Source organism: Propionimicrobium lymphophilum DSM 4903 (genome assembly GCF_000423485.1).
In the GTDB taxonomy this organism is placed as follows: domain Bacteria; phylum Actinomycetota; class Actinomycetes; order Propionibacteriales; family Propionibacteriaceae; genus Propionimicrobium; species Propionimicrobium lymphophilum.
Window position 1 is genome coordinate 56,544 of the sequence record NZ_AUIB01000007.1, and the last position, 56,468, is coordinate 113,011.

General features: G+C 56.3%; 58 protein-coding genes and 3 tRNA genes (2 of these 61 cut by a window edge). 51 read left to right on the top strand and 10 right to left on the bottom strand.

The features are described 5' to 3' along the window. From G556_RS0105115 to G556_RS0105160, 10 genes are all read left to right on the top strand, one after another. Positions 1 to 1,898, top strand: partial view of a fumarate reductase/succinate dehydrogenase flavoprotein subunit gene (locus G556_RS0105115; RefSeq protein WP_028822000.1) — the 3' portion only. It extends 115 nt beyond the left edge of the window; the window shows 1,898 of its 2,013 coding nt (coding positions 116–2,013); its start codon lies beyond the left edge, outside the window; it ends in the stop codon at positions 1,896 to 1,898. Continuing rightward, a complete protein-coding gene (locus tag G556_RS0105120) occupies positions 1,895 to 2,656 on the top strand; it encodes a succinate dehydrogenase/fumarate reductase iron-sulfur subunit (protein ID WP_016455599.1) in 762 nt (253 codons plus the stop codon). Before G556_RS0105115 ends, G556_RS0105120 begins: the two co-directional genes overlap by 4 nt. A 196-nt stretch (positions 2,657 to 2,852) precedes the next feature. Next, complete coding sequence (gene rplS, locus G556_RS0105125) at positions 2,853 to 3,200, top strand: 50S ribosomal protein L19 (RefSeq protein WP_016455600.1); 348 nt, start codon at positions 2,853 to 2,855, stop codon at positions 3,198 to 3,200. Between the two features lie 101 nt (positions 3,201 to 3,301). After that, entirely contained in the window at positions 3,302 to 4,117 is an 816-nt protein-coding gene (gene lepB / locus G556_RS10320) for a signal peptidase I (RefSeq protein ID WP_016455601.1), read from the top strand. Further along, positions 4,108 to 4,734, top strand: coding sequence for a ribonuclease HII (locus tag G556_RS0105135; RefSeq protein WP_028822001.1), 627 nt, complete (start codon positions 4,108 to 4,110; stop codon positions 4,732 to 4,734). Before lepB ends, G556_RS0105135 begins: the two co-directional genes overlap by 10 nt. Positions 4,735 to 4,738: 4 nt before the next feature. Continuing rightward, positions 4,739 to 5,050: a DUF2469 domain-containing protein gene (locus tag G556_RS0105140; RefSeq protein ID WP_016455603.1), complete on the top strand. Its 312-nt coding sequence runs from the start codon at positions 4,739 to 4,741 to the stop codon at positions 5,048 to 5,050. Positions 5,051 to 5,100: 50 nt separating this feature from the next. Next, positions 5,101 to 5,481, top strand: coding sequence for a YraN family protein (locus G556_RS0105145; RefSeq protein ID WP_016455604.1), 381 nt, complete (start codon positions 5,101 to 5,103; stop codon positions 5,479 to 5,481). Next, positions 5,478 to 7,004, top strand: coding sequence for a YifB family Mg chelatase-like AAA ATPase (locus tag G556_RS0105150; RefSeq protein ID WP_155941746.1), 1,527 nt, complete (start codon positions 5,478 to 5,480; stop codon positions 7,002 to 7,004). Before G556_RS0105145 ends, G556_RS0105150 begins: the two co-directional genes overlap by 4 nt. Beyond that, a complete protein-coding gene (gene dprA, locus G556_RS10325) occupies positions 7,001 to 8,158 on the top strand; it encodes a DNA-processing protein DprA (protein WP_051176701.1) in 1,158 nt (385 codons plus the stop codon). The genes G556_RS0105150 and dprA overlap by 4 nt, the downstream gene beginning before the upstream one ends. 53 nt (positions 8,159 to 8,211) lie before the next feature. Beyond that, positions 8,212 to 8,697, top strand: coding sequence for a NifB/NifX family molybdenum-iron cluster-binding protein (locus G556_RS0105160; RefSeq protein WP_233418190.1), 486 nt, complete (start codon positions 8,212 to 8,214; stop codon positions 8,695 to 8,697). Positions 8,698 to 8,758: 61 nt separating this feature from the next. On the opposite strand, the gene G556_RS0105165 is transcribed toward G556_RS0105160, so the two are convergent. Continuing rightward, a complete protein-coding gene (locus tag G556_RS0105165) occupies positions 8,759 to 9,019 on the bottom strand; it encodes a GlsB/YeaQ/YmgE family stress response membrane protein (protein ID WP_016455608.1) in 261 nt (86 codons plus the stop codon). 185 nt (positions 9,020 to 9,204) lie between these two features. Between G556_RS0105165 and G556_RS0105170 the strand changes: the two genes are divergently transcribed. From G556_RS0105170 to G556_RS0105200, 6 genes are all read left to right on the top strand, one after another. Beyond that, positions 9,205 to 9,293: transfer RNA gene (locus G556_RS0105170), tRNA-Leu, on the top strand. Positions 9,294 to 9,436: 143 nt separating this feature from the next. Then, positions 9,437 to 10,579: a tyrosine-type recombinase/integrase gene (locus G556_RS0105175; RefSeq protein WP_081675517.1), complete on the top strand. Its 1,143-nt coding sequence runs from the start codon at positions 9,437 to 9,439 to the stop codon at positions 10,577 to 10,579. A 141-nt stretch (positions 10,580 to 10,720) separates the two neighbouring features. Continuing rightward, entirely contained in the window at positions 10,721 to 10,951 is a 231-nt protein-coding gene (locus G556_RS11280; protein ID WP_162139758.1) for a helix-turn-helix domain-containing protein, read from the top strand. A gap of 358 nt (positions 10,952 to 11,309) precedes the next feature. Then, positions 11,310 to 13,064 (top strand): Rep family protein, encoded by a 1,755-nt coding sequence (locus G556_RS11065; protein ID WP_051176704.1) that lies wholly within the window; start codon positions 11,310 to 11,312, stop codon positions 13,062 to 13,064. Positions 13,065 to 13,170: 106 nt separating this feature from the next. Next, on the top strand, positions 13,171 to 13,458 hold the full coding sequence (locus tag G556_RS0105190; protein ID WP_028822006.1) for a hypothetical protein: 288 nt from the start codon (positions 13,171 to 13,173) through the stop codon (positions 13,456 to 13,458). A 195-nt stretch (positions 13,459 to 13,653) separates the two neighbouring features. Continuing rightward, positions 13,654 to 14,979 carry a plasmid recombination protein gene (locus tag G556_RS0105200; RefSeq protein WP_155941747.1) on the top strand — a complete coding sequence of 442 codons (1,326 nt, stop codon included), beginning with the start codon at positions 13,654 to 13,656 and terminating at the stop codon, positions 14,977 to 14,979. Positions 14,980 to 15,342: 363 nt separating this feature from the next. On the opposite strand, the gene G556_RS11410 is transcribed toward G556_RS0105200, so the two are convergent. The 3 genes from G556_RS11410 to G556_RS0105215 form a co-directional block, all read right to left on the bottom strand. After that, entirely contained in the window at positions 15,343 to 15,489 is a 147-nt protein-coding gene (locus tag G556_RS11410) for a hypothetical protein (RefSeq protein ID WP_155941748.1), read from the bottom strand. Positions 15,490 to 15,574: 85 nt separating this feature from the next. Beyond that, positions 15,575 to 16,537, bottom strand: a complete 963-nt coding sequence (locus G556_RS0105210) for an aldo/keto reductase (RefSeq protein WP_028822008.1) — start codon at positions 16,535 to 16,537, stop codon at positions 15,575 to 15,577. After that, positions 16,537 to 17,391 carry an undecaprenyl-diphosphate phosphatase gene (locus tag G556_RS0105215; RefSeq protein ID WP_028822009.1) on the bottom strand — a complete coding sequence of 285 codons (855 nt, stop codon included), beginning with the start codon at positions 17,389 to 17,391 and terminating at the stop codon, positions 16,537 to 16,539. Before G556_RS0105215 ends, G556_RS0105210 begins: the two co-directional genes overlap by 1 nt. Positions 17,392 to 17,502: 111 nt before the next feature. On the opposite strand from G556_RS0105215, the gene G556_RS0105220 reads away from it, so the two are divergent. Next, a complete protein-coding gene (locus G556_RS0105220) occupies positions 17,503 to 18,057 on the top strand; it encodes a DUF3090 domain-containing protein (protein WP_028822010.1) in 555 nt (184 codons plus the stop codon). Between the two features lie 27 nt (positions 18,058 to 18,084). After that, the gene (gene mshC / locus G556_RS0105225) at positions 18,085 to 19,329 is read left to right on the top strand and encodes a cysteine--1-D-myo-inosityl 2-amino-2-deoxy-alpha-D-glucopyranoside ligase (RefSeq protein WP_028822011.1); all 1,245 of its coding nucleotides are present in this window, start codon (positions 18,085 to 18,087) and stop codon (positions 19,327 to 19,329) included. Positions 19,330 to 19,335: 6 nt separating this feature from the next. On the opposite strand, the gene ftsH is transcribed toward mshC, so the two are convergent. After that, positions 19,336 to 21,366, bottom strand: a complete 2,031-nt coding sequence (gene ftsH / locus G556_RS0105230) for an ATP-dependent zinc metalloprotease FtsH (protein WP_036916078.1) — start codon at positions 21,364 to 21,366, stop codon at positions 19,336 to 19,338. Positions 21,367 to 21,449: 83 nt separating this feature from the next. Between ftsH and G556_RS0105235 the strand changes: the two genes are divergently transcribed. The 6 genes from G556_RS0105235 to G556_RS11625 all read left to right on the top strand — a co-directional run bounded on the left by G556_RS0105235 (position 21,450) and on the right by G556_RS11625 (position 24,665). Beyond that, entirely contained in the window at positions 21,450 to 21,716 is a 267-nt protein-coding gene (locus G556_RS0105235) for a phosphoribosyl-ATP diphosphatase (protein ID WP_016455615.1), read from the top strand. A gap of 38 nt (positions 21,717 to 21,754) precedes the next feature. After that, entirely contained in the window at positions 21,755 to 22,618 is an 864-nt protein-coding gene (gene hisG, locus G556_RS0105240; protein WP_036916079.1) for an ATP phosphoribosyltransferase, read from the top strand. A gap of 26 nt (positions 22,619 to 22,644) precedes the next feature. After that, positions 22,645 to 23,328, top strand: a complete 684-nt coding sequence (locus G556_RS0105245) for a cytochrome c biogenesis CcdA family protein (protein WP_028822014.1) — start codon at positions 22,645 to 22,647, stop codon at positions 23,326 to 23,328. A gap of 50 nt (positions 23,329 to 23,378) precedes the next feature. Next, on the top strand, positions 23,379 to 23,972 hold the full coding sequence (locus G556_RS10335; protein ID WP_051176706.1) for a peroxiredoxin family protein: 594 nt from the start codon (positions 23,379 to 23,381) through the stop codon (positions 23,970 to 23,972). 206 nt (positions 23,973 to 24,178) lie between these two features. After that, positions 24,179 to 24,343: a hypothetical protein gene (locus tag G556_RS11415; protein WP_155941749.1), complete on the top strand. Its 165-nt coding sequence runs from the start codon at positions 24,179 to 24,181 to the stop codon at positions 24,341 to 24,343. A 37-nt stretch (positions 24,344 to 24,380) separates the two neighbouring features. Then, positions 24,381 to 24,665, top strand: a complete 285-nt coding sequence (locus G556_RS11625) for an ATP-binding cassette domain-containing protein (protein ID WP_028822015.1) — start codon at positions 24,381 to 24,383, stop codon at positions 24,663 to 24,665. Here the strand turns inward: G556_RS11625 and G556_RS10340 are convergent. The 3 genes from G556_RS10340 to G556_RS0105275 form a co-directional block, all read right to left on the bottom strand. Next, positions 24,662 to 25,267 carry a histidine phosphatase family protein gene (locus tag G556_RS10340; protein WP_051176708.1) on the bottom strand — a complete coding sequence of 202 codons (606 nt, stop codon included), beginning with the start codon at positions 25,265 to 25,267 and terminating at the stop codon, positions 24,662 to 24,664. The two genes, G556_RS11625 and G556_RS10340, sit on opposite strands and share 4 nt — an antisense overlap. Positions 25,268 to 25,327: 60 nt before the next feature. Further along, on the bottom strand, positions 25,328 to 26,773 hold the full coding sequence (locus tag G556_RS0105270) for a uracil-xanthine permease family protein (protein WP_028822016.1): 1,446 nt from the start codon (positions 26,771 to 26,773) through the stop codon (positions 25,328 to 25,330). Between the two features lie 246 nt (positions 26,774 to 27,019). Beyond that, entirely contained in the window at positions 27,020 to 28,585 is a 1,566-nt protein-coding gene (locus G556_RS0105275; RefSeq protein WP_081675520.1) for a dolichyl-phosphate-mannose--protein mannosyltransferase, read from the bottom strand. Positions 28,586 to 28,694: 109 nt separating this feature from the next. Here G556_RS0105275 and rsmI point away from each other — a divergent pair, with 109 nt between their 5' ends. From rsmI to G556_RS0105300, 5 genes are read left to right on the top strand one after another with little or no spacing between them, the layout of a single operon-like run. Continuing rightward, positions 28,695 to 29,546, top strand: coding sequence for a 16S rRNA (cytidine(1402)-2'-O)-methyltransferase (gene rsmI / locus G556_RS0105280; RefSeq protein ID WP_028822018.1), 852 nt, complete (start codon positions 28,695 to 28,697; stop codon positions 29,544 to 29,546). Continuing rightward, entirely contained in the window at positions 29,547 to 30,476 is a 930-nt protein-coding gene (locus G556_RS0105285) for a TatD family hydrolase (protein WP_028822019.1), read from the top strand. Between the two features lie 2 nt (positions 30,477 to 30,478). Further along, a complete protein-coding gene (gene rsmA / locus G556_RS0105290) occupies positions 30,479 to 31,339 on the top strand; it encodes a 16S rRNA (adenine(1518)-N(6)/adenine(1519)-N(6))-dimethyltransferase RsmA (protein WP_028822020.1) in 861 nt (286 codons plus the stop codon). Next, complete coding sequence (locus G556_RS0105295; protein WP_028822021.1) at positions 31,326 to 32,237, top strand: 4-(cytidine 5'-diphospho)-2-C-methyl-D-erythritol kinase; 912 nt, start codon at positions 31,326 to 31,328, stop codon at positions 32,235 to 32,237. Before rsmA ends, G556_RS0105295 begins: the two co-directional genes overlap by 14 nt. An 8-nt stretch (positions 32,238 to 32,245) precedes the next feature. Next, positions 32,246 to 32,737: a MarR family winged helix-turn-helix transcriptional regulator gene (locus G556_RS0105300; RefSeq protein WP_016455628.1), complete on the top strand. Its 492-nt coding sequence runs from the start codon at positions 32,246 to 32,248 to the stop codon at positions 32,735 to 32,737. On the opposite strand, the gene G556_RS0105305 is transcribed toward G556_RS0105300, so the two are convergent. Next, on the bottom strand, positions 32,700 to 33,320 hold the full coding sequence (locus G556_RS0105305; protein ID WP_233418191.1) for a TetR/AcrR family transcriptional regulator: 621 nt from the start codon (positions 33,318 to 33,320) through the stop codon (positions 32,700 to 32,702). The two genes, G556_RS0105300 and G556_RS0105305, sit on opposite strands and share 38 nt — an antisense overlap. A gap of 112 nt (positions 33,321 to 33,432) precedes the next feature. On the opposite strand from G556_RS0105305, the gene G556_RS0105310 reads away from it, so the two are divergent. The 18 genes from G556_RS0105310 (at position 33,433) to pheT (ending at position 51,638) form a co-directional block, all read left to right on the top strand. Next, positions 33,433 to 33,512: transfer RNA gene (locus G556_RS0105310), tRNA-Gln, on the top strand. Positions 33,513 to 33,628: 116 nt separating this feature from the next. Beyond that, a complete protein-coding gene (gene glmU, locus G556_RS0105315) occupies positions 33,629 to 35,065 on the top strand; it encodes a bifunctional UDP-N-acetylglucosamine diphosphorylase/glucosamine-1-phosphate N-acetyltransferase GlmU (protein ID WP_028822023.1) in 1,437 nt (478 codons plus the stop codon). An 89-nt stretch (positions 35,066 to 35,154) separates the two neighbouring features. Further along, entirely contained in the window at positions 35,155 to 36,135 is a 981-nt protein-coding gene (locus G556_RS0105320; protein ID WP_081675521.1) for a ribose-phosphate diphosphokinase, read from the top strand. Between the two features lie 184 nt (positions 36,136 to 36,319). After that, complete coding sequence (locus G556_RS0105325; protein ID WP_028822025.1) at positions 36,320 to 36,952, top strand: 50S ribosomal protein L25/general stress protein Ctc; 633 nt, start codon at positions 36,320 to 36,322, stop codon at positions 36,950 to 36,952. Positions 36,953 to 36,974: 22 nt separating this feature from the next. Next, positions 36,975 to 37,565, top strand: coding sequence for an aminoacyl-tRNA hydrolase (gene pth, locus G556_RS0105330; RefSeq protein WP_028822026.1), 591 nt, complete (start codon positions 36,975 to 36,977; stop codon positions 37,563 to 37,565). Between the two features lie 31 nt (positions 37,566 to 37,596). Continuing rightward, positions 37,597 to 41,142: a transcription-repair coupling factor gene (gene mfd, locus G556_RS0105335; protein WP_028822027.1), complete on the top strand. Its 3,546-nt coding sequence runs from the start codon at positions 37,597 to 37,599 to the stop codon at positions 41,140 to 41,142. Between the two features lie 59 nt (positions 41,143 to 41,201). Then, positions 41,202 to 41,771, top strand: coding sequence for a hypothetical protein (locus tag G556_RS0105340; RefSeq protein WP_155941750.1), 570 nt, complete (start codon positions 41,202 to 41,204; stop codon positions 41,769 to 41,771). Positions 41,772 to 41,894: 123 nt separating this feature from the next. Next, positions 41,895 to 43,187, top strand: coding sequence for a phosphopyruvate hydratase (gene eno, locus G556_RS0105345; protein WP_028822029.1), 1,293 nt, complete (start codon positions 41,895 to 41,897; stop codon positions 43,185 to 43,187). A gap of 85 nt (positions 43,188 to 43,272) precedes the next feature. Further along, the gene (locus tag G556_RS11070) at positions 43,273 to 43,869 is read left to right on the top strand and encodes an FtsB family cell division protein (protein WP_016455637.1); all 597 of its coding nucleotides are present in this window, start codon (positions 43,273 to 43,275) and stop codon (positions 43,867 to 43,869) included. Beyond that, positions 43,862 to 44,389, top strand: a complete 528-nt coding sequence (locus G556_RS0105355; protein ID WP_028822030.1) for a DUF501 domain-containing protein — start codon at positions 43,862 to 43,864, stop codon at positions 44,387 to 44,389. The genes G556_RS11070 and G556_RS0105355 overlap by 8 nt, the downstream gene beginning before the upstream one ends. Beyond that, on the top strand, positions 44,382 to 45,296 hold the full coding sequence (locus G556_RS0105360) for a Ppx/GppA phosphatase family protein (RefSeq protein ID WP_024110410.1): 915 nt from the start codon (positions 44,382 to 44,384) through the stop codon (positions 45,294 to 45,296). Before G556_RS0105355 ends, G556_RS0105360 begins: the two co-directional genes overlap by 8 nt. A 5-nt stretch (positions 45,297 to 45,301) precedes the next feature. Continuing rightward, positions 45,302 to 45,374 (top strand) — tRNA-Leu (locus G556_RS0105365). 319 nt (positions 45,375 to 45,693) lie between these two features. Further along, positions 45,694 to 46,377, top strand: coding sequence for a translation initiation factor IF-3 (gene infC / locus G556_RS0105370; RefSeq protein WP_311553305.1), 684 nt, complete (start codon positions 45,694 to 45,696; stop codon positions 46,375 to 46,377). A 64-nt stretch (positions 46,378 to 46,441) separates the two neighbouring features. After that, on the top strand, positions 46,442 to 46,663 hold the full coding sequence (gene rpmI, locus G556_RS0105375) for a 50S ribosomal protein L35 (protein ID WP_016455641.1): 222 nt from the start codon (positions 46,442 to 46,444) through the stop codon (positions 46,661 to 46,663). A 47-nt stretch (positions 46,664 to 46,710) separates the two neighbouring features. Further along, the gene (gene rplT, locus G556_RS0105380; RefSeq protein WP_028822031.1) at positions 46,711 to 47,076 is read left to right on the top strand and encodes a 50S ribosomal protein L20; all 366 of its coding nucleotides are present in this window, start codon (positions 46,711 to 46,713) and stop codon (positions 47,074 to 47,076) included. After that, complete coding sequence (locus G556_RS0105385) at positions 47,077 to 47,859, top strand: TrmH family RNA methyltransferase (RefSeq protein ID WP_016455643.1); 783 nt, start codon at positions 47,077 to 47,079, stop codon at positions 47,857 to 47,859. Between the two features lie 162 nt (positions 47,860 to 48,021). Continuing rightward, a complete protein-coding gene (gene pheS, locus G556_RS0105395) occupies positions 48,022 to 49,173 on the top strand; it encodes a phenylalanine--tRNA ligase subunit alpha (protein ID WP_233418192.1) in 1,152 nt (383 codons plus the stop codon). Then, positions 49,170 to 51,638 (top strand): phenylalanine--tRNA ligase subunit beta, encoded by a 2,469-nt coding sequence (gene pheT / locus G556_RS0105400; protein ID WP_028822034.1) that lies wholly within the window; start codon positions 49,170 to 49,172, stop codon positions 51,636 to 51,638. The genes pheS and pheT overlap by 4 nt, the downstream gene beginning before the upstream one ends. Positions 51,639 to 51,690: 52 nt before the next feature. Here pheT and G556_RS0105405 read toward each other — a convergent pair whose 3' ends face one another. Continuing rightward, positions 51,691 to 52,902: a pyridoxal phosphate-dependent aminotransferase gene (locus G556_RS0105405; protein WP_028822035.1), complete on the bottom strand. Its 1,212-nt coding sequence runs from the start codon at positions 52,900 to 52,902 to the stop codon at positions 51,691 to 51,693. 27 nt (positions 52,903 to 52,929) lie between these two features. Between G556_RS0105405 and G556_RS0105410 the strand changes: the two genes are divergently transcribed. From G556_RS0105410 to tyrS, 4 genes are all read left to right on the top strand, one after another. Further along, entirely contained in the window at positions 52,930 to 53,463 is a 534-nt protein-coding gene (locus tag G556_RS0105410) for a TetR family transcriptional regulator (protein ID WP_028822036.1), read from the top strand. A gap of 72 nt (positions 53,464 to 53,535) precedes the next feature. Next, positions 53,536 to 54,018, top strand: coding sequence for an arginine repressor (gene argR / locus G556_RS0105415; RefSeq protein WP_016455648.1), 483 nt, complete (start codon positions 53,536 to 53,538; stop codon positions 54,016 to 54,018). Between the two features lie 24 nt (positions 54,019 to 54,042). Beyond that, on the top strand, positions 54,043 to 55,485 hold the full coding sequence (argH, locus tag G556_RS0105420) for an argininosuccinate lyase (protein WP_028822037.1): 1,443 nt from the start codon (positions 54,043 to 54,045) through the stop codon (positions 55,483 to 55,485). Positions 55,486 to 55,517: 32 nt separating this feature from the next. Further along, positions 55,518 to 56,468, top strand: the 5' portion of a protein-coding gene (tyrS, locus tag G556_RS0105425; protein WP_028822038.1) for a tyrosine--tRNA ligase. The gene runs 315 nt beyond the window's last position; only the first 951 of its 1,266 coding nucleotides appear in the window; it begins with the start codon at positions 55,518 to 55,520; its stop codon lies beyond the right edge, outside the window.

A 56,468-nucleotide genomic window follows, 5' to 3' on the forward strand; every position in this document is an offset into this window, starting at 1 on the left:
AGTTCCGTGCGGCCCTGGTCAACCCGGCCAACCGACGCAAGATGACGGTCATCGTCGTCGGTTCGGGTCTTGCCGGTGGCGCTGCTGCCGCTTCGCTCGGCGAGGCCGGCTACCACGTCCAGTGCTTCTGCTACCAGGACAGCCCGCGTCGTGCACACTCTATTGCTGCGCAGGGTGGTATCAACGCTGCCAAGAACTACAAGAACGACAACGACTCGGTATACCGCCTGTTCTACGACACCGTTAAGGGTGGCGACTACCGTGCACGCGAAACCAACGTACACCGTCTGGCAGAGGTCAGCGCGGCGATCATCGACCAGTGCGTAGCCCAGGGCGTCCCGTTCGCCCGCGACTACGGCGGCCTGCTGGACAACCGTTCGTTCGGTGGCGTTCAGGTGCAGCGCACCTTCTACGCTCGCGGTCAAACGGGTCAGCAGCTGCTGATCGGCGCCTACCAGGCTCTTGAGCGTCAGGTGGCCGAGGGCACCGTCGAAATGTTCTCCCGTCACGAGATGCTCGAACTGATCGTCAAGGACGGTCACGCTCGCGGCATCGTTGTTCGCGACATGGTGACCGGCGAGGTCAACGCCCACACCGCAGACGCCGTATTCCTGGCGACCGGTGGCTACGGAAACGTGTTCTTCCTTTCCACCAACGCTATGGGCTGCAACGCAACCGCATCTTGGCGTGCATACCGCAAGGGTGCCTACTTCGGTAACCCGTGCTTCACCCAGATTCACCCGACCTGCATCCCGCAGCACGGCACCAACCAGTCCAAGCTCACCCTGATGAGTGAGTCGCTGCGTAACGACGGTCGTATCTGGGTTCCGAAGAAGGCTGAGGACTGCGACAAGGATCCTCGCGAGATTCCCGAGGAAGATCGCGACTACTACCTGGAGCGCATCTACCCGTCCTTCGGTAACCTGGTTCCCCGAGACATCGCTTCGCGTCAGGCAAAGAACGTTTGCGACGAGGGTCGCGGCGTTGGCCCGACCGTTAAGGAGGTCGGCCCGGACGGCGTCCAGCGCGAGGTTCGTCGCGGCGTCTACCTGGACTTCTCCGACGCGATCGAGCGCATGGGCAAGGACGGCGTTTCAGCCAAGTACGGCAACCTGTTCGACATGTACAAGCAGATCACCGCTGATGACCCCTATGAGGTTCCGATGCGCATCTACCCGGCTGTTCACTACACGATGGGCGGCATCTGGGTTGATTACGATCTAGAGACGACCATTCCTGGTCTGTTCGTCGGTGGCGAGGCCAACTTCTCCGACCACGGCGCTAACCGCCTCGGTGCTTCCGCTCTGATGCAGGGTTTGTCCGATGGATACTTCGTTTTGCCGAACACCATCAACGACTACTTGGCTAAGAACCACGACGGTAAGCTCGCCGACAACGACCCCGCGGTTCGCGAAGCACTCGATTCGGTTAACGCTCGCATCGACAAGTTGATGTCCATCCAGGGCACCCGCACCGTAGACTCCATCCACAAGGAACTCGGCCACATCATGTGGGAGTACTGTGGCATGGCTCGCGAGGAGGCCGGCCTGAAGAAGGCGATCGGTATGATCCGTCAGCTGCGCGACGAGTTCTGGCGCAACGTCAAGGTCACTGGTACCCGTGATGATTTCAACCAGACTCTGGAGCGTGCTCTCCGTCTCGCCGATTTCCTTGAGCTTGGCGAACTGATGTGCATCGACGCTCTACACCGTCGCGAATCTTGTGGTGGCCACTTCCGTCTGGAACACCAGACCGAGGAAGGCGAGGCGATGCGTGATGACGAGAACTTCACCTACGTCGCAGCCTGGGAGTGGACTGGCGAGAATAGCAAGCCTGTTCTCCACAAGGAACCGCTGATTTACAAGGCAATCGAGCTCAAGCAGAGGAGTTACAAGTGAGGGTAAAACTCAAGATCTGGCGTCAGGCTCGAGGCGAATCTGAAGGCCGTCTGGAAGATTACGAGATCGACAACATCAGCGAGGACATGAGCTTCCTCGAGATGCTCGATCAGCTAAACGAGGAACTGACCGAGAAGGGCATCGAGCCGGTAGCGTTCGACTCCGACTGCCGCGAGGGTATCTGTGGTACCTGTGGCATGGTGATCAGCGGTACCGCTCACGGCCGCGGCAGCTCCCCGGTTCGCACCACCACCTGCCAGCTGCACATGCGCTCCTTCAGCGATGGCGAGACCATCACGATCGAGCCTTGGCGCGCCGGTGGCTTCCCGATCATCAAAGACCTGGTCGTCGACCGCACCGCTCTGGATCGCATCATCCAGGCCGGCGGCTTCGTCTCGGTCAACACGGGTGCCGCCCCGGATGCACACGCCAACGCAGTCTCGAAGCTGAAGGCCGACAAGTCCTTCGACAACGCGACCTGCATCGGCTGTGGCGCCTGTGTTGCTGCCTGCCCGAACTCTTCGGCGATGCTGTTTATGTCGGCTAAGGTGACCCATCTGGGTCAGCTGCCGCAGGGCCAGCCGGAGCGTTGGCTGCGCGTCAAGGGCATGGTCGGCCAGCACCAGGCAGAGGGCTTCGGTAACTGTTCCAACATTGGCGAATGCGCCGCGGTTTGCCCGAAGGGCATCTCGCTCGAGGCCATTAGCCAGCTCAACCGTGACCTGATGCACTCGCTGTTCAAGGCTGACGGCAAGTAATAACTAACTACTCAGTTGGGGACGCTGCATGCGTCCCCAACTTTGTGTTTTCGGGCTTTTTGCTCATGCCGGTTGAAGTATGACAAAATGGCTTTTCGGGTTTGTTCTCGGCTCCTGCCACGGGGGGATCGTCCGAGTCCAGGCTCACAATTGTTGATTTTATCGAGGTGACCTGTGGCACTGACGAGGGAAAATTATGAAGACCAAACTGATTCGTGAGATCGATCAGGCTTCGCTGAAGGCCGATCGTCCTGAGTTCCGCGCTGGCGACACCGTTCGCGTACACGTGAAGGTTGTTGAGGGCAACAAGTCCCGTATTCAGCTGTTCACCGGCGTTGTGATTGCGAAGAATGGTGGTGGCCTCCAGGAGTCCTTCACTGTTCGCAAGGTTTCTTACGGCACTGGTGTTGAGCGTACGTTCCCGCTGCACTCGCCGATCATCGACAAGATCGAGGTCGAGCGTCGTGGCGATGTTCGTCGCGCCAAGCTCTACTACCTGCGCGGTCTGCGCGGTAAGGCTGCCAAGATCAAGGAAAAGCGCTGATCTTATAAAGAGGCCGTCACCTATTCTTAGGTGGCGGCTTCTTCCTTTTTGTGGACTATTTTGTTCACAGGTTGTTCGGATATTCTGTGCGGGTGAGCAATATGGAAACTACTGGCAGGTACGAAGAATTTGATGCCAGCGAGCGTCCCAAGCCGGTTTCGGCGCCTAAAGCACGTAAGCATCGGGGCCCAGTGGCTAGGTTCGCGATAAACGTCGGACAGATTCTGCTGGCCGTCCTGGTTGCTCTAATCATTACCGCGTTGATCAGGGTCTTCATTTTCCAGGTGTTCCGTGTGCCTTCTGGGTCCATGGAACAGACGCTCGAGACTCGCGACCGGATCGTCTCTATCCGAATGGCCGATTGGCAGCGTGGGGACATCGTCGTTTTTGAAGACACTAACGGGTGGCTGGGTGAGCCACAGATCACGCAGAATCCCGTCCTTCGTGGGCTGGAGAAAGTCAAGCTGCTTCCCGATTCAGAAAAAAACTACCTGGTAAAGCGCGTCATCGGCACCGCTGGCGACAAGGTCAAGTGCTGCGACGTCGAAGGTCGCCTTACGGTCAACGGTCAGCCGCTGGACGAGGAATCGTACCTTTACCAGACCGAATCTGGGGTGCCGGTTGCCCCCTCCGAGACGAGGTTCGAAGTGACGGTCCCGCAAGGTCATATTTTCGTGATGGGCGACCACCGCGACAGGTCGGGGGATTCCCGCCTGCACATGTGCAGCACAGTCGAAGGACAGCCGTTCGGTTCGGCCGGTTTCATTCCGGAATCTGCGGTGGTCGGGCCCGTCAAGGCAATCGTGCTGCCGCTAAACCGCATTCAGGGCTTCGAACGTCCAGCTACGTTCGATGCAGTCCCCGCGGCACAAGAGGCGCCGCAAGATCCTGTTTTGGGGCCTGGCACGTGCCGTTGAGCCAGTACGAACTCGAACTCAAAAGAGCCGGGTTTTCGCCTATCGCCGGCGCAGACGAGGCAGGCAGGGGAGCCTGCGCGGGGCCGCTGGTTGCGGCAGCCGTGATTTTGTCTGATGAGCCGGCCCGAAAGATCGAAGGGCTAAACGACTCAAAAAAGCTGACCGCCCGTAAACGAGACCAGCTATACGACGAAATTTTGGCAAAGGCGCTAGCGGTTTCCTGTGTTGAGGTCGGTCCACAGGAGTGCGACAAACTCGGCATGCAGGAGGCTGACCTGCAGGGGCTGCGTCGCGCGATCCTGCGGCTTGATCCGCAGCCGGCCTATGCGCTCACTGACGGTTTCTTCGTGCCCGGTCTTTCTATGCCTTCGCTGGCTGTTTGGAAGGGCGACGCGATCTTGGCGTGTGTCTCTGCGGCGTCCGTAGTGGCTAAGGTCCACAGGGACCGGTTGATGATTAAAATGGATGAAAAATACCCCGGTTACGGCTTCGCCAAGCACAAGGGATACGACACAAAAGCGCACCAGGAAAACCTTATGGAGCTTGGGCCCTGCGAGATCCACCGATTTAGTTATCGGAATGTGCAGCAGGCTATGGAGACTAAACGAGTAGGCTAACAGGATGAGCGCAGAAGATTTAGAGGCATACGAGAACAAGCTGGAGCTTGATCTGTATCGCGAATACCGCGATGTCGTAGACATTTTTACTTACGCTGTCGAAACTGAGCGCCGTTTTTATCTGTGCAATGCCGTCGATCTGAAGGTTCGCACTGAGGGCGGGGATGTCTACTACGAACTCTCAATGGCGGATGCCTGGGTTTGGGATATGTACCGTCCGGCGCGATTTGTTAAATCTGCCAAGGTGCTTACTTTCCGTGACGTCTCGATCGAGGAGATCCAGCACCGCGAACTTTCGGTGCCAGATAGTAACTAAATTCCGCCGGGTAGAAGAATTTTCTCACGTCTCGTAACAATCATGCAGGTATGCGAGACGTACCTAACAAGACCATTGCCCTGGGCAGGGCGGGCGAGCAAGAGGCGGCTGAATATCTTTCCAACCTTGGCTGGCAAATCGTTGAGAGAAACTGGCGTTGCCCGATCGGAGAGCTAGACATCTGCGCCCTAGCTCCGAACGAATTTGGTGCGCCTACCGCCGTCGCCGTCGAGGTCAAAACCCGCAGTGGGCTTAAATTCGGCGATCCACTGGAAGCAATCACCTGGGAGAAGACCGCCAGGCTTCGCAAACTCGCGGCTGTCTGGGCTAGGTCTTTGGACGCTCGCCACGACGGCGTTCGGTTGGATGCCGTCGGAGTATTAAAGAGGCGGGGCAGGGCCGTCGAAATCCATCACGTAATGGGGCTTTGATGAGTACCAGTGCGTGGTCCATGGCATTAGTTGGGGTGACGCCCAAGCCCGTAGAGGTTGAGGCAGCACTTACCCCTGGGCTGCCCAGGACGATCATGGTCGGGCTGCCAGATACAGCCCTCTACGAAGCCAGGGACAGATGCAGGGCCGCTGTCGCGGGCGCAGGGTTAACTTGGCCGAATCAACTGTTGACCATCAATCTGACTCCTGCGAATCTGCCAAAGTCAGGTTCGCACTTCGATCTGGCGATTGTCTCTGCTGTCCTGGCCGCCTCGCAGTTATTTCCACCCGAGATCGCGTCAAAAGCCATCATGCTGGGTGAGTTGGGCCTTGACGGCAAGGTTAGACGGGTTCCAGGCCTGTTGCCGGCATTGCTCGGGGCCAGGGAGATCGGTATGACCACGGCGATCGTTCCGGCGAATCAAGCCCGCGAGGCCGAATTGGTGAGCGGAATGACCATCTGGCCTGTCAGCAGCATTTCGGACCTCATTGAAGTGTTGCACGGTCGCCCCGGAAACCCCGACATTCCGGATGTGCCCCAGTTAGAACCAGAAACCAATATTCGCCCAGATTTTAGCGACGTCATCGGCCAGCCGATGGCGGCGTGGGCGTTAGAGGTGGCTGCAGCTGGCGGTCATCATGTTTTTATGCAGGGGCCACCCGGAGTGGGCAAGACAATGCTTGCAGAGAGGCTGGTCGGCATCCTTCCCGATCTGACGGAGCAAGAATCGCTTGAGGTATCGGCGATTCATTCCGTTTTGGGCAGAGACCTCAGCTCAGGGTTAATCGAGCGGCCACCCTTTGCGCATCCGCACCACAACGCTTCCATGGCATCTCTGATCGGTGGCGGCGCTCGGATAGCCAAGCCGGGCGCGATCTCCTTGGCGCACCGCGGAGTGCTGTTTTTGGACGAAGCTCCAGAGTTCTCGTCTCGTTGTCTGGAGGCCCTCAGACAGCCCCTCGAATCGGGCAGCGTGACGATAGCTAGGTCTTTAGGTCAGGTGAGTTTCCCAGCACGTTTTCAGCTCGTACTTGCGGCTAACCCGTGTCCGTGCGGTCATTACGGAGTGCGCGGCCAGATGTGCAGCTGCGCCCCTAATGCCGTCCGCAGGTATTCGCAGAAGTTGTCGGGCCCGATCCTCGATCGAGTCGATATTCACATTCACATGGAGCCACCAGTCGGGGCTCTGCTTTCAGAAGATGCGGCCAGGGCGGATTCCTCGGAAAAGATTTTGTCGAGGGTGCATGAGGCCAGACAGCGGCAACGGATACGGCTGAGGCGGACCGATTGGCGGCTAAACAGCGAGATTCCTGGCTATTACCTGCGGCAAATGAGTGTTCCCGAGGGCATAGAGATGCTAGACGATGCTGTCGCCACTGGTGCCCTCACAAGCAGGGGAGTGGACAAGGTGTTGAGGGTCACCTGGACCTTGGCGGACCTGGATGGCAAGGATCTGCCCACCCGCGAACACCTGATGGCGGCACTATCACTACGAATGGGAGAGGAATTGGTCTTTGCATGAGCGAATGGGATGAGGAAAGGCTGGCCCGAGCTGCGCTCACCTACGTGGTGATGCCAGGTGATGGGCGACTGCAGAAACTCGTGGCCTCCGAGGGTGCGGTTGACGTCTTGAAAGGCCTGGCCCGTCAGGGCAACGAATCATTTTGGGGTAGACGCGCCCAGGCTATAGATCCTGAAAAGATCGCCTGTGATTCTGAAAAGCTAGGCATCAGGTTCGTTATCCCTTGCGACAGTGAGTGGCCAGAACAACTCTCAGACCTAGACCAGTGCGAAGACGTCGTCGGAATGTCAGGAAGTCCGTTCGGATTGTGGCTGAAGGGCAACGGAAATCTTGCAAGGTTGGCCGCTAGCTCGATCGCCGTAGTCGGTTCTCGGGCGGCTAGTAGGTACGGAGTAAACGTAGCTGCGGAGATGTCTGCGAGGCTGGCCCGCAACGAGTACCGCTCCTACGCAGTGGTCTCCGGGGGCGCATACGGCATCGACGCGGCCGCCCATCGCGGAGCGTTATCGACTGGGCGCACCATTGCGGTCTGTGCACGTGGTTTGGACGATTTTTATCCGCGTTCAAATCGCCCGGTTTACGAAGAGATAATGCGTGATGGAGTTATCTGCGCCGAGCCGCCGGTTGGAGTGGAACCCAAGCGACAGGGCTTCCTAGCTCGTAACAGGATCATCGCAGCACTCACCAAGGCAACCGTGGTGGTAGAGGCGGCTGCACGGTCTGGCGCGTTGAATACGGCGACATGGGCAAACACACTTAACAGGCCAATCATGGCGGTGCCGGGGTCGGTCAATTCGACAATGTCAGTGGGCTCAAATCGGTTGATCAGGGACGGTAAAGCTTCCCTAGTCACGGGGGCAAACGACGTCCTCGCCCTTGTTAACGAGCTAGGTAACTCTCCCGAGTTGGCGGAAACGGGAATGGACCGAAGCCTGGATAGGTTGCCGAATAAGTTAATGATCGTTCGCGAGCAATTGTCATCAAGAAAGTGGAAAAGCACGCAAGAACTTTCGATAGAGGTTGGGTTCCCAGTTCCGCAGCTAATGGCTTCCTTGGCAGAACTTCAGTTGCGGGGACATGCGGAGACGGACTCTGCCGGTAGATGGCGCCTGGCGCCAGCCGGCTCGGGTGGGCAATCGCCCCTGGTTGTTTAGACGGCCTTGATCGATATGTGAGGATTGAGGAAAGGAACGAAAAAGGAGTTTATATGGCTGAGAATCAGGGCTGCTGCGGAGGCGGTTGCGGCTGCGGCGGTGGCGCCGGAAACAGCGAAAACGTCATCAGTATCGGAGAGGTCGTCGGCACCAGCGGTGTAGCGGCTCAGGCTATGCGCGACGCACAGTGCGTGATCGTGACAGTTCCCGTCACCGAGGACGAAAGCATCGAGCGTCGTTTCGGCAAGGCGCCTAGGATGGCCGTTGCAAAGGTCTGCGGGGATGGGCTGCCGGATTGGCAGGTCTACGACGTCAACTGGGATGTCCTGCACGATCAAAGCCAGCACGGCGAGCACCACGCGCGAATCGTTAAGTTCATGAGGGAAAACCAGGTTGAGCGCGTGCTATTCGAGCACATGGGCCCTCCGATGATGAACACGCTGAACAAGATGGGCCTCACGTTGATTCAGGTCGACGACCCGGACTCGTTCGAGAACGCGAAGGAAGCCGCAGTCGCGGCTGGCCAGCTAGAGGTCTAAAACTTAAAAAGGCAAAAAATAAGGGCGGGTAGAAAAAACTACCCGCCCTTAAATAGTCTTTTTACTTGTTCTTGCCGGTGATCGCGTTGTAGATGAACAGAACGATGATCGAACCGACGATAGCCAACGCCCAGGTGCTGAGCGAGAAGAAGCCGCTCAGGTTGACGTTGAACAGGGCGCCGCCAATCCAGCCGCCAACAATCGCGCCCAGGATGCCCAGGAGCAGATTGCCCAGCCAGTTACCGGTGCCAGCTTTACCGCTGATCGCGCGACCGATAGCGCCGCAGATCAGACCAATCAAAATCCAACTAATAATTGACATAATTCAAATTTACCATTTGCCCCAAAACAACAAAATAAAGCAAGATACGTTATTGCTAACAAGTCGGTAAACAAAAATGGCTGTGCCAGATGCTCGAAGCCAGTTGATTGCCCCGATCCGTTGGGTTGATTTTTCAAAAAAGCCAACAGGTGCTACAGTTCAGTTCTGCTGCAAATGAAGCGCCTGTCCGGGTGGCGGAATGGTAGACGCGCTAGCTTGAGGTGCTAGTGCCCGATTATAGGGCGTGGAGGTTCAACTCCTCTTCCGGACACCAAATTAATAGGCTCTGGTTAGGTGAAATGCCTAGCCAGAGCCGTTTTTATGAAATCAATTTCTTTCAACTGTGGTCATAAATAGCCATCTTTTATCATGGTTGTTGGCACGTTGTTGGCACGACCCAGTTGAAAGAGGAATTTCATGACTGCGAGATTTGGCAATGTCCGAAAACTGCCAAGTGGTAATTATCAGGCTCGGTACTACGGCCCTGACCGCAATATGCATAAGGGACCAACCACGTTCATTAACAAGACCTACGCTAGAAACTGGTTGGTTAAGGAACAGGCGCTGATTCTTGAGGGCAAGTGGACTCCTCCAGAGCAACGGGCCGCTGCTCAACGTGTTGAGGGTGTGACTGTCGGTAAATACTTTGAACAAATGCTTTCTAAGCGTTCGACTAGGCAGCGTAAGCCTTTATCTCCCACAACTGTGGATCTGTACCGTAAGCAGTACCGTCTTGAACTTAAAGAAACTTTTGATCAGGTTGCGCTTAACTCTGTAACAAAGGCCATGATTTCAAAATGGTGGAGCGAACCGAGTAATTCTTGGAACCAAAAGGGCAAAGCTTATGAGATGCTGCGCTCGATGTTCAACGATGCTGTTGATGATGAATTGATTAAGCGTAATCCTTGCACCGTTAAGGGTGCTGGAAAACCGCCTACTAAGTCCAAAGGTGTCGTTCTAAGCATTGAGGAACTTAAACAGTATTTGGACGCTGTAAATCCGCATTATCGTCTTATTTTGACTCTTGGTGGTCTTTGTGGGTTGCGTTCTGGTGAGTTGCGAGGGTTGCGGCTTAAGGATGTTGATCTTGAGGCAGGGTTTCTTCATGTCAACGTTGCCGTGACACGTATCAAGGGTGATGACGGTGTGTACCAGTGGCGTGTTGCACCTCCTAAGACCGATGCCGGCATTAGGAGTGTTGCTATTCCTGATGTGTGTATTGCGCCGTTGCGAAAACAGCTTCAAGAGCGGGCTTCATATGGTGAAGATGCTTTTCTGTTTCCCGCTCGTGATCGGGTTAGCCCTATGTCGCCATCAACTATCAACGATGCTCATAGGAAGGGCAGTGCCGCAATCGGTAAGCACGATATGAAACTTCATGATTTGCGTCGTACCTCCGCAACGTTGGCAGCTCAAGGGGGCGCCACTATCGCCGAATTGATGCGTTTGTTGGGTCACACTACGCCGCAAGTGGCGATGATTTATCAACGTGCTACTGATGAGCGTGAAAAGCAGCGTGTGGATCGGTTGAACAAAGTTATAAATGAAGCTGGTTGGTAAGATTTGATCACATATGGTATGATCGCACTAAATTGATTGTTCAAAAATTTGAGCGATCAGATAAAAAGCCACTTTTAGTCCGCATAGAAGAACATTTTTTGGAGTCAAAAATTGTTTTTCGCTGAGTTGAAGGACTTGAGTGTGAAAAATTCAAAATTTGATGGCGTTCGCTACCTCTCGCTAACCGAGACGGCTAAGAGTCTTGGGATTTCTGAATCTACGCTTCGGCGGCGTGTGCATGATGGCCATATCTTGGCCTATAGGGGAAAAGGCTGTTCTGGTCTTAGGTTCAAGGTTGAAGACCTCGAAGAGTTCATGGTTCCCGTAGATCGTTCGGGCTTTGCTCATGACCCCAGTGGCAAGAATTTCTAAGTTTAGGGAGTTCTTGCATGTGTAATAAATATTCCCCATATTTGGGGTTGAAAAAGTTTTTTGAGCCAATGGGTCACTTTTTGCGGTTTTGCTGCATTCGTAAACCTCACAAAAAAACTGTCTTTACACCACTGAAACCCATTCTGACTAGCACTAACGCGCGCGCGACAGGGCTTGTCAATGTCGCGTGCGCTATGGGGAGCCTAGGGGGTTTACTGGAGGGGTTGACTGGGGGGGGGTTGACTGGGGGGTTGACTGGACCCGGTAAACCCCTATTTGCACCACTTCTGTCGAATATTAACCACTCGTACCGAATATCTATTCGGTTGGTTGTTGCTTCATTTTTGGGGGTGCGGCTATGAGTGGCGGTAATAAGCTACAGATTTTTCATATCACTCAGCAGCTGCGTCCTGAACTTTGGTCTTGGGTTAATGATCCGAAGGTGCAGGAGTTAGCCGAGGTGATGCTTGATGGTTTTGATGGCCCATTGTCTGATCTAGTTTCCTTCCCCGAAGATGCAGCGTCTGTTTCTGTCGAAGATTGCCGGGATAGGGCTAATAGATTGCTCTCCCTATTAGTGCTTCTTTTGGAGCAAACAACGCTTTGGGGTGGTGGCTATCCGAAGATTGTTGAGGCTCACGGAATTATTCACAATTGCGATGAGCAGAACACGGCCAAGATTGGCCAACCGGCTGTTATGGAACCAAAGTTCCCTCATCTACACGCAACCGTTAAGTTTGATAAACCGACGTTCAAAATCGCTCGGATAGCAAAGATTCTTGGCGTTGAAACCCAGTTTGTAGAAAAGCCGAATGGGCGTATTCCTCCCCAGGGTGGGCGGTCTGGTTCTCATGATGCTCAACTTGCGTATCTGATCCACGCTAAGGATGAAGATAAGTATCAATATGAGCCGGAGCAAGTTGCAACGGTTGCTGGCCAGGATTATTTAGAGATTCAGAAACAACGCGAGGCCGAATGGTTTTTGGGTCGTGGCAAAAAGCGTCACAAGCTGGCGGCTCTATCAGTTGATGCACTGCTTGAGCAGGTTCTTTCCGGCAACATCACAAAAGAAAACGTTCTCTTGTCGGATGAGCTGTTTCGGGTGTATTCGGAATTATCCGACAAGTTCAATAGAGCCTTTGTTGTAGCTGGCGAACGTAAGGCGTACAGGGCAGCCGAGGCAATGAAAAACGGCGATTTTCACACTGCCATATTCTTTCTTTATGGCGCTGCCGGTTCTGGCAAAACCAGACTGGCGAACCTCCTCGTTGATCAGCTTATTGAATCAACGAATTGGTCGTTATATCGTGCAGCCTCAAGACATTCGTTAGACGATTGGCAAGGCCAAGAAATTATTCTTATGGATGATGTTCGGGCTAGTGCAATGTCCGCTTCTGATTGGCTGACCCTACTCGATCCCTATAACCCAAATCCGGCTTCTGCCAGGTATCAAAACAAGCTGGCGGTTGCGCCAAGATTAGTCATTATTACTGCCTCAATTGATCCAGTTACATTTTTCTATTATGCCCGCGCTAAGGGCGACGTTGATGAAGCTCTGGATCAGTTTATTAGGCGGTTAATGGCATCGGTCAACGTTATCAATACCGATGGGATGCCGCGTTATTACTACAAGAGATTAGGGCTATTATCTGAGCGCGATGAACTGGTTAGGCATAGGCAGGGGGTTGATGTTGCCTATCGGGATAATGTACATAAACATTCTGATTTTTTTGGTAAAACGCCCGAGCTGACGCGCGGGGTAGTTGATTCGATTAAGTGTGATGAACCGGAAATAATTGCTCGGCTTTCTTTAGATGTAGCGAATAGCTCGCCCGATGTTATTGACTTGACTGAATCTGATTGGGTTGAAGTTACGCGGGTAGTTGAGCAGTCAAGCAGTTCACATGATGCTGAACTTCGTGAACGAATTTGGCGTGAAAAAAATCGTTGGGTTCTATTACCTAGCAACCCTTCGTTTAATGGCTATTACGAGGGATTTAAGCCCCTGGAAATTGATGGTTCAGATATAGAGTTTTTTGATGACGATGACGAGGTTGATTATTCAGATCTTTATTCTGATTACCTACCTCCAGATTGCGATCTCGCATCATAGCTATTTAGTTAATTAAGAGTTATAATTTAATTATTAACCGAAGGGAACCCGAAGCGATTAACTCGCTTTTTAGGTTCCCTTTTTTTATACAAATTAAGGAGTCGAAATGTCACTGATCACGCAAGAGCAAATTAACGAGCGAGCCGCTGAGTTGCGAAAATTGCGCAAAGATTTTAAGGCGCAAAATGAGCGTTTGAAGCGCGATGCTTTGTTTGAACTTGGTGAAGCTGTTGCTGCATATTCGGGCGCTGGTGATGTTGAAGCTATTAAAGCTCAGATAGCGAAATTTAAGGCGGGCGCCGAAGCAGCCGAAGAGGCTGCTAAGCGCTCTGCCGATGAGCAGCAGCCAGCAGAGGGCCATGACTACAACAGTGATAGCGGTTATGGCTACTGACAGCGTTCGTGCGGTCGGCGGGTTCCGGTTAGCCGGGACTCGCTGGCCGTACGGGTACCCCCGGAGGGCGCACCCTTTCGCAGAAAGGGTAGTGCGCTACCCTTTGTATCAAAAGTTGCAGTTTTATGGCCGTATTCGGGTTCGGGGTCCCGGATGCGGCCTTTTGTTTGATTTTTTACATTTACTGGAGTCTTTATGTATACAACACCGATTAGATGGATTGGATATCAGAGAAACAAAATTGGCGGGGCGTTGCGTCACTTAGTGCGAGATGTCGATCGCCAAAATGGCGAGGAAGTGAATCATTCTAATCAGAATATTTTTCCTGAATTGACTGATATGAACACTTCTTATGTTCCTGATGGGAACGGTGGTTTTCGTCAGATTGCAGATCGTCGAGAAGTTCTTGATTTTATTGATCTTAAGATTGATGGGGCTAGAAACTTTCGAGTTAAGCGCGATCCGGACACAAAAGAGCCGCTTAGAGATGAAGCGGGTGAAGTGATTAAGAAGTATGTCAAAATTCGCAAAGATGCGAACGTCGTTGTTGAAGTTGTTTTGGCGCTCGATCCAAACTTCTATGACTTACCGCCATATGAAGAGCGGTCAGATGAAAAGGGCAGACCGTTGCCAACAACGTTGTTCTTAGATGATGATCAAATGGCTAAGACGGTTAAGTATTTGCACGCCATGAGAAACTCATTTATTGATTATGTTGGTCGTGACAAGATCGCTTATATAGCAGAGCATTGGGACGAGACTAATCCTCAATTTCACATTGGCTTTGTTCCTATAACCGAAGATGGACAGCTTTCAGAGAAACAATTTTTTGATGGTCATAAGGGGCGCGGGGCTGCTCAGGCTGCTTATCGAAAGGTTCACGATTGCATTAGAAATGATCTTCGTGCTGCTGGGTACGAGGCCACAATGGAAAGAGTGTCTGAGGGTTCCAAAGGCGTCTCAGTCAATGCCTATAAGAAGCGTATGCAAAACGAACGCGAGCTTGATGAGAAACAGAAAGTTTTGCAGCGTCGAGAGTCCGACTTGATAGCGGATCAGCGAAAACTCGGTAGCGCGATTACTAAGTTTAATGTGCAGTCTAAAGATATCGTTGCGAAGCGAAAGGCTAAGGCTGAAAAGCTGACTAAGCGTGAAAAGTTTCTTGACCAGAAAGCCGAGCAGATCGAAGCTGAAAAGATTCGGGCTTATGACGACGCTAAGGCAGAGGCTAAGCAGCAACTTTTGAGCATCGGAGAGCTAACCCCTGGGCGGCTGAAAGTCGATGCGCTGGGGTCTGAGTTTTTGGCAATATCGAAACAGCTAAAAGAGTCTAACCCTGCTTGGGCGAAACTTTTTTCCGGGGTTGCTTTTGTTTTATCGTGTAACAACGGGCTGGCCGAAATGCTAGCTAAAAGTTGGCCGAAAATCGTTGCCTCACAACCCACGAGAACCGCTAAGCAGATCGACGCAATCCGGCCACCGCAAGTACAAAAAGCCGATGATTACGACATCGAACTTTGACCTGCTGACCGCTCCCACGCTCGACCGTGCCAACGTGGGCTTGCCCGCGTTGGGGCTGATTTATTGGGCACGTAGTGGGCACAAGTTTGACTATATGGCCTAAAACCCCTAGTCAAATGCATGTTTAGCATTAATTCAACTCCTCTTCCGGACACCAATAATAAACGTTCTGACAAGGGTAAATGTTCGGAACACTTCTCTCTAGGATGAGAATGGGAGGACAATAGCCCGCTTTGGTGCGTTCTCCTCTTTGGATTTAATACCCATTAACCCGCAATCGCGTTCATCGGTAGGTCAACTCGACCCTGGTCATGCCGTTTAACATGTCCGTCGATTTCAGATCGATAGAAATGAGGCTGACAGTTAAGAAACGAATTGCACCCGCGTTTCGTTCGTGACTGGGTGGTCCAAAGTGATGAGCTGGGTGCGATTGGCCACCAACTTTGGTTGGCCGGCCACCCATATCGCGATCGAGACGAAATCCGCGATCATCAATAGTACTGTGGTCATCACGTTTCCTTTCGTGAGGACCACTAAGCAGGCTAAGTCTTTGAACCTCCGGTGAAGAACCTTTGCGTAACTAATATGCCGAAATCTATTTTCTGAGCTGGTTTTGGCCACCCGTGACGTCGTCGAGGGCAGAAACGATCGGTTCCGGAAGCGTTTTTCCGGCAACATCTAGAAGTCCGCTGAGCTGCTCGACCGTCCTAGCGCCAAGCAGGGGAGCGGTGACGCCAGGGGCGTCCCTAACCCACAAAAGAGCCACCTGCGAAGGCGTTAGGTCTAGGCCGCTGCCGGCCTTCTTTACGGCCTCTACGACTGCCCGAGAACGCTGGTCGAGGTAAGGCTCGACAAACCAAGACAGGTTGTCCTTGGCACCTCGGGAATCCCTCGGAGTGCCATTTGAGTACTTCCCGGTCAGGACGCCCCTGCCTAGCGGCGACCAGGGGAAGAACCCCATCTGGTGATATCGCAATGCGGGCAGCACCTCGATCTCGGCCCTTCGTGCGAGAAGCGAGTATTCAATTTGGCCACTGACCAGCGGGACCCTTCCGGGCACGGCCTTCTGCCACATCGCCGCGGCGCTGGTTTGCCAACCGATGAAGTTGCATATTCCGGCGTATAACGCCATGCCCGTGCCCACGGCGTGATCGATTGCTGCCAGGCTCTCCTCGAGAGGTGCGTCACCCCAGGCGTGGATCTGCCAGAGATCGATGTGGTCGGTGCCGAGGCGGCGAAGCGAACCTGCAAGATCATCGAGCAAAGCGCGACGAGAAGTGTCGATGGTCTGAGACGTCCCGTGCGTGCCGAAACCAGCCTTAGTCGCGATCACGATGTCGTCGCGGCTGACGACGTCTCGCATTATTTGGCCTAGCGTCTGCTCTGCGAATCCTCCGCCGTAGGCGGGCGCGGTGTCGATGAGGTTGCCGCCGTTTGAAACGAACTCGGCAACCAGGTCGCCGGCTTCGTCCGCGTCGACAGAAGAACCCCATGTCATAGTGCCGAGGCCCAGCTCGCTAACTACTAGGCCGCTGTTACCCACCTGGCGTTTGCGCATCATGCACCACAGGCTACCTGGGTAGAAACCGGATCTAGCACTCCAAGTGCCAAGAGAATCGCCAGAACGAGTGCCAGACCGATGCGGTAGATGACGAACGGCTTGAAGCTGTGGGTGGTAATGTAACGGATCAGCCACGCGATTACGGCGTAACCGATGACGAACGAGATGACCGTCGCGAGGATCGTCGGGCCCCAACGTACGCAAGCGTCGTCACCGATATCCTTGAGCTTGAACAGGCCGGACGCGTAAATCGCGGGAATGGCAAGCAAGAAGGAGTAGCGGGTCGCAGCCTCGCGTGTGTAGCCCAAGAAGAGACCGCCGGAGATCGTGCCACCGGAACGCGATACGCCGGGAATTAACGCGCATGCCTGACAGAACCCGTAGATGATGCCGTCTTTCAAGCTCAACTGGTCAAGGGTTTTCGTCTGGTGAGCGATCGCGAAACGGTCTGCAACGCCCAAAACGATGCCGACGCCGGCGAGCACTGCGACAGTCAGCCACAGGTTGCGCAGGTGAGTGTCGATTGCGTCCTGGAAGATGATCCCCAGAATGCCGATAGGTAAAGTGCCAATGATGACGAGCCAACCCATTCGCGCGTCCGGGTCGCTGCGATCAATCTTTCCGACCAGCGACATTCCCCAGTGCTTGATGATGCGGACAATGTCACTGAAGAAGTAGACGATCACCGCTGTCTCGGTGCCGAGCTGGGTGACGGCGGTGAACGCCGCTCCAGGGTCTCGCCCGCCCATCGCCAACTGACCGAAGATGAATTGGTGAGCGCTAGAACTGATCGGCAGGAATTCCGTCAGACCTTGAATAATTCCTAGCCATATAGCCTCAAACCAGCTCATTGGCGTCCTTTCGAGATAAAAAAGCTCTTTAACCTGGGTTAGCCTACTAGTTTTTCGATCTGTTTAGATTTATCACTACGGCAAGCCGATATTCGGCCTACGCTAAATTTTATGGAGTTATCCGCGCTGGATCCTCACAGCTATGAAAACCCGGACAGGTTCGTCGCCGGGCTCGTTGGCGAGCGCGGGCACAGGGTCTACTACCTTCAAGCACGCAAAGGAAACCGCGTTACGAATGTGGTTTGCCAGCCGCAACAGTTGGCTAGCCTGAGCGACCACATCGACGCAGTACTCGACAAATTAGACGAGTACGGGCTTATCGAGGGCATGCCGGTGCTGCAGAAGAGCCCCAAAGACGACCGCCCGTTGGACGTGCCGCTAGAAGCCGATTTCATTGCAGGAACCATGGCAATTAGCTGGCAACCCGACAACCAATACCTACATGTTGAGCTATTCGAATACGGCCACTTCGACGACGCAAACCACGGCGTGGCCTGTGTGCTGCGGGCATTCATCACGCTCAGGCAGGCAAGAGAATTTGCTGCCAGAGTCAGGAAGATAGTTGATCTGAACACGCAAGTATGCCCGTTTTGTGGCCAGCCGCTGACTGCTAGAGGCCACGTCTGCCCGAGCGCCAACGGCTTCAGGCGCATGACCGAAATCTAAGTTTTTACGATCAGATAGGTTGAATACATGCACTCATGGCCTGCCCCAAAAGTTCCCCTAATCGATTGCGAGCAGATCCCCGAGAGGGTCAGCGCGTTCGACGCTAGATCCTTGAAGATTAAGAATGTCGGCCCTGAAACCGGCACCGCCAAGCTCTACGTGTGTGGAATCACCCCATACGACGCAACCCACCTGGGCCACGCGTTCACCTACCTGACTTTCGACACAATGAATCGCGCCTGGCGCGATGCCGGCCTTGACGTCAAATACGTGCAGAACATCACGGACGTTGACGACCCGCTGCTTGAGCGTGCGGACGCCACCGGCCAAGACTGGCTAGAACTTGCGACCGATCAGATGCAGCTTTTCAGCACGGACATGGAGGCCTTGAGGGTCCTGCCGCCAGACCACCTTGTTCCGGTTTCGGAGACCATGGACGAGGTTGAGGAGATGATCCTCAAACTCAAAGAGAAGGGTTTGGTCTATCAGTTAGACGACGAATACCCGGACTGGTATTTCCGTTGTTCTAAAGTTCCAGGATTCGGAAAAATCAGCCATTTGAATCGTGCCCAGATGCTACCCGAATTCGCCGAGCACGGCGGAGATCCAGAACGCCCGGGCAAGGAAGACCCCCTCGACGCTCTAGTCTGGCGACTGGAGAGGCCGGGCGAGCCCAGCTGGGAATCCTCGCTTGGTAAGGGCAGGCCGGGGTGGCACATCGAGTGCACCGCGATCGCGCTCAACCGATTAGGCGCCAATCTGTGCGTTCAGGGCGGCGGTAGCGACCTGATCTTCCCACACCACGAGATGTGCAATGCGCAGTCGCTCGCTGTCAGCGGAGAGGATTTCGCTCACGACTTCGTCTACGCCGGTATGGTCGGCCTCGACGGAGAAAAAATGAGCAAGTCGAAGGGTAATCTGGAACTGGTCTCCAGGCTGCGCGCTAGGGGAGAGGACCCGATGGCCATCCGTCTGGCCCTACTCAACCACCACTACCAGAGCGACTGGGAGTGGTTCGCCAGCGACATGGAAGCGGCAAATCGCAGAGCCGACGCCTGGAAGGCCGCTTTCTGCGCAGGTAAGGGCACCGCGGCCAAGCCAGTCATCCAGGAACTCCGTAAGGCGGTTCGCAACAACTTGGACACGCCTAAGGCGATCCGCGTAATCGACGAGTGGACGTCCGCTGTTTTAGCTGGTGACGGAGAAGACACCCAGGCCCCAGCCAAGGTCGCTGACGCGGTCGACGCCCTGCTGGGTGTCCGTTGGGACTAGGGCTGCCTACTGTGCGGAATCCTCCGCTCGGGCCGGACGGTTAGCGGGACGCTCGATGCCCGCCACTGCGTAGACCTCTTCCTCGTTTAGGGTCTCTTTGACCATGAGCTCTTCCGCGATAGCGCAAAGCTGATCGCGGTGATCCTCAAGCATCCGGACCGCCTGCTCCTGGCATTCCGCGATAATCCTGCGGACCTCTTCGTCGACCGTGCGAAGCGTAACATCAGAGATTCCGATAGTGCGGGGATCTGCGTCATCGATTAACACTGTCATGGGGCCGACCTTTTCGCTCATGCCCCACTTGCCGACCATCTGACGGGCGATGGCGGTTGCCTGTCGCAGATCGGATTCAGCGCCGGTGGTGACCACGCCGTAGATAGCGTTCTCTGCTGCCATGCCGCCGAGCGCGCCGATGATTCGCCCGCGCAGGTAGTCTTCGTCGTAGCCGTAGCGGTCAGCGTCCGGGGTGGAAAGCGTGACGCCCAAAGCCTGACCTCTAGGGATGATCGAGACCTTACGCACCGGGTCTGCACCCTTGCGCAACATGCCGAGAAGGGCGTGCCCGGATTCGTGGTAGGCGGTGCGACGGCGCTCCTCCTCGGGGATTACAACGTTGCGCTCTACGCCCAGCTGGATCTGTTCTAGCGCATTCATGAAATCGGTGTGCCGCACCGACTCGTCCTCGCGGCGAGCCGCCTGCAGGGCTGCCTCGTTAGCAAGGTTGGCTAGGTCCGCGCCGGTGGCTCCAGGCGTTACGGATGCGATGCGATGCAGATCCACGTCGTCGGCAAGCGGAATCTTACGGGTGTGGACCTTGAGGATCTGCTCTCGACCACCCATGTCCGGTGCGTTCACGGTGATGACCCGGTCGAACCGTCCCGGCCTGGTCAGCGCATTATCTAAGACGTCCGCCCGGTTTGTAGCACCGATGACGATGACGCCCTCCGTGCCGTCGAAGCCATCCATCTCCGTGAGGATCTGGTTAAGAGTCTGCTCGCGCTCGTCGTTCCCGCCGGACACACGGGCCGAACCGCGGCTGCGGCCAATCGCGTCGATTTCGTCGATGAAGATGATCGCGGGCGCAACTTTGCGGGCCTCTTCGAAGAGCTGACGGACGCGCTGTGCGCCGACACCGACGATCATCTCGATGAATTCGCTGGCCGACGCGCTGAAGAAAGGCACCTCGGCCTCGCCAGCTGTTGCGCGAGCAAGCAGTGTTTTACCAGTGCCGGGCGCGCCTTCGAGCAGCACGCCCTTAGGTGCCCGCGCGCCCAGCTTGGCGTACTTAGACGGGTTCTTTAAGAAATCTACGATTTCGCCGACCTGGGCCTCGACCTCGTCGATGCCGGCCACGTCGTCAAAATTGACCCTAACGTTGCTCTGCTCGATGGGCTTGACCTCGCGGCCCATGCCGAACGGACCTGTGCGATTCATCCTGCGGAAGAACCAGATCGCAATTCCGATCAGGATGCCCCACATAAGCATGGTGCCGACGAAGTTAACGATCGGACCGCGCTGATCTATGACTGGGGTTGCCTTGACGATTCCGTCGCTGGCAGCAAGCTTGGCGAGCGGATCGTCCTTAGCGAAGGTCGGCCGCTCGGTGGTGAACTTGGCATATTTCCTGTCCGACTTGCTGCCGTCCTCGTTCGGGATCGGCCGGGCAGCCTTCAGCTCGCCCTGGATGGTGTCTCCTTTTGCGTAGATTTCCTTGACGTTGCCGGCTTCTACTTGGGCGCTAAATTCCGTGTAGGCGATCGACGGAGGAGCGTTGCGCGCGTCCTGCCAGCTAAATATTCCCCAGATGAGCGCAAACAAGGCTGCGGCACAGACCCAGAAGATCCAGCGCTTGGGTTTCTTCTTGTCGTTTTTCGGCAGGCCCTCGGTGTGCCACGGGCGCGGTGACTCTAAGGGGGAGTCGGGCCGTGACGTCGAGGCATTGCCGCTGCGTTCGTATTCGCTGGCCTGCCTGGACTCGTCTTTATTCGTGGCCTTGCCGTTTATCTTGGCTCTATCACCCTGCTGGGGGTTGGTCATTCGGTCTCCTTGATTGCTTCAAATCAATCTTATGTTGTGTCACCGACATTTCTAGATCATCAACCTTGGTCTAGGCTGTCGATGTGAATAAAAGTTTCGAAGAGCTGTTTGAAGAACTAACCAACACCGCGAAAACTCGTCCCGAAGGTTCTGGCACAGTAGCTAGGCTCGACGCTGGCGTCCACGCGATTGGCAAAAAAATTGTCGAAGAGGCCGCGGAAGTGTGGATGGCTAGCGAGTACGAGGGCAAAGAGGCCGCTGCAGAGGAAATCAGCCAGCTGATCTATCACTTGCAGACCATGATGATTAAGCTTGGTATCAGCCTCGAAGATATGTATAAGTACCTCTAACTTTTTAGTTAAGTCACTGCGCTACGACGAGAGAGAGTATGAGCAAAAAATTGATTAAAATCGCCGTCCCCAACAAGGGAGCGTTGTCAGGCGCCGCAGCGACTCTTTTTAAAGAGGCGGGCTACCCGCAGCGCAGCGACTCCAAAGAACTCGTTCTTAGGTGCGTCGAAGAAGGCGTGGAATTTTACTACTTGCGCCCACGCGATATCGCGGTCTACGTAGGCGAGGGCACGCTAGACCTGGGCATTACCGGGCGGGACATGCTGATCGATTCGGGCGCAAACGCCGAAGAAATCATGCAGCTTGGCTTCGGACGCAGCAAATTCAGGTTTGCTGGCCCTGTCGCAGATATGGACATCCCCGATCTCGATGGCAAAAGGATCGCCACCAGTTATCCCGGTCTGCTGGAGAAGTTCCTCGAAGAAAAGGGTATCTCCGCCAGGTTGATTCACCTAGACGGGGCAGTCGAAAGCTCCATTCAGCTCGGTGTCGCCGACGCGATCGCTGACGTCGTCGAGACCGGCACGACCCTGCGCAAAGCGGGTCTGCACGTTTTTGGTGAGCCGATTCTGTTCAGCGAAGCCATCCTGATTAAGCCCTCCGACTCAAAGCTTGATTCTGCCAACGGTTTCTTCGAGCACCTGATGCAGCGAATTTCCGGCGTGCTCGTCGCTCGCGATTACGCGCTAATGGATTACGACATTCCGGAGGGTCTGCTAGACGACGCAATCAAACTGACCCCTGGTCTCGAGGCGCCGACCATTTCCCCGCTGAGCAAGGACGGCTGGGTAGCCGTTCGCTCGATGGTGCCGTCGGCCAAGACCCAGAAGTTGATGGACGATCTCTACGATCTCGGCGCACGCGCCATCATCGTTACTGATCTGCGAGCCTGCAGGCTCTAGCCGCCTATTCGGGCGCTAGTCCTAACATGAACGTGACGCTTCCTCTGGCGCTTTTTGCCGGATTCGTCTCATTCGTGTCGCCGTGCTTCCTGCCAGTCGTGCCCGCATTCGTCGGGCAGCTGGTTGGGGTGGCCGACGACAAGATCCCCACCCGTAACGCCGTGGCAAATTCGCTCGGTTTCGTTGGCGGCTTCAGCCTCGTCTTCATCGGTTTGTGGGCCGGAATAGGTGCGATAGGCAACGTGCTCGGGCAGTATTCGACCGTGCTGCGGATATTAGGCGGTGCGATCCTCATATTTATGGGGTTGCACGTCGCTAGGTTAATCAACATTTCGTTTCTCGATAGGGTGGTTCGCGCTCCCATGCGCAAGGGCAAGCCCGGCATCGGGCGCGCGGCATTGTTGGGCGTCGTATTCGGCGCCGGATGGACGCCCTGCGTCGGGCCCGTGCTGGGCGGGATAATCGCACTTGCAGCCACCTCCGAGACGATGCTGAGCGGGCTGGCGCTGATGATCGCCTACTGCCTGGGGCTCGGAGTGCCCATTGTCCTTGTGGCGGTGGGTGCCGTAAACGTGATCGACAGATTTGGTTGGTTTAAGACTCATTCTGTCGCCATCTCTTTGATCAGCGGAGCTTTGCTTATCTGCGTAGGGCTTCTCATGGTCTTTGGTGTGCTGCAGAAATTTGCTTCCATGCTGTTACCCGTATGAGACTCAGGCGATTTCCATCTTAGGGGAGCCTTGCTAGACTCGAAAGCCTGATGAGTGAAACGAATCCAGCCGACGAACCCCTCTGGCGCGCCAAACTACGAAACAGCAAGATCGCGACGGTCTCCATCGTTCTTTTGGTTGCGCTGGTGGCGATTAGCGCGTTTACGTTGACAAATTCGGCCTCTAAGGAATCCGCTCAGTCTGTGGAGACTCAGGTGCCGGGCGTTGCAGAGGTCGGCAAGCCTGCCCCAGATTTCACGGCAACACTTATCGACGGCAGCACCTTCAAACTGAGTGATTATCAAGGTGAGCCGGTCTGGTTAGTTTTTCAGACTACCTGGTGCTCCGGTTGTAAGGCAGAGCTAGAAAGCGTGCAGAAGGTGTCGGATTCTGCTCAAGACTCGGGTTTGCGAGTGCTGGCGATATACGTCGGCGAGGACGTAGATACAGTTCGTGGCTTCGTCAGCAGGATGGGCCTTAGCTTTGGCCACGCCGCTGACGAGAACGGGAAACTGTCCAAGGCCTACGGGGTGTCTGGTGTGCCCGCACACTTCTTCATAGCAGCTGACGGCACCATTGCGAAAAGCCACGTTGGTGTTCTGGACGAGCGTCAAATGTCTGAGAATCTGGTCAGGATTCGCTAGTCGTAGCTGTCAAAGCTGAATGTTTTTATTTTTGTAACGAGTTTGTCTCGAATTTACATAGCATATTGGGTTTTATTTAGGCCACGCTAGGTTAAGTCTGCCCGCAGGGACCTTTGTAATTGTTCTTCGAATGTGTCTACGGGCGCCAAAGCTTTGGTCTAATCCGCCTCGCTCGTCTGTGCGGACGAGCCCGGCAGAAAGACAATATGCGTAAACCACTAGCTGGCATTGTCGCCCTGATTGCGGCAATAGCCATGATGCTCAGCGTCTGCACTTCCAACACGCCTAGCGCGGATAGCAGCGCCGCAAACACCGATAAAGCAACCGTCGCGGTAAAGGGCGCTAAGGGCAACGACGTCGAGGCCCCGTGAATTACGTTCTTTTCCCGGCCCGGCCATGGTAGCCAGAATGACAGTTGCGATCATTTTCGCCTTCATCGGCACGATGGTTTTCTTCGGATTCCTGCGTCGCGTGCGGCTGCGTTCTTCGCTAATTGTGCCGATCATCGGCATCATGCTGGGCGCGGTTATTTCCGCGGCCACCTACTCCGACCAGATCTGCGCCATGAAGGGCGGCAAGATCGTGAAGTTCGACCCGCCCGCGGAGGTAATGAAGCCGGATGTGCTGTCCGGCATCTTCGACACGGACATCGACATCATCCAGTGCCCCCGCGGGTCGGTGGCTATCTACTAGAAGTTCTGAGCGATTCGCTCGGTGCACATGACGCCATCGCGAATCTCAACCTTGAGGACTACAGCACCGAGGTTCGGCACCTCGCCAAGTGACTCGGCGATCAGGTGCTCAACCGTGTAGCGCAGCACGGACCCGTGGGTGGCAGCCACGATGTTTGAATCCGGTGCGATGGTAGCCATCGACCGCAACGCGTAAACGCCCCTGTTGATTACCTGTAGGCGCGGCTCGGCGCCGAGAATTCCCTCCCTGGCCTGGCGCTGCGGCAGCCCCGCCAGTACGGGGTTCGCGGCGTTGATCTCCTCGAGGGTGCGACCCTCGGCCCAGCCCCAGTCGCGCTCGACCATGCTCGGTAGCACGCGGCGATCTTCGATGCCTAGGGCGTCGGCGATGATGTAGCCGGTCTCTCTGGCCCGCTGCAGCGGAGAGAAACGCAGCGTGTCCCAATCCTTGTTCGTCTTTTCCGCGAATTCTCGCAAGAACGGGACGGCGATCTGGGCCTGCTCTCGGCCCAACTCATTTAACGGAATGTCGGATGAGCCTTGAAACTTTCCGGTGGCGTTCCAATCGGTTTGGCCGTGTCGGACTAATGCAACGATCGTCATGACGCAAAGAATACCCGGTTAGACGGAGGACCGACTAACCGGGTGAGTTAAAAATTAACTTTACTTGTCGTTCTTTTGCTGGGAAACAGCCTTCACGCTGCTGGTCTTGTAGGCGCCCGGGGCGTCAACGATGATGGCTGCGCCGTCTGCCTGACGAATCATCTCGCGGGGAGCGATCGCCCTGGACAGGTGGTAGCCAATCACGGTCACGATGGTGCCTAGCGCGATGCCTCCTAGGGTGAAGTGCTCGCCGAAGTTAAGCGAAACGTTGCCGACGCCGATGATGATGCCAGCCGAAAGCGGAACCAGGTTGATCGGGTTACCGAAGTCGACGCGGTTTTCCTTCCAAATCTTCGCGCCCAGCAGGCCGATCATGCCGTACAGCACGACGCAGATGCCGCCCAGTACACCGCCGGGAGTGGCCGAAATTACTGCTCCGAACTTGGGGCTGAAGCCGAAGAGGATCGCGACGATCGCGGCAACGACATAAGCGGCTGTGGAATAGACGCGGGTTGCGGCCATTACGCCGATGTTTTCGGAGTAGGTGGTCGTGGGGCCGGCACCTGCGGTGGTGGCCAGCATGGAGGTTAGGCCGTCGGCAGCGATTGCTCGGCCCATTACGTCGTCCAGGTCTTCGCCGGTCATCTCGGCGACGGCCTTGATGTGCCCCGTGTTCTCGGCGATCAGCGCGATGACGACGGGAAGCGCGATGAGGATGAACTCGATCGAGAACTGCGGCATGTGCAGGCCGACGACGTTATCGGTGGCGCCGTAGGTCCAGTTGGCTAGGTCTGTTACCGGGGGTAGGCCGATCCAGTCAGCCTGCTGGACCTGCGTCCAATCGACGCGCAGGTGGGAGGTGCCGTCTTGAGAGGCCACCGGGCCGGCTATGACGTCAAGTATCCAGCTGAGCAGGTAGCCAAAGATCAAGGACAGGAAGATGGCGATTCGGCCGATGAAGCCCCTGGCGCCGACAGAAAGCAGGATTACCACGATCATCACGGTGAAAGCCACCCATTGATCCTGCGGCCAATAGGTCGCCGCGACTACGGGTGCCAGATTGAAGCCGATGAGCATAACAACAGCGCCAGTGACGGCCGGGGGCAGCAGCCTGTGAATTGGTCGGGAACCCGCGAAGTGAATGATCAGGCCGACGATGAAAAGCGTCAGACCGACGGCGAACAGCGATCCGGAAACATGCGCCGGGTTGCCTCCGCCCTGGTAGATGAGGGTTGCGACACCGACGAAGGAAGCCGAGCTGCCCAGGTAGCTGGGCACGCGGTTTTTGACGACCAGCAGGAAGATGAGGGTTGCGACACCGCTCATCATGACGGCAAGCTGTGGGTTCAAGCCCATTAGCAGCGGGAATACGAAGGTGGCTCCGAACATCGCCACCACGTGCTGGGCGCCTAGCCCGATTGTTTTGCCCCAGCCGAGGCGTTCCTCAGGGCGAACTACTGCGCCAGGCAGCAGTTTTCCGTTGTTGTGCAGTTTCCAAATCGCCATTTTCTAACCTTTCCGACGCAAAAGTTTAGGGCACATTCATAGGAACTTCACATTTTGCGTCGGCAAATCGAAGAAAGCGCAGTTGGGGACGCCCAGATCGAGCCCACGACAAATTGTGGTCGGTAATTAGATTTTTCTACGACAGAAAAGCGTTTCACCTAGTCAGGAAGATTTTCCCCGCATCTCACCCGAAAATCGGCGACGTGAGTGCGATTTGTCACGGTCCTTAGAACTATCAAGAGTTCGCTAAATCCAACTCTTAAACCACATTCGCAGGCTCCAGGCATCCCGCGTCATCAATTCATCGGTCAAAACGGGATAGATGAACCAGAAATTCAAAATAACCAGGATGATGAATCCGAAGACTATCGAGGTGCCAACTTTCCTTCGTTTTGCCGAAGGCGAGCCAATTATTTTGCCCGCGACGAGCGCCAGCGCGATGCAGGTGAATGGCACCATCATGATCGCGTAGAAGAAGAAAAGTGGGCGATCGGCGTTGGGGAACCAGGCCAGCCAGGGCACGGCCCAACCGAGGACGACAATTGCGAAGCGCCAATCTCGTCCGGCTAGCCAGAAGACCAGGCCGGCGATTATCGCCGCTAGCCCGACCCACCAGAGCACGGGGGTGCCCATTCCGGAGATAACCCTCAGGCATGTGCTGCCCACGTCAGCCTCACAACCGTCCGTGCCGGGCTTAATCCCGTTGACGGCGTCGATTCCGATGGTTCGACCCATAACGGGCCAGGTTGCGGGGTGGGCTTCGTAGGTGTGCGTCTGGCCGGCCATGAAGTCGCCGGTGTGGAAGTCGTAAATTTGCTTGTGATATTGCCAAAGCGATGCCAGCGGCGCGCCCAGCGCTCTGACTAGTGGATCGTCGGGATTCTTGGCGCCCCAGTCTCGTCCCCAGCCGATGTCAGTCATCAACCATGAAGCCCAGGACGCGATATAAACGATGGCCGACACTACCACCATTTTCACGAATGCGATCGGAGCGTCGATCAGCAACGCCTTCGACGCCTCGGCCCGCGCTCCCGCTAGCTTTCTAGAAGAAAAATCGAATGCGACCGATAGCAGCCCCATCGCAGCCAACACGTAGACAGCGTTCCACTTGCAGGCGATAGCCGCGCCGAACATCAGCCCGGCAGCCAGGCGCCAGGGCCGCCAGAAAATCAGCGGACCAAACTTTCCGTTAAGGTTCACCGCCCTCTTCTGACGCAGGTACGTCGCCAACCTGAGTTGGAACCAGTCGCGATCTGCGGCTACGCAGGCCACCGCGAGAACGGTAAAAGTCGCCTCGAAAATGTCGAGCAGCGCGATTCGACTCATGACGAAGTGCAGACCGTCGAAGGTGAGCAGCAGCCCAGCGATCAAACCAATCAGGGTGGAGCGGGAGAGCCTGCGGGCTAGTCGAATAACCGCGACCACCATGATCGTGCCGAAAACCAACGCGCTGATTCGCCATCCGAATGAATTCATGCCGAAGATTTGCTCGCCGGCGGCGATCAGCCATTTGCCAAGCTGTGGGTGAACGATGAAACTCGGGTTGTTAGTGAAGATGTCGACGTTGCCAGACACGACCTGTGAGTTGGCGTCTTCAGGCCAACTCATCTCCGCGCCGCGCTGAAGCAAAGTCCACGCGTCTTTGGCGTAGTAGGTTTCGTCGAACATTAAGTTCGAAGGCCTGGAGAGGCTAACCAGGCGCATGATGAAACACAATGCGGCGACTAGGCCCGTCAGAATCCAGCTGAGCGTTCGGTCTTTTCCTAAGACTAGCGACTCTTCGAGCGCTGCCAGTGTCGATTTTTTCTCCACCCGGTCAGTCTAGGTTAAGTGAGGACAATCGGTCTTTCCGCAGGCCTGTCTAGGCGCAATAAGCGATTTATCTCGGGGCACAACCCGTATGCAACGTATCCTGAAAGTTATGAGTGATAATTCTCCCGGCGTCCTTGTCCTCGCTGCCACCCCAATTGGCGATGATGCCGACGCCTCACCTGCTCTGCTTAAGGCACTCGGTGAGGCCGATGTGATCGTTGCGGAGGACACCAGGCGCGCCCAGCGGCTATTTTCTCGTTTGGATTTGCACGTCGATGCGCCTTTGATCAGCTGTTTTGAGGGTAATGAGCGCGAGAGAATCCCAGAGCTTTTGGGAGATCTCAGGCAGGGCAAACGCCTGGTGCTGATTACAGACGCGGGCATGCCTGTGGTCAGCGATCCCGGTTATCGACTGGTAAACGCTGCGATCGAGGAAGAGATTCGTGTTACAGCGGTTCCTGGCCCATCCGCGGTGCTCACAGCACTTGCGTTGAGCGGTTTGCCCAGCGATAGATTCTGTTTTGAGGGCTTTCTGCCGCGCAAACCGGGGGAGAGGCGTCGGAAACTCTCCGAGCTGGTGGATGAACAGCGCACGCTCATTTTTTTCGAAGCGGTGCACCGGCTGGCGGATTTTTTGGCCGACATGCGCGATGCGTTCGGGCCGGATCGGCAGGCTGCAGTTTGTCGGGAGCTCACTAAGACCTACGAGGAAGTCAAGCGGGGCAATCTCGAAGAGCTTGCCGAATGGGCAAAGGCAGACGTGCGAGGCGAAATCACGATCGTGGTTCACGGTGCGCAGCAAAAGGCGCCGGATGCCGAAGCGGCACTCGCACAGGTCATGGAGCTAGTCGAGCGGGGCGATAAGCTCAGCTTCGCGGTGACGGAGGTGGCGCGGAGAACAGGCGTGCGTCGAAAGAGCCTATATGATGCCGCTTTGGCGGCTAAGAAAGAGGATAATTAAGTGAGCGAAATCTCTAAGACCCTAGAGAGGCTCGAGCTGCCGGAGCTGCCGGCTCCACTTGCGGGTGAGCTGATTGACGCCCACACCCACTTGGACACCACTCAGGAATATTCCATGCTACGCCCAGTCGACGCTTTAGGGGCTGCGGCTGAGGTCAACGTCCATCGGATCGTTCAGATTGGCTGCGATGTGGATAGCTCGCAGTGGGCGGTCCGCTTTGCCTCGACTCATCCGCAGGCTGTCGCTGCAGTCGCCATTCATCCAAACGACGCTCCTGGTTTGAGCGACGAGGACTACGAGAATTCGATCTCGACCATCGATTCTTTAGCGGGGGCGGGCCATCACGTGCGTGCGGTAGGCGAGACGGGCTTGGACTATTTCCGCACGGATCCCACGCTCGATGGTGGTCCGGAGGCCATCGAACGGCAGAAGGATAACTTCCGCAGGCACATCGCGATCGCTAAAAAACATTCTCTGGCGCTTGCCATCCACGCTAGACGAGCCGAGAGCCGCAAGGCTAGGAAGTTCGGGGACGCGTTGGTGGACGTAGCTGACATCCTCGACGAGGTCGGCTGGCCCGAACGCACGATCTTCCATTGCTTCACCGGCGACCCGGAATTTGCCAAACGCGCGCTCGCGGCCGGGGCCTATCTGAGTTTCAGTGGCAACGTCACGTATCCCGCTAACAAGCACATTTATGAATCTCTGCTTCTTACCCCGAATAATCGAATAATGGTAGAAACCGATGCGCCATTTCTCACGCCGGTGCCCGAGCGGGGCAGGAAGAACGCTTCCTATTTGGTGCCTCACACACTGCGCTTCGTGGCTCAAGCAAAGGGGCTGGACGAAGCTCAGGCCTGCGCCCAGCTGACCGCAAACACGGTCGAGGCGTACGGCGGCGAGTGGGGAATCGGAATCGAACAGGATTAAACATGAGCGAACTTCTAGACCCGAAACTGGTGCGCGAGCTGGCAGCGAGCATCGATCTGAGGCCAACTAAGCAGCGCGGCCAGAACTTCGTCACGGATGCTAACACCGTTCGCAGGATTGTGCGCAAGGCGCAGATCGGGCCAGACGACATCGTCCTTGAGATCGGCCCCGGGCTGGGGTCCCTGACACTAGGTTTGCTTAGCACCGGCGCTCAAGTAACAGCCATCGAGATCGATGAGCGGTTGGCTGGGCTGCTGCCTGCAACGGTCGAGCGCCTGCAGCCGGAAGCGAAAGATCGTCTTCGCGTGGTCACCTCCGACGCGCTGGACGTTACCGAATTGCCCGGCCCCGAGCCTACGGCTGTGGTTGCCAACTTGCCCTATAACGTCTCGGTTCCCGTTTTGCTGACGCTTCTGGAGCGCTTTCCTAGCTGGGATCGCGGCTTGGTGATGGTGCAGCTTGAAGTCGCGAATCGCCTGGTCGCCGAGCCCGGCTCAAAGATCTACGGTGTGCCAAGTGTGAAACTCGCCTGGTACTGCGACGCCGAACTTGCCGGTCTGGTGCCGCCCAAGGTGTTTTGGCCGGTGCCGAACGTCGACTCGGGTCTGGTTCGGTTGACTCGTCGCGAACCCCCGGCAACAACCGCAGAAAGAAAGCAGGTCTTTGCCCTAGTAGACGCAGCTTTCAACCAGAGAAGGAAAATGTTGCGCTCGAGCCTAAACAAGTTCTTCGGTTCTTCTGCGCGAGCGGCCGAGACGTTGCAAGCTGCTGGTATCCCCGAAACCGCTCGTGGTGAGGCATTGCGTGTGCAAGACTTCGCTGCGTTGGCCGAACAGATCGGAGCTAATAATGAGGGTGACTAACTGCACGGTAAGAATGCCGGCGAAGATCAACCTGTGCCTTGGCGTCGGACCCAGACGCAGGGACGGTTTCCACGAGCTAGCGACGGTGTTCCAGGCGGTTGATTTATACGACAAGATAAGTGTCAGGCAGGCAGCTGACATCACTTTGACGATGCCGGGTTCCGAGTCAGAAAACCTGCCGTTGGGCGACAAAAATTTAGCAGTTAAGGCAGCAAAACTGCTTCGGCTGCGCCACGGCAGCCCTGACATGGGCGTGCACATCGAAATTACGAAGAAAATTCCGGTCGCTGGTGGAATGGCGGGAGGCTCCGGAAACGCCGCTGGTGTTCTCCTGGCATGCAATAAACTGTGGGGCTTGGATCTCAGCGACGAGCGACTCCATGCCTTAGCCCTCGAACTAGGTTCGGACGTGCCTTTCATGCTTTCCGGTGGCACAGCGCTGGGCTTCGGGCGGGGAGAGGAGCTGACGCAGCTGCCACATTCTGGGAAACTCAATTGGGTCCTGGCCACCAACAGGCAGGGGCTGTCCACGCCACGCGTTTTTGAGACTTTCGACGCGATGGGAGCTAACGGCGACGTGAGTTCTCCCGACGATCTTGTCCAGGCGCTTAAACGCCCTGATGTGGACGCCGTAGCCGGGTTGCTGAGAAACGATTTGCAGCCGGCGGCGTTGAGCATGCGTCCCGATCTGAAAAATATTTTGAAGGCTGGTATCGAGGCTGGTGCATTGTCCGGATTAGTTTCCGGGTCCGGCCCGACCTGTGTTTTTCTGGTTAATGACCGTTGGGCGGCCAGGAAGATAGGTGCGGCCGTTGGCTCCTGCATGGGCGTGGCATCGGCACTGGCCGTCAGCGGCCCCGCAGTGCCGAGCGTAAGAATTAACACCGACGGCGAGTAGGTGAACGGTTGAAACCCGAATCCGATGAGGTAGACGAAATCGTCGCCGCTTGGCATGAGCAACTGCCGAGTTCAGACGCGTCTGCGATGCATGTCTGGTCCAGAATCACCAGGTTAGGTCAACTGCTGGCGGACGAGCGTGGAAAGATCTTTGCGTCTAACGACTTAGGGATGTGGGAATTTGACGTGTTGGCGGCGCTCAGAAGAGCAGGCGAACCGTATCGAATGACGGCCGGACAATTGGTCAGCGCCACTTACGTAACCAGCGGAACGATGACTAATCGAATAACCCGGCTTAGCGAACGCGGCTTGGTCGTGCGAACCAAGGGCCAGGACAAAAGGACGGTCTACGTGCAGCTAAGCGAAGAGGGGATGCGCCTAGCCGACGCCTCTATCCGAGAACTGACCAAACTCGAGTCGAAGATGCTGGCCACCCTCGATGAAACCGAGCGCGAACAGCTGGTCAGTCTTCTTCGCCGGCTTCTGGTTGATCTGGCTTAGCTAGGTCGTTTTTCTCCAGGTTGGCGAGTCCGTTCCAGGCCAGGTTCGTCACTTGCCTGGCAAGGTCCTCCCTGGACAAGCTGCGATCTTCTAGCCTGCGCTGGCCTGCCATCGCGACCAGGCCGACCAATCCCTGGGCGAAAACGGGGCCGAGTCGCTCGTCGTATCCGTGTCTGGCTAGCGGTTCGATCAGCAAGTCTTCGACCCTGACCACGATGTCGTTGAGGATCGACGCAAAGCCTCCGTGGTTTCCTGCGACTAACGAATCTCGGTTGATGATCCTAAAGCCATCGGTGTGTTCGTCGATGTAGCTCAGCAATGCCAGAGCGCCCTTTTCGATGGTGTCTCGGTAGGTTGTTGCCTCGGCTAACGCGCTGTGAATGGCGTTTTCTAAACGTTGCACTTCGCGGTCTACTACAACGGCGTAAAGACCTTCTTTGCCGCCGAAGTGCTCGTAAACCACGGGTTTGCTGACGTTTGCCGCAGCCGCGATTTCCTCGACGGAGGTTCCGTCTAAGCCGTTTTGCGCAAACACGCCTCGCGCGATGCCGATCAGCTGTTCGCGGCGCTGCGCGCTGGTCATTCGCTTCTTAGTTCGTCGGGCTCGGCTTGGCTCACTTACAGGCATGACATCTAGTTTGGCACAACTTCGTATTGGTCGATCTAACTAATATGCCGTATAGTTCACTAAGCATTCCCCGGTTGGTCTGCTGGTAGGGCCCGCCTGACTTTGAATCAGGATTTAGCGACGCAGGTTCGATTCCTGCCCGGGGAACTCTTCATGTCTAGATTCTTTTGGCTACTTTATTTTCCCTATTTGCTGCTGTCAGGTTTTGTTGTCGGTGCAGGTAGCTAAAATACTGAAGGTATACGCCTAACAGGGGAGAACGAATGCAAGATCACCAGGTTTCAGCGGTTATCGTCTTGGCTGCCGGCGGTGGCACTCGGATGAAATCAGCAAAATCTAAGCTTCTTCACGAGGTTGCCGGCCGACCGATGCTCAATTACGCGGTTTCCGCGGCGAAGGCGCTGTCTCCTCAGCACCTGGTGGTCGTGGTCGGTCACCTCCGCGAGCAGGTGGAAGAAATCCTGTCGAAAGACTGGCCTGACGTCGAAGTTGCGTTGCAGCCCGAGCGAAACGGCACGGGTGGCGCGGTGCAATGTGGCATCACTAGCTTGGGCGACGCAACCGGCGAGATCATCGTCACCTATGGCGATGTTCCGATGCTCGATTCCGACACGCTTTCCGACCTCGTCGACGCCCACCGTGCCCAGCACAACGCTGTCACCGTGTTGACCGCGCGCGTTCCTAACCCAACCGGCTACGGCAGGGTAGTTCGCGTTGGCGAAGAGGTGGCGAAGATTGTCGAGCACAAGGACGCCACCGAGGAAGAGCTGAAGATCGACGAGATCAACTCCGGTATCTACGTTTTCGACGCAGCGACGCTGCGCGATGGTCTCGGCTCTTTGAAGGCAGACAACGCTCAAGGAGAGCTGTACCTAACCGATGTTATCGGTTACGCGCGCAGTCAGGGCAAGCGTGTTGGTGCGCTGGTCACCGACGATGTCTGGCAGACCGAGGGCGTGAACGACCGCGTGCAGCTCGCGGCCATAAACGCAGAGGTAAACCGACGAATCTGTGAGCGCTGGATGCGCGAGGGCGTCACAATCGTCGATCCGTTGACCACCTGGATCGAGACTGGCGTGGAGCTGTCTGAGGACGTCACGATTTTGCCGAACACTCAGTTGCTTGGCGCTACCAAGATTGAATCCGATGCAGTTGTCGGCCCAGACACCACCCTGCGCGACGTAGAGATTGGTAAAGGCTCGCACGTCATTCGTACACACGGCGAGTTGGCTGTGATTGGCGAAAACTGTGAGGTCGGCCCATTCAGTAGGCTGCGTCCAGGCACCACCCTGGGTAACGGTGGCAAGATCGGCTCGTTCGTCGAGACCAAAAACGCGCACATTGGCGAAGGCTCCAAGGTTCCGCACCTTACTTACTGCGGAGACGCCAACATTGGTTCTGGCGTAAATATTGGAGCTGGAACGATTTTTGCCAATTACGACGGCTTCAACAAGTCGAAGACTACCCTGGGAGATGAGGTATTCATCGGCTCCAATTCGGTGCTGGTCGCCCCCGTAACCGTCGGGGACGGCGCTTTCGTAGCAGCCGGATCAGCGGTGACCAATGACATTCCCGCCGGTGCTTTGGGCATTGCCCGCTCTAGGGAACACGTCTCCGAAGGCTGGGTGCCTCGCACTAGGCCGGGAAGTAAGGCAGCAAAAGCTGCAGAAAAATCGACGAAAACTGAAAAAGCAGATTAAAAGTTGGCACTCACTGGGTTGAAGACCCAAAATAGTGACTGCTTAGAGCGGCTTCGTTGCCGGGGAATTTGAACATTAGGGAGCATGGCGTGACCGGAGTAAAGAAACCGACGAAAAAGCATCTAATGCTTTTTTCGGGGCGATCGAATCCTGGGTTAGCTGAAGAGATTGCAAAAGAGATGGGCGTGGAGCTGACGCCCTCTAGGTTGATTACATACGCAAATTCTGAGATCTACGTGCGCTACGAAGAGTCGGTTCGCGGCTCTGACGCGTTCGTCATCCAGTCTCATCAGGCGCCGATTAACGAATGGCTGATGGAGCAGTTGATCATGGTGGACGCGCTGAAGCGCGCATCTGCCAAGAGGATCACCGTGGTTGCGCCGTTCTATCCCTACGCCCGTCAAGATAAGAAGCACCTAGGTCGCGAACCAATTTCTGCTCGTCTCGTTGCAGACCTTTATTGGGCTGCTGGTGCAGACCGAATCATGAGCGTCGACTTGCACACTGCGCAGATTCAGGGCTTCTTCAACGGTCCGCTGGACCACCTGACCGCGATGCCGGTTCTGGCCGATTACGTTGCCGAGAACTACGAGACCGAAAACATGACGATCGTCAGCCCGGACGCGGGCCGTGTGCGTCTTGCCGATCAGTGGAGCGATCGGCTGCACGCGCCGCTGGCCATCATCCACAAGCGTCACGATCCCACCGTTGCTAACCAGGTCAAGGTGCACGAGGTCGTCGGCCGGGTTGAGGGACGCACATGTCTGATCGTCGACGACATGGTCGACACCGCCGGAACTATCTGCCAGGCGGCTCAGGCGCTTCGCGAGCACGGTGCTGCGAAAGTGCTCTGTGCTTCGACGCACGCTGTTCTTTCCGATCCTGCTCCTCAGCGCCTTCGCGAAGCAGGTTTCGATGAGATCATCTTCAGCAACACCCTGCCAATCCGCAAGGGCATCGATATCCCGAACCTGACTGTTCTGTCCATCGCACCGCTGATCGCCAAGGCGATCCAACAGGTTTTCGAGGACGGTTCGGTGGCATCTCTTTTCCCAGATGGAATTCGCTAAGGATTAGAACTAAACATGAAAGCCGAGGTGCCAGATTTGGTTGCCTCGGCTTTCGCACGCTATCGTTTCCTATTGCTTGGCGAGGGGCTTTGCCGCCCGTTATCGACTGGCGGATTTCTTATCTTGCCGCGATGACTGTGGCTTCCAGCTTCTCCCATTTGAAAATTCTTATTTAGGAGAAACTATGGCTAACGAAATTCTTCTCGACGCCGAAACTCGCACCGAGTTCGGTAAAGGTGCCGCGCGTCGTATCCGTCGCGAAAACAAGATTCCTGCCGTTATGTACGGCCACGGCTCTGATCCGGTTCACGTAGCTCTGCCTGGTCACCAGACCATGCTGGCTCTGCGTAACTCGAACGCGCTGCTTACCCTCAACTTGGAAGATGGCGAGCAGCAGCTGGCTCTGCCGCGTCAGATTCAGCGTCACCCGGTTACGTACGAAATCGAGCACGTAGACCTGATTATGGTTAAGCGTGGCGAGCGCGTCACCGTCGAAATTCCGATCATCATCGTTGACGAGGACAAGCTGGAAGACGTTTCGCTGGTTGTTAACACCGAGCGCGGCGAGTTGACCGTTAGCGCCGAGGCAACCAACATTCCTCGCGACGTCGAGATCTCCGTTGCTGGCTTCAACCTGGATAACCAGGTTGTCGCAGGCGACATCGAGCTGCCTGAAGGCGTTCAGCTTGAAGAGGATCCCGAGACTCTGGTCGTTTCGATCAGCGTTCCGGACGCAGTTCCCGAGACCCCGGCTGAGGAAGAGGGCGAACAGGCTGAGGCAGAAGCCGAGGCCGAAGAGTCCGCTGACGAAGAGTAATTTCCTTAAGGAGCTATGCATCATGATCTGGTTGATTGCTGGGCTGGGTAACCCCGGCCCGAGGTACGATTCGACCAGGCACAATGTTGGCTTCATGGTTGCCGATGAGCTTGCCCGACGTGCTCGGGCGAGCTTCACGGCGGCCAGGAACTCTCGCGCTGAGGTCGCTAAGACGGTTATTTCCCCCAGCGGCCTCGGCGTTATTCCAGGCGAAAGCCTACTCATAGTTAAACCACTCACATACATGAACGAGTCCGGTCAGGCCGTGGGCTCGTTGGCTAGGTTTAACAACATTTCGGCAGACCATGTGATCGTTGTTCACGACGAGCTCGACTTGGATCTTGGTAGGCTCAAGATGAAGTCGGGTGGTTCCGACAACGGCCACAATGGGCTTAAGTCCGTTCGTGCTCATCTTTCAACCGGAGACTTCTACCGTGTCCGATTCGGCATCGGTCGTCCACCTGGGCGAATGTCCGGTGCAGACTACGTTCTCGGAAAGTTCGCCGCTAGGGAACGAACCGAGCTAGAAATTCAGATCGCGCTGGCGGTCGACGCATGCGAGACGATCATCAACTATGGGCTGGCCCAGGCCCAGAACAGGTTCAACAGTTAGGCCTGTTGGCCTCGTGTTTTAAACTGGGTTCGTGTCTTCTGCTCTCAGGCTTAGTGGGTTAATCAAATCTTTTTGCGCGCACCGCAGCGTTTCGTCCTGCCTGGAGGATGCTAGGGCGGGTGTTCCTGCACTCGATTTCACTTGCGTTCGCCCTGCGCGTTCCGTTTTAGCGACCGCCCTGAACGGACACACTGACAGAACTATTCTTTACGTGACTTCCACGTTCCGCGAGGCCGAGCAGCAGGCTGGCGAGCTCTCTTCGCTGTTGGGTGAGGATAATGTTTGCTATTACCCGGCTTGGGAAACCTTGCCGCACGAGCGTCTCAGCCCACGCTCGGACACCGTGGGTAAGCGCCTGGCGGTGCTACGTCGGCTTTGCGGCAACGACGAGATGCCTGTCCCGAAGGTGGTCGTTGCGCCCGTGCGCGCAATGCTGCAACCCCAGGTCAGCGGGTTGGGCGCTATCTCTCCGGTTAAGTTCGAAGTTGGTCAGGAATATCCTCTGGATCAATTGGCCCAAGACCTGGTTAACGCCTCATATGCGCGCGTCGATCTGGTTGAGCGCCGTGGTGAGTTCGCGATTCGTGGTGGCATCGCCGACGTGTTCCCGCCAACTCTCGAGCACCCGGTTCGTGTCGATTTTTTCGGCGACGAAATTGACTCGATAACTTTCTTCTCCGTTGCCGATCAGCGCTCCAGCGACGAAACAATCGACGAGGTGGTCGCTTCACCTTGCCGCGAGCTGCTCATTACTGATGACGTACGTAATCGCGCTGCGGATCTGATCGAGACGCAGCCAGAGCTTTCCGACATGCTCGGCAAGATTGCCGAGGGGCAGGTGGCCGAGGGCATGGAGTCTCTGCTTCCAGCGCTGGTTGACAAGCTCGAATTGCTCGTGGACGTTGTGCCTAAGGACACACTCGTCTTGGTTGCCGACCCGGAACTGGTTCGCACTAGGGCAGAGGATCTGGTTCGGACAAGCCAGGAATTTTTACATGCAGGTTGGGCAGCGGCGGCAGATGGTGGCAAGGCGCCGATCGATCTTTCTGCGAGTGCATATCAGGAGTTAGCGGATGTGCGCGCTCATGCTCTTTCCCGAGGCCTCGGCTGGTGGACGCTAAGCCCGTTCGCCGCAGATGCCGAGGAAACCGAGACGGAAAAGCACCTAGAAATCGAAGAGTTGCCCAATTGGCGAGGCGAGGTGGACAAGGCGATCGAGTCGATTGCCGACGAGGTTCGCTCGGGTGTGACCACGCTGTTTAGCGTCGAGGGTAAGGGCCTCGGTTCGAGGATATCTGAGCTGCTCAGTGGGCACGAGGTGGGCTCAAAGCTCGTCGAGGAGTTGCCTGAAACCCCTGAAAAGAACATCGTCACGATTTTCTGCAGCCAGTTGCATCGAGGCTTCAGATTGCCCGATGCCAATCTTGTAGTGCACGCCAGCGGCGACATGACCGAGACAAGATCCGTTGACAAGTCTCGGCGCAAGATGCCGAGCAGGCGGAAGAATCAGGTCGTTGTAGAGGACCTAAAGGCAGGGGAGCTGCTTGTTCACGAGCAACATGGTGTTGGACGTTTTGTCGAACTGGCTGCTCGCACGATTGGTGGTGCCACCAGGGAATACCTGGTGCTCGAGTACGCCCCCAGCAAGCGAGGCCAACCGGGCGACAGGCTGTTCGTGCCGATGGATCAACTCGACCAGATCACGAAATATGTCGGTGGCGAATCACCTCAGCTGGACAAGATGGGCGGCGCAGATTGGAAGAAGCGCAAGGTTAAGGCTAAGAAGGCGGTCAAACAGATCGCTGCAGGCCTGATCAAACTCTATGCGGCAAGACAGGCGACTAGGGGACACGCCTTCGCTCCTGATACGCCCTGGCAGCATGAGCTTGAGGACGCATTCAGCTATGTGGAGACCCCAGATCAGCTATCCGCCATCGAAGAAGTCAAGCGAGACATGGAGCGAGAGGTCCCGATGGACCGGCTGATTTCGGGAGATGTCGGCTACGGCAAAACAGAAATTGCCGTCCGGGCTGCTTTCAAGGCCGTCCAAGACAACAAGCAGGTGTTGGTTCTGGTGCCGACGACGCTTTTGGTTCAGCAGCACTATTCGACTTTCGCGAATCGCTACGCGGGCTTCCCCGTGACCGTAGAGGCGATGAGCCGGTTTCAAAGTGAGAAGGAAATTCAGGCGACCTTGGACGGCCTCGCCGCAGGAACCGTGGACGTGGTTATCGGCACTCACCGTCTCCTTTCCGACAAGGTAAAAGTTAAAGATTTGGGACTCGTGATCATCGACGAGGAGCAGCGATTCGGCGTCGAGCACAAGGAAAAGTTGAAGAAGCTGCGTGTGAATGTGGACGTGCTCGCAATGTCCGCGACGCCGATTCCGCGAACGCTAGAGATGGCGATCACCGGCATTCGTGAGATGTCCACCATTGCCACGCCGCCGGAGGAACGCCATCCGGTGTTGACCTTCGTGGGACCATACGACCGGGCCCAGGTCGGAGCGGCGATTCGCCGCGAGTTAGCCAGGGAAGGGCAGGTGTTCTATGTTCACAACCGCGTGCAGGACATCGAAAAGGTCGCCTCGGAGGTAAGCAAAGCCATCCCGGAGGCGAGGATCCTCGTCGCGCACGGTCAGATGAGCGAGCGTCAGCTCGAACAGGTCATGGTCGATTTCTGGGAACGCCGGGCGGACGTGCTGGTCGCGACGACGATCGTTGAAGCCGGCATCGATATTTCAACTGCAAATACGCTCATCGTGGATAGGGCAGACCAGATGGGTTTGTCTCAGCTGCATCAGCTCAGGGGACGTGTCGGTCGAGGCAGGGAGCGCGGTTATGCATACCTCATGTACCCGCCGTCCAAGCCGCTGACTACCACCGCCCATGAAAGGCTGAACGCACTCGCCACCAACACGGATCTTGGCGCTGGCATGGCAATCGCCATGAAAGACCTAGAGATTCGCGGCGCCGGAAACCTGCTTGGCGCGCAGCAGTCTGGTCATATCGCAGACGTCGGCTTCGATCTTTACCTGCGGCTGGTCGGCGATGCAGTGGCTAACTTCAAGAGCGAGGGCGCCGAAGAGGAAGCAGCCCCAGTTCGCATCGAGCTGCCTATCGACGCTCACCTTCCCGAGAACTACGTCGAATCTGAGCGCCTGCGTCTGGAGATGTATCGCAGAATAGCCGCGGTCAGGAATGACGCAGAAGTGGATGCCTTGGCTGACGAGATGGCGGACCGTTACGGTTCGCTGCCGGACGTGACGAAGCGGTTGCTGCAAACCGCTAAATTCAGGCTACTTTGCCAGAGCGCAGGCCTGCATGAGGTCGTCATGCAGGGGAGGTCCGTTAGAGTCGCCCCAGTTTTCGATCGGGTCTGCGACGGTAAAAAGATGGGGCTGCCGGATTCCCGAAAGATGCGTCTCGATCGGCTCTATCCGGGCACAGTGATTAAGGAAGCCACCAACCTGATGCTAGTTCCCAAGCCAGACGAGAATGACGATATTCTCTCCTGGGCGAGCGATTTCGTTAAGGGCATCCTGTTGCCGAAGAATCATGGCAAGAAGGCGGATTAGCTTTCTTAAGGCTTGGCAAATGTTTCTGCTTGGTAACTTCATGCCGCTATGCTGGAATCATGAAGTTACGCTTTCGAGCCACAATCTGTTTAGTTTCTTTGGCTAGTTTGCTTACTGGATGCGCTGGCGCATCCGGCATGGCTGCTCAGGTAGGCGACAACAAAATTGACGCCTCCGACGTGACTAAACTTCAACAGGGTTGCGAACAGGCTAGCCAAGAGGCTGGCGAACGGTCCGGCGTTTCCAAATATGAAATGATCAACTGGCTGGTGTCCGCAAAGATCGGGCAGGAAGTCGCCAAGGTCAACGACATTTCTGTCAGCGAATCGGAACAGCTTGATTTCTTGCGCGCCCAGAATCCTGCCGTTCAGGTGCTGATGAATAACGATCAGTGCCGTTCTGGCCTGATGGATGTCGCATACTTCAGTCAGGTGATGACGAAGCTGCAAGCCAGCGGTCAGAGGGCCGTCGTCCCCAACATTGAGGTGAAGGTTAATCCCCGGTTCGGAAAGTGGGACGCCAACCGCAACATGATCATCGACAACCCCGGTGTGCTAGCTGGGCCACCGGAGAGCTACCTGCGTGATCTCGCGCAGCGGATGCAACAAGTTCCGGTGCAGCAGCCCTAACAAGAAAGAGTGCCTAAAGGCCGCCTAATCAGTAAGGGTTGTCTTAGCTGACGGCTAGGCTGGGCACAGACAAGATTTTTAAGGTCCATCTAAATTAAGCCAAACAAAAGGAAGGCAAAACCTATGGCTCAGATTGAAATGATTAACGGACGTGAGATCCTTGACTCTCGCGGCAACCCGACCGTCGAGGTGGAGGTTGTCCTGGAGGATGGCGCTTACGCCATCGCACAGGTTCCGTCCGGCGCTTCGACTGGTGCTTTCGAGGCAGTCGAGCTTCGCGATGGCGACAAGTCCCGCTACGGCGGCAAGGGTGTTCTTAAGGCTGTTGAGAACGTCAACAACCAGATCCTCGAAGAGGTCATCGGCTTCGAGGCTACCGATCAGCGTGGCCTCGATCAGGCTATGCTCGCGCTCGACGGCACCGATAACAAGGCCAAGTTGGGTGCCAACGCTATCCTCGGTGTTTCGCTTGCCGTCGCCAAGGCTGCTGCCGAGTCTGCAGATCTGCGTCTTTACGAGTACCTGGGTGGCCCCACCGCCAACCTGCTTCCTGTCCCGATGATGAACATTCTCAACGGTGGCGAGCACGCTGACACCAACGTTGACATTCAGGAGTTCATGATTGCTCCGATCGGTGCCAAATCCTTCGCCGAGGCCTACCGCATTGGCGCTGAGGTATACCACGCGCTGAAGAGTGTCCTCAAGGAGAAGGGCCTGAACACAGGTCTGGGCGACGAGGGCGGTTTCGCACCGAACCTCGACACTAACCGCGAGGCTCTCGACCTTATCGAAGAGGCGATTAAGGCTGCAGGCTACAAGCCCGGCAAGGATGTAGCCCTGGCTCTCGACGTCGCCGCCACGGAGCTCTACGAGGATGGCAAGTACAACTTCGAGGGCAAGAAGCTCTCCAGCGCCGAAATGATCGAGTACTACGAGAAGCTGGTTGTCGATTACCCGCTGGTTTCCATCGAGGACCCGCTGGATGAGGAAGACTGGGAAGGCTGGGCCGCCATGAACGAGCGCCTGGGCGACAAGGTTCAGATCGTTGGCGACGACCTTTTCGTCACCAACGTTGAGCGTCTGTCCCGCGGCATCAAGGAGAAGTCGGCTAACGCTCTGCTGGTTAAGGTCAACCAGATTGGCTCGCTGACCGAGACCATCGACGCCGTCAACCTGGCCCACCGCAATGGCTTCCGCACCATGATGAGCCACCGCTCCGGCGAGACCGAGGACACCACCATCGCCGACCTGGCTGTTGCTCTTGGTTGTGGCCAGATCAAGTCGGGTGCTCCGGCTCGTGGCGAGCGCATCGCTAAGTACAACCAGCTGCTTCGCATCGAGCAGGAGCTCGGCGAAGAGGTTGCACTTTACGCAGGTGCCGGCGCTTTCCCGCGTTTCGACGCTGACAAGTGGTAAGCACTGAGCCAAAGTAAGCTCAAAAACTGCCGGGTGCCCTGTGTGGGGTGCCCGGCAGTTTTACGTCTAGGGTTAGGCTGATCAGGTGACAAATGCGAGCGGTTCAAGACGTCCCGACTCTCCTGCCGTGCGAACGGCTAGGCGAGTCGCCGAACGCTCTGCACGCACTAAGAGATCCGTCAGCGCTCCTGCCGCACAAGTTCAGGAGAATGGCGAGGCAAAAACTCGGCGTGGCTGGCACTTCACGTTCAGAATGGGCGTGGTGATTGTCGTCGTCGCGGCGCTTCTGTTTAGCGGTTTGAATACGCTACGCGTTTTTCTGGCAATTAGGCGAGACATCGCAGACGCTAAGCAAGAGATAGTGACCACGCAAAAGCGCATCGAAAGCCTTGAGGATCAACTTAAGCGCTGGGAAGACCCGGAATACGTCAAAACCCAGGCTCGCGAGAGGCTTGGATGGGTGCTGCCGGGTGAGCGAGGCTATAGGGTGGTTGGGCCCGATGGCCAGCCCTACGGGTCGGTTGCTCAGATCCAAAAGGATGAGTCTTTGCCGCAGAATGAGCGGATTGGCAGTGCATGGTTCGCTAAGCTTTGGACTTCTGTGGAGGTGGCCGACGATCCAAGCCCTGCAGAACCAGAGATCAAGACTGTTCCAGCTCCAGGAGAGGAAGGCAATGGCTGATTACGAACCCGCAACTGACGAGGACATGCGGATCGCGACTATTCAGCTAGGTAGGCCAGTGCGTGGGGTAGCGGGCGTAGCCTGGCGCTGTAAGTGTGGCGTTCCGGGCGTCCTGGTGACTTACCCTCGTCTGCCCAATGGCGGACCGCCTTTCCCGACTACCTACTATCTGAGCCATCCTGGAATGGTCAGGGAATGTTCTCGTCTGGAAGCCAGTGGAATAATGGCCGAATGGACTGAATTGCTGAAGACCGATAAAGAGCTGGCTAAGGCTTACAATCTAGCTCACAAGTCCTATCTAGAAGATCGCGCGAAACTCGGCGCTGAGATCGGCGACAAAGTGCTGGAGATAGCAAACATTACGGCTGGCGGAATGCCGGATCGGGTCAAGTGCCTACATGCTTTGGTCGGTCACGCGCTTGCTAAGGGGCCGGGCGTAAACCCAATCGGAGACATGGCCTTGGAAATGATCGGGGACGTTTGCGAGCATCCGTGCAGGACGGAAGCAATCGATGAATGAGACTGTTGCGGCATTGGACGCTGGAACGAATACCTTCAGGATTTTCATCGCGAGCATTGACGATGCGGGCTGCCTGAAAGAGCATGTCAAGCAACTGCGTTTCGTCGGTCTTGGTCAGGGCGTAGATGAGACCCGCAGATTCGATCAAGGCGCAATTGAGCGGGGGCTGGACGCACTGAGGGAATTCGCCCCGATGATCCGTGAGTATGGCTGTACAAAAGCTAGGTTCGTCGCCACCTCCGCCTCTAGGGACGCCGAAAACCGCGACGATTTTTTTGTACCTGCCGAACGGATTCTGGGTTTTGCTCCCGAACTTATCAGTGGCGAAGAAGAAGCTCAGCTATCTTTTAACGGCGTTCTCTCCAGCGTGAAAGAATGCGTCGACCCTGTGCTGGTGGTTGATTCTGGCGGCGGCTCAACCGAGCTCGTCCTAGGCGACGCAAGCGGAAAAATATTCGAGAAGATCAGCTTGAATATCGGTTCACGACGAATTCGTGAGCGTTTTCTGCACAGCGATCGTCCGACTAAAGAGCAGCTGGATGCGGCAAATGAGGAAATCTACCGACAGCTAGATGACCTTTCGTGGCTAACTGATGTGAACACATTCATCGGTGTCGCGGGTACAGTGACTTCGATGGCGGCGTTGGATCTGGGGCTCCAATCCTACGATCGTTCCAGAGTTCATCGTTCATCTCACGAAGTCGATAATTTGTTGAGGATCTCGAAGGAGCTAAACGAGATGACCTCAGACCAGATTGCGGCGCTCGGCCCGGTCGCGCCGCAACGTGCGAAGGTGCTAGGCGCGGGCTCCTTGATTGTTGCCCAGCTTGCCCGCAAAGTAGGCAAACCTTTGATCGCAAGTGAATCTGATCTGCTAGATGGTCTAGCATTGGCTATGCTTTCTTAAAGATCGCCCTCGTAGCCCAACGGCAGAGGCAAGCGGCTTAAACCCGCTCCAGTATGGGTTCGAATCCCATCGAGGGCACAAAATATTTCAGATCAGCCTGACTGATCTTCTCCGTAGTTCGGCTAACGCAAGTTCAGCTTGCCAATCTTGAGGCTGCGGAAGAAATTTGTTATTCTCTACGGGTTGATTCAAAAAGGATCAGCTTTTAGCAAGTGAGGAAACTCCACCTGAGTGATCTTTCGGTCGCTGGGTCGAACGTAGGAAGCGTCGTTTCGACGCACCCTTGTTAGCCTCGCTTGCGCGGGGCTTTTCTTTTTGTTCAAAGAATTTACGCAAGAGGGTTAATTCGCAAGATATAAGGTGCCCCTAGCCTGGGCGCCTGAACGATGGAGGAAATATCAGCAACGAGTTTCGGGTTAACGAGCGAATCAGGGTTCCGGAAGTTCGCTTGGTTGGGCCAAGCGGTGAACAGGTTGGCATCGTCCGTACGCAGCAGGCGCTTGATCTCGCCGAGGAGGCAAACCTCGATTTGGTCGAGGTAGCCCCGCAGGCTAAGCCGCCGGTCTGCCGTCTTATGGACTATGGCAAGTTCAAGTACGAGAACGCGCAGAAGGCTCGGGAATCCCGTCGTAATCGGTCTAATACTGTCATCAAAGAGATGAAGCTGAGGCCGAAGATCGACGAGCATGATTACAACACTAAAAAGGGTCACGTTGAGCGCTTCCTAAAGGGCGGCGACAAGGTAAAGATCACGATCATGTTCCGCGGACGCGAGCAGTCTCGTCCGGAGCTCGGCAGGGAACTGCTTCAGCGCCTGGCTGAAGACGTTGTCGATTTGGGAACCATCGAGCAGAAACCTCGCCAGGAGGGCCGCAACATGCACATGGTGCTGGCTCCCACGCGTAAGAAGAGCGAGGCTCGCAAGAAGACCAACGAGGAGCGCGACCGTAAGGCTGCCGAGCGTAAGGCTGCCGCTGAAGCGGACAAGCAGTACGAGGCCGCCCAGCGCGCTAAGGCTGCAGGCCAACCCAAGAAGAAGCGTGGTCCGGCGGACAACTTGGATCCCGATATCCAGTTGTAGATCGCTAGATACCTAGAAAGACCAATAAGTGGGCGCGCAAGCGCCTCAAGGTAAAGGAGCAACAATGCCTAAGATGAAGACGCATTCTGGCGCCAAGAAGCGGTTCAAGATTTCCGCTAACGGCAAGGTTATGCACAAGCGCGCCGGCAAGGGCCACTTGAACGAGCACAAGTCCAGCCGTCGCAAGCGCGCGCTGAATGTTGACGCCCCGCTGCACAACATTGGCGATCAGAAGAAGGCCAAGAAGCTGCTCGGCGGTTACAAGCCCAAGTCGAAGCGCGCATAAGCGCTGCTAGGCATTCCAACAAATATTTTAAGTTTTAAGGAGTACATATGGCACGCGTAAAGCGCGCGGTTAACGCGAAGAAGAAGCGCCGCGAGGTTCTGGAGTCCGCATCTGGCTACCGTGGTCAGCGTTCGAGGCTCTACCGCAAGGCTAAGGAGCAGATGCTGCACTCTGCGACTTACGCATTCCGCGATCGTCGCAAGAAGAAGGGCGATTTCCGTCGTCTGTGGATTCAGCGCATCAACGCTGCTTGCCGCGCTAACGACATGACCTACAACCGCTTCATCAACGGTCTGCGCAACGCCCAGGTTGAGGTCGACCGCAAGGTTCTGGCTCAGCTGGCAGTCGAGGACTCAGCCGCTTTCGCGAAGCTGGTTGAGGTTGCCCGCAATAACCAGCCGAAGGCTGCTTAATTGAGCTCTTCTGAGGCTTTTAACGAACCGAGCGTGACCCCGCTTTCCAAGACGCGGGCACGCTCGGTTCGTGCTTTGTTGCGCAAAAAGGAGCGGGCAGCCACAGGCCTGTTCCTTGCTGAGGGCATGCAGGCCGTTTCCGAGGCGATGAATTATGGTTTCGTCGAGACGCTAATTGTCGATGACATAGAGCGCTTTGCGGGCGACTTCGAGGGCCTAGAGGTGCTGGTCGGCACCCGTCAACAGCTTGCCGGTTTCTCCCAGACGGTGAATACGCAGGATGTGTTCGCGATTTGCCGCAACCCTGCTGTTGGGCTGGGGGCTATCGGTCAAGCCAAACTCGTGGTCATTTGCTCGCAGATTCGTGACCCTGGCAATGCCGGTACCGTCGTGCGCTGCGCCGATGCGTTCGGTGCGGATGCGGTCATTTTCACTAACGATTCCGTTGAGTTGACCAACGCGAAGACGGTCCGAGCGAGTGTGGGCAGCATATTCCATCTTCCGATCGCCGTCGACGTGGAATTTGCAGATGCGATCGATTGGGCACATAAACGAGGCCTAAACGTTTTAGCGGCCGATGCTGGGGGCGAATCAATCAATAGTCTTGATTTGTCTAAACCAACCGCTTGGGTTTTCGGTAACGAGGCTTGGGGCCTTACGGCAGACATCTCAGCGCAATGCGACGCGGTAGCTTCCATCCCGATGAGGGGCAAGGCGGAGAGCCTTAACTTGAGTACGGCTGCTGCGGTCTGCCTATTTTCGTCCCAATCCGCTCAGTCGTGAGGTCCAGCATTTTTCGTGAAAAATTCGCAAGATTTCGTTCTGCTAAGGTTGTTCTCATGACTCGAATCTTTGCGCAGCTGCTTCTAGGGGAATTCTTTACCGTGCAGGTCTAGGCCTGCCAGCTAGCGTTTTATAGGTTTCAAAATTTTGTAAGGAGCGCCCATGTCCGGGCAAGAAAAAGGCAATAGTGTGCCGCTCCAGACGCCTGATCTTCCGAATGCAAAGCCGACTCCTGCTCCCGGTTCACCGCTGGATGCAGACTTCATCGGTAAGTGCGTCGAAGAGGCTCTGAGCGCAATCGAAGCCGCAAATTCGACTGAAGAACTCAAGAAGGCTCGAGCCGATCATGCGGGAGATAAGTCTCCGCTGGCTTTAGCCAACAGGGAAATTGGAAAGCTGGAGCCTGGCCAGCGCAAGGCCGCCGGCAAGCTGATCGGTCAGTCCAGGGGAGCGGTCAATCAGGCCCTCGCCGCGCGAGCTAAGGCGCTCGCGGCTGCAGAGCTTGAGGCTCAGTTGGCTTCCGAGCATGTCGACGTTACTCTTCCGGTTGAGCTTTCGCCGGTTGGTGCGATCCACCCGATTACCGCTTTGATAGACGACATGTGCGATGTCTTCTTGGCTATGGGTTGGGAGGTCGTTGAAGGCCCCGAGTTCGAGGCGGAGTGGCTGAACTTCGATGCCCTCAACACGGGCCCGCATCACCCTGCACGCGCTCTTTCGGACACGCTGTTCGTCGAGCCGCTCGAAAATCACCTGCTGATGCGCACCCAGACCTCGCCGGTTCAGATGCGCACCATGCTGACCCGTGATGTCCCCCTATATATCGTCAGCCCCGGTCAGGTCTACCGCGCGGACGAATATGACGCCACGCATCTGCCCGTTTTCCACCAGCTCGAAGGCCTAGCGATCGACAAGGGAATCACCCTTGCAGATCTTAAGGGCACGCTCGACCACCTGGCTCGAGCCATGTTTGGCGACATTAAGACCAGGCTGCGTCCGCACTATTTCCCGTTCACCGAGCCCAGCGCTGAGATGGATCTTGAGTGCTTCGTCTGCCACGGCGAATCCGTTGGGAACCCGGAAAAGCCGTGCCGCACTTGTAAGTCTGAGGGCTGGATCGAGTGGGGTGGCTGTGGAATCGTCAACCCGCGCGTTCTCGAGACCGCAGGCATCGACCCGAGCGTCTACACCGGTTTCGCGTTCGGCATGGGCATCGACCGCACGGTCATGTTCAGGAACAACGCCCCCGACCTTCGCGATTTCGTCGAGGGCGATGTCAGATTCTCTCGTTCGCTGATTGGAGGCGCCCGATGAGGGTTTCGCTTAAATGGCTACACAGCTTGGTTGATCTTCCAGAAGACATCACGACCGAACAGCTCGGTGCGGCTTTGACTCGCATTGGCCTGCAGGTGGAGCGCATCGAAAAGATCGGCGATGTTTCTGGCCCGATCGTCGTCGGTAGGGTGCTCGAGTTCAGTGAGAAGGAACAGAAGAACGGCAAGGTAATTCGCTGGTGTCAGGTTGATGTCGGCGAGGACGAGCCGCGCGGAATTATCTGCGGTGCGCACAACTTTGCTCCTGGCGATTTGGTTGTCGTCTCGCTGCCCGGGGCGGTTCTGCCCGGAGGTTTCGAGATCACCGCTCGCAAAACCTACGGCCACATTTCCGACGGCATGATCTGCGCTGTCGACGAACTGGGAATCGGCGAGGACCACACCGGTATTCTCGTTCTGGATCCGGAGCTCGGCGCCAAGCCCGGTGACGATGCTATGGCCGTTTTGGACGCGTCCGACGAGGTCTTCGAGATCGACGTTACCCCCGATCTTGGCTGCTACGCGCTGTCCATGAGGGGTATGGCTCGCGAGGTGGCGCAGGCTTTCGGCGTCGACTTCAAGGATCCTTACGCAGAGAAGCTTCCTTCCGAGCAGAACACTGGTCAGCAGGTCCGTATCGAGACCGAGAATTGCTCCAGCTTCGTTGCGCTAACTGTCGAGGGGCTAGACCCCAAGGCGTCTTCTCCGACTTGGATGGCTTCGCGGCTGGCTGCCGCCGGGATGCGTTCCATCTCCTTGGCGGTGGACGTCACAAACTACGTCATGATCGAGTCCGGTCAGCCGCTACACGCTTACGATGCCGACCGCCTTAGCGGAGCCATCGTAGTCCGGCAGGCTAAGGACGGCGAGAAACTGGTCACCTTGGACGATCAGGAGCGCAAGCTAACCGCTGATGACGTTCTCATCACCGACGACTCTGGCCCCATCGGGCTGGCAGGCGTCATGGGCGGCCAGACCACCGAGGTCGAGGACGACACCACGAACATTGTTCTCGAAGGAGCGTACTTCAGCCCGGTTTCGATCGGCCGCACATTCCGCTATCACAAGCTGCCCAGCGAAGCCTCGACTCGTTTTGCGCGCAGTGTGGACCCGCAGCTCGGATACGCGGCCGTTCGCCGCGCAGCTGAGCTTCTGGCGGAGTTTGGCGGTGCAACAATAACGGATAAATTGACCGTGGCCGGCAAGGCAAAAGAGATGCCGCAGCAGACCATGGCAGCGGATCTGCCCGGTCGTATTCTCGGCACCGAGGTGTCCGCTCAGAAGGTGGCAGATCTGCTTCGCACAGCGTGCGTTGACGTGCAGGAGGGTGACGAATTAACCCTGACCCCGCCGTCCTGGCGAGCCGACTTGGTCGACAAGTTCGACTATGTCGAGGAGATTGCCCGCAAGGTTGGCATGGACACCCTGCAGTCACGCGTGCCCAGGGCAACCGCCGGCAGGGGGCTGACTAAGGAGCAGAAGGCCCGTCGCTCGATAATTCGAACGGCGGCCGACAGTGGTTTCGTCGAGGTGCTTTCGCTGCCATTCGTCAGCGATGCTGACCTGGACAAGCTTGGTGTCGAGCCCGAAGACGAGCGCCGCAAGATGGTTAAGCTCGCTAACCCGCTTTCTGATACGCAGCCGTATGTTCGCACGACACTCTTGCCGGGGCTGTGTGCGGCAGCAGCAAGGAACGTTTCTCGTAGCCAAACAGACCTGGCGATTTTCGAGGTCGGCTCGGTGTTCCCTGGTGGTCAAGAGCACGCCGCTCCGATGCCGAAGGTGCGTCAGCGCCCCAGCGATGAGGAAATTGACGAGCTATTTAGCTCGGTGCCGACTCAGCCTAAGTATCTAGGCGCGCTTTTGACCGGTAACTGGGTTCCTGCCAGTTGGCGTGGCCCCGCTGTGCCGGCCGATTGGGCGCACGCGGTAGCCCTCGCCCAGAATGTGGTGGCTGCTGTCGGGCTAAAGCTCGAACGCCGAAACGCCCAGCGCGCGCCATGGCACCCCGGCCGTTGTGCGGAACTGCTGGCAGGCGGAGAGGTAATCGGCTATGCCGGCGAGCTGCATCCGAATGTGGTCAAGGCCTACGAACTTCCTCCTCGTGCTTGCGCGCTGGAAATCAATCTAGATGCCTTGATCGCCGTCGCTCCCGACGGTGGCGAGGTTTCCGCGCTCTCTGCCTTCCCGATGACTAAGGAGGACGTCGCCCTTGTCGTAGACGAGGACGTCCCCGTGGCCAAGGTTCAGGAGGTGCTGACCGAGGGCGCAGGCGAGTGGTTAGAAAGCATTCGTCTCTTCGACGTCTTCCGCGGCGAGCAGCTCGGCGAGAACAAGAAGTCTCTGGCGTTCGCGCTAGGCTTCCGCCATCCAGAGCGCACGCTTAAGGAGTCCGAGGCCGTGGAAGCCCTTAACAGGGCAGTGAAGCTGGCCGCAAATAAACTCGGAGCGGTTCAACGCGCCTAAGTTGTAAGGCAAAAAAATAGCGGGCCCGATCGTGCCCGCTATTTTTTATGTTTTAATCCCTGCGAGTTTCTTCGCAGTAGTCAGCTATTCGCTCGATAGCATCTCGAAGTTTCTCTTCTTCTAGAAGCGCGACCAGCCTGAAGTGATCGGGTTCTGGCCAGTTGAAGCCGCGTCCGTGGCTGACCAAGATCTTCTTGGACTGCAGCAAACCAAGCGCCCAGTCCTCGTCATCCTCGATGGGGTAGCGTTCCGGGTCGAGCTTGGGGAACAGATACAGGGCGCCTTTCGCAGGTACGCAGCTAACTCCTGGTATTTCGTTGAGTAGCTGCGCGGATAGTTTCGTCTGATCGTAGAAACGTCCGCCTGGTTTAACCAGGTCTTCGATGGACTGAACTCCGCCCAGACAAGTCTGGATAGCGTGCTGGCCCATGACGTTGGCGCACATGCGCATGTTTGCAAGCAGGTTGATGCCCTCGAAAAGGCTCTTTGCGTCGGCTAGCGGTCCGGTGGCGACCATCCATCCGGCTCGGTAGCCGCATGCGCGATACGCCTTGGACAGCCCGGAATAGGTTATGCACAGCACGTCTTTACCCGCGCTCTTAGCAGCGTAGGTGTGCTGTCCGGAGTAGATGATTTTTTCGTAGATCTCGTCGGAAAGAACCACCAGATCGTTTTCACGAGCCACCTGGATGATGGCGTCTACTGCTTCCTTGCTGTAAACGGCGCCGGTCGGGTTATTCGGGTTGATCAGGACGATTGCTCTAGTGCGGTTGGTAACTTTAGAGCGAATGTCATCGATGTTGGGATTCCAGCCGTTCTCCTCGTCACAGCGGTAGTGAACTGCCACGCCGCCGGTCAAGGTGGTTTGGGCTGTCCACAACGGATAATCGGGTGCGGGGATGAGGATCTCGTCGCCGGGGTTAACCATTGCCTGGAGGGTGATCGAGATGAGTTCGCTGACGCCGTTACCCAACAGAACCTGGTCGACGTCAACGTCGAGACCCTTGGTTTGGTAGTAGTTCGCGACTGCGGTACGAGCGCTGTATACGCCTTGTGAATCGGAATAGCCTTCTGCCTGCTCCATGTGAGCGATGACGCTGCGACGGACGCTGGCTGGGGTGTCGAAACCGAACGGTTTCAGGTTTCCGATGTTTAGGTGCATGATTTTTTCGCCGCGGGCTTCCATTTCCTGAGCGGCGACCATGTTCCGGCCACGGACGTCATATCGCACGCCTTGGAGCCGGCTAGCCTGCTGAAATTTCATATTGCACACCTTAGTAGTATCTAGGCCATGGCAGACACCCGAACGGCAATTGTGGATGCTGCGGTCGAGATTCTCGATTCGTATGGGCTCGCTGACTTATCCATGCGCAGGGTTGCGGACGCCGTCGGTATCCAGGCGGCCTCAATTTATTGGCACTTCGCCAACAAGCAAGAGCTGTTAGCGGGCGTCGCAGACCAGATCCTCGCAGAGAGGCAAAGCTCGGTAACTATCAGCGAATGGTGCTTCAATCTTCGCCGCGCGTTGCTGCGGCATCGTGACGCTGCGGATCTTCTCGCGGCGACACTGCCGGTTGGCTTAGGCGCAAAGGGGCTTCTAAGCGAGGCGATCGACTTGCTAGAGGACGAAACCAGTCTGCCCGCCCCCGATTCTGCCGCAAAAGCTTTCTTGAGTTTTATCCTCGGCCATGTTGGTCAAGAGCAGGCTAGGCAACAGGCCGTGCAGTTATCCGTGCTGCCTAAAAACTCGATAACTATCGACGATTCGGGCTTCGAGTCGGGTGTTTCTTTGCTCGTTGCCGGTACTGCAAAACTCGGCGTCTAAGATAGTTAAGCGTAGGTCTTTATTATTTTGGACTGCCTGTCAATCTAACTTTGAGAGCACACTAACTTGAGTATGAAACGTAAAGCTGTCTCGCGGACTGCGCGGCACGGGATAATTCTGGAGCTGATCACAAACCACAAAATCAGCTCTCAGGCCGAGCTATCCAATTTACTGGCTGAACAGGGCATCGAGGTCTCGCAAAGTACGCTCAGCAAGGATCTATTGGAGATCGGCGCGGTTCGCGTCAGGTCGGATAATGGTCTTTTGATCTATGCCCGCCCGGGGTCTGAAATGGCGTCGGATCACGCGGCGTTGGAAAGCAGGCTGGCGAGGATCTGTGCCGAGGTTTTGATCTACGCCGACGCTTCGGCGAATCTGGTTGTCTTGAAGACACCGCCGGGTGCCGCTCAGTATTTCGCGTCGGCAATCGATAGGGTGGCTAACCCGATGATCCTTGGCAGCATCGCTGGCGATGACACAGTGATGGTCATTTCTAAAAAACCTGACGGCGGTCAGGAACTCGTGCAATGGTTCGTTGAACTAGCGGCGCGCTAACGCAAATTTTACGAAAGGACGATAGTGAACGCTGATCACCAAGAAGGTTTTTTGTGGGGTGGCCGCTTTGAGGGTGGCCCGACCGAGGCGATGTTCGCGCTGAGCGTTTCCACCCAGTTCGACTGGCGGCTGGCGGATCTAGACATCACAGCTTCCAAGGCGCACGCACACGCACTCGCCAAAGCCGGCCTGCTTAAGCAGGTCGAGCTGGAACGGATGGAAGATGCCCTCGATTCTATGCTCGATGATCTAGCCGCCGGAAAGTTGCGTCCCGCAGATACCGATGAGGACGTACACGGTGCACTCGAGCGAATTCTGATCGAGCGGGTCGGTGACGAATTGGGTGGCAGGCTGCGTGCCGGTCGTTCTCGTAATGACCAGATCGCCACTTTGATCAGAATTTACTTGCGTCAGCAGATTCGGGTTTTAAGCCAGGAAATTCTGGACGTAGTGGATGCGCTTAAGGGGCAGTCCGAAAAGCACTTTGGCGCAATCATGCCTGGACGCACACACATGCAGCCTGCTCAGCCGGTTCTGCTGAGCCACTCGCTTCTGGCCCACGCCTGGCCGCTGCTTCGAGACGTCTCCAGGCTTCGTGACTTGGATGCTCGTCTAGCCGAGAGCCCGTATGGTTCTGCTGCCTTGGCGGGCACGTCTCTGGGTCTGGACCCGGTTTATGTCGCCACCCAGCTCGGTTTCGAGAATTCGGTTGCTAACTCTATCGATGGCACTTCGTCTCGCGACCTGACGGCCGAGGCAGCCTGGGTTCTCGCTCAGGTTGGCGTCGATCTTTCTAGGTTGAGCGAAGACATCATCTTCTGGGTGACCCCAGAATTTGGCTTCGCTAAGTTGGACGATCGTTGGTCTACTGGTTCCTCCATCATGCCGCAGAAGAAGAACCCGGACGTGGCTGAACTGGCTAGGGGCAAGGCCGGACGTTTGATCGGTAACCTTACCGGTCTGTTGTCCACGCTGAAGGGTCTTCCGCTGGCCTACGATCGCGATCTACAGGAGGACAAAGAGCCTGTTTTCGACAGCATCGATCAGCTGAAGATTTTGCTTCCTGCAATCACAGGATTGGTCTCGACCCTGAAGTTCGACACGGAACGCATGGAGCAGGCCGCGCCTCGCGGATTCTCGCTGGCAACCGATGTCGCCGATCACCTAGTTCGGCAGGGAATTCCGTTCGCTCGCGCTCACGACATCGCCGGCCTAACCGTTAAGTACTGCGAGTCCAAGAACATTGAATTGTCAGACCTCACCCCGCAGGATCTGGGAGAGATCGCCGACGAGCTCGATGACGGTGTTCTCGAGGTGCTCAACATCCAAGGCAGCGTGGCTAGCCGAAACGGAAGAGGCGGAACCGCTCCCGAGGCAGTCAAGGCACAGCTCGCTGAGCTATCTGAAGTTGTCGCGAATCACGCACAATGGGCCTCGTCGCCGTTGAAACTTGCTATCGGGGCTTAGCTCATTATTCAAATTGCGCTAGGCTCGGCTAGGTGAATGCACTACTGGATGAATTGACCTGGCGAGGGCTCATCGCCGATTCCACCGATATTGATGCGCTAGCAGCGCATCTGGATTCGGGGCCAATCAGTTCTTATGTGGGCTTCGATCCGACCGCTGCTAGTTTGCATATCGGTCACCTCGTTCAGCTGTTAGTCGCTCGCAAGATCCAGGAAGCCGGAAACCGCCCCATCTTGCTGGTGGGCGGTGCAACTGGCATGATCGGCGACCCGAAGCAAACGGGCGAGCGCACCATGAATCCCGCCGAGGTGGTTGAAGAATGGACCGCAGGCCTAAGCGAGCAGGTTAAGAAGTACGTAGATTTCTCGGGCAGCAACGCAGCCATAGTCGTTAATAACTACGACTGGGTTTCTAAGATCCCGATGCTTGAGTTTTTGCGCGACGTCGGCAAGCACTTCTCGGTTAGCCGAATGCTTGCTCGAGACGTCGTTGCCCGCAGGCTAGAAAGCGGCATCAGCTTTACCGAATTCGCTTACGTCTTGCTGCAGTCGATGGACTATCGCGAGCTATACAGGCGATATGGTGTAACACTTCAGACCGGCGCCCAAGATCAGTGGGGCAACATCACCGCCGGTGCGAACTTTATTAAACGAACCGAACAGGCAACAGTCCACGGTCTTGTGACGCCGTTGCTCACCAAGGCGGACGGCACCAAGTTCGGCAAGACCGAGTCCGGCACTGTCTGGATCGATCCCAAGCTAACCAGCCCGTATGCCTTCCATCAGTTCTGGTTGAATACCGAGGACTCGAAGGTTATCGAGATGCTCAAGGTCTTTAGTCCGCGTGGCAAGGAAGAGATCGAGGAGCTTGCCAGGGAGGTTGAGGAGGCCCCCTATAAGAGGGTTGCACAGCGAACTCTTGCTAACGACGTCACCGATCTGGTTCATGGCGAGGATCTGAGGAAGTCCGCTGAGAAGGCTGCA

What these genes read in the sequence shown, in the direction of transcription:
- rplS (WP_016455600.1), top strand. Translation starts at nt 2,853, where the DNA reads ATGAAGACCAAACTGATTCGTGAGATCGATCAGGCTTCGCTGAAGGCC.
- lepB (WP_016455601.1), top strand. Translation starts at nt 3,302, where the DNA reads ATGGAAACTACTGGCAGGTACGAAGAATTTGATGCCAGCGAGCGTCCC.
- G556_RS0105140 (WP_016455603.1), top strand. Translation starts at nt 4,739, where the DNA reads ATGAGCGCAGAAGATTTAGAGGCATACGAGAACAAGCTGGAGCTTGAT.
- G556_RS0105145 (WP_016455604.1), top strand. Translation starts at nt 5,101, where the DNA reads ATGCGAGACGTACCTAACAAGACCATTGCCCTGGGCAGGGCGGGCGAG.
- dprA (WP_051176701.1), top strand. Translation starts at nt 7,001, where the DNA reads ATGAGCGAATGGGATGAGGAAAGGCTGGCCCGAGCTGCGCTCACCTAC.
- G556_RS0105160 (WP_233418190.1), top strand. Translation starts at nt 8,212, where the DNA reads ATGGCTGAGAATCAGGGCTGCTGCGGAGGCGGTTGCGGCTGCGGCGGT.
- G556_RS0105165 (WP_016455608.1), bottom strand. Translation starts at nt 9,019, where the DNA reads ATGTCAATTATTAGTTGGATTTTGATTGGTCTGATCTGCGGCGCTATC.
- G556_RS0105175 (WP_081675517.1), top strand. Translation starts at nt 9,437, where the DNA reads ATGACTGCGAGATTTGGCAATGTCCGAAAACTGCCAAGTGGTAATTAT.
- G556_RS11065 (WP_051176704.1), top strand. Translation starts at nt 11,310, where the DNA reads ATGAGTGGCGGTAATAAGCTACAGATTTTTCATATCACTCAGCAGCTG.
- G556_RS0105190 (WP_028822006.1), top strand. Translation starts at nt 13,171, where the DNA reads ATGTCACTGATCACGCAAGAGCAAATTAACGAGCGAGCCGCTGAGTTG.
- G556_RS0105200 (WP_155941747.1), top strand. Translation starts at nt 13,654, where the DNA reads ATGTATACAACACCGATTAGATGGATTGGATATCAGAGAAACAAAATT.
- G556_RS11410 (WP_155941748.1), bottom strand. Translation starts at nt 15,489, where the DNA reads ATGACCACAGTACTATTGATGATCGCGGATTTCGTCTCGATCGCGATA.
- G556_RS0105210 (WP_028822008.1), bottom strand. Translation starts at nt 16,537, where the DNA reads ATGCGCAAACGCCAGGTGGGTAACAGCGGCCTAGTAGTTAGCGAGCTG.
- G556_RS0105215 (WP_028822009.1), bottom strand. Translation starts at nt 17,391, where the DNA reads ATGAGCTGGTTTGAGGCTATATGGCTAGGAATTATTCAAGGTCTGACG.
- G556_RS0105220 (WP_028822010.1), top strand. Translation starts at nt 17,503, where the DNA reads ATGGAGTTATCCGCGCTGGATCCTCACAGCTATGAAAACCCGGACAGG.
- mshC (WP_028822011.1), top strand. Translation starts at nt 18,085, where the DNA reads ATGCACTCATGGCCTGCCCCAAAAGTTCCCCTAATCGATTGCGAGCAG.
- ftsH (WP_036916078.1), bottom strand. Translation starts at nt 21,366, where the DNA reads ATGACCAACCCCCAGCAGGGTGATAGAGCCAAGATAAACGGCAAGGCC.
- hisG (WP_036916079.1), top strand. Translation starts at nt 21,755, where the DNA reads ATGAGCAAAAAATTGATTAAAATCGCCGTCCCCAACAAGGGAGCGTTG.
- G556_RS0105245 (WP_028822014.1), top strand. Translation starts at nt 22,645, where the DNA reads ATGAACGTGACGCTTCCTCTGGCGCTTTTTGCCGGATTCGTCTCATTC.
- G556_RS10335 (WP_051176706.1), top strand. Translation starts at nt 23,379, where the DNA reads ATGAGTGAAACGAATCCAGCCGACGAACCCCTCTGGCGCGCCAAACTA.
- G556_RS11415 (WP_155941749.1), top strand. Translation starts at nt 24,179, where the DNA reads ATGCGTAAACCACTAGCTGGCATTGTCGCCCTGATTGCGGCAATAGCC.
- G556_RS11625 (WP_028822015.1), top strand. Translation starts at nt 24,381, where the DNA reads ATGACAGTTGCGATCATTTTCGCCTTCATCGGCACGATGGTTTTCTTC.
- G556_RS10340 (WP_051176708.1), bottom strand. Translation starts at nt 25,267, where the DNA reads ATGACGATCGTTGCATTAGTCCGACACGGCCAAACCGATTGGAACGCC.
- G556_RS0105270 (WP_028822016.1), bottom strand. Translation starts at nt 26,773, where the DNA reads ATGGCGATTTGGAAACTGCACAACAACGGAAAACTGCTGCCTGGCGCA.
- rsmI (WP_028822018.1), top strand. Translation starts at nt 28,695, where the DNA reads ATGAGTGATAATTCTCCCGGCGTCCTTGTCCTCGCTGCCACCCCAATT.
- rsmA (WP_028822020.1), top strand. Translation starts at nt 30,479, where the DNA reads ATGAGCGAACTTCTAGACCCGAAACTGGTGCGCGAGCTGGCAGCGAGC.
- G556_RS0105295 (WP_028822021.1), top strand. Translation starts at nt 31,326, where the DNA reads ATGAGGGTGACTAACTGCACGGTAAGAATGCCGGCGAAGATCAACCTG.
- G556_RS0105305 (WP_233418191.1), bottom strand. Translation starts at nt 33,320, where the DNA reads ATGACCAGCGCGCAGCGCCGCGAACAGCTGATCGGCATCGCGCGAGGC.
- glmU (WP_028822023.1), top strand. Translation starts at nt 33,629, where the DNA reads ATGCAAGATCACCAGGTTTCAGCGGTTATCGTCTTGGCTGCCGGCGGT.
- G556_RS0105325 (WP_028822025.1), top strand. Translation starts at nt 36,320, where the DNA reads ATGGCTAACGAAATTCTTCTCGACGCCGAAACTCGCACCGAGTTCGGT.
- pth (WP_028822026.1), top strand. Translation starts at nt 36,975, where the DNA reads ATGATCTGGTTGATTGCTGGGCTGGGTAACCCCGGCCCGAGGTACGAT.
- G556_RS0105340 (WP_155941750.1), top strand. Translation starts at nt 41,202, where the DNA reads ATGAAGTTACGCTTTCGAGCCACAATCTGTTTAGTTTCTTTGGCTAGT.
- eno (WP_028822029.1), top strand. Translation starts at nt 41,895, where the DNA reads ATGGCTCAGATTGAAATGATTAACGGACGTGAGATCCTTGACTCTCGC.
- G556_RS0105355 (WP_028822030.1), top strand. Translation starts at nt 43,862, where the DNA reads ATGGCTGATTACGAACCCGCAACTGACGAGGACATGCGGATCGCGACT.
- G556_RS0105360 (WP_024110410.1), top strand. Translation starts at nt 44,382, where the DNA reads ATGAATGAGACTGTTGCGGCATTGGACGCTGGAACGAATACCTTCAGG.
- rpmI (WP_016455641.1), top strand. Translation starts at nt 46,442, where the DNA reads ATGCCTAAGATGAAGACGCATTCTGGCGCCAAGAAGCGGTTCAAGATT.
- rplT (WP_028822031.1), top strand. Translation starts at nt 46,711, where the DNA reads ATGGCACGCGTAAAGCGCGCGGTTAACGCGAAGAAGAAGCGCCGCGAG.
- pheS (WP_233418192.1), top strand. Translation starts at nt 48,022, where the DNA reads ATGTCCGGGCAAGAAAAAGGCAATAGTGTGCCGCTCCAGACGCCTGAT.
- pheT (WP_028822034.1), top strand. Translation starts at nt 49,170, where the DNA reads ATGAGGGTTTCGCTTAAATGGCTACACAGCTTGGTTGATCTTCCAGAA.
- G556_RS0105405 (WP_028822035.1), bottom strand. Translation starts at nt 52,902, where the DNA reads ATGAAATTTCAGCAGGCTAGCCGGCTCCAAGGCGTGCGATATGACGTC.
- G556_RS0105410 (WP_028822036.1), top strand. Translation starts at nt 52,930, where the DNA reads ATGGCAGACACCCGAACGGCAATTGTGGATGCTGCGGTCGAGATTCTC.
- argR (WP_016455648.1), top strand. Translation starts at nt 53,536, where the DNA reads ATGAAACGTAAAGCTGTCTCGCGGACTGCGCGGCACGGGATAATTCTG.